This window comes from Cupriavidus sp. P-10, from assembly GCF_003402535.2.
Classification (GTDB): Bacteria; Pseudomonadota; Gammaproteobacteria; order Burkholderiales; family Burkholderiaceae; genus Cupriavidus.
This window is the reverse complement of sequence record NZ_AP025172.1, coordinates 228,601-286,271: the sequence shown is the minus strand read 5'-3', so window position 1 is coordinate 286,271 and position 57,671 is coordinate 228,601. Positions and strand designations below refer to the sequence as shown.

Below are 57,671 nucleotides of genomic sequence, written 5' to 3'. Positions count from 1 at the left end.
GTAGCCCGCCTCAATCCCGGGCCTCTTTCGACCGCGTCAGCCATCATATCCCCGCCTCGCCGATCGAAATCTGGGTCGGGGTCTCTCCGTACCTTCCGGCCTCCGCGGCATTTGCCGATGCAAACTCGGTCCTGCACCCGTCCGCCGACTCGATGGCCGAGCCGGAAACCCCAAGCTACGCCTCGCGCTCCGCGACCAAGCCATACCGGACCACGCCACTAAGGGGCATCTGGCAACACGCCCCCTACTTTCATGACGGATCAGCGGCGACGTTGTCGGATGTCGTGAAGACCTACAACACGAAGCAGGGACTGGGGCTGACCAACCAGGAAATTGCCGACCTGGCCGAGTATCTGAAATCGCTGTGAGGGGTGCGACGGGCCGAGATCGCGCGGCTGTCTGTGAGAACCCTTCGTGGCTGAGTTCGGTGGACACCATTTCTTACAACTCAGCGGAGTACCCATCGGTATTCTTGCGGCACTTTTGCCAACTCAGGTCATCATGCATTCCGTTCGCGTGCTCACCGTAGCTGCGGCAGCACTGTTTACCGGCTGCGCCGTCGCTCCCTACGAAGACGACTATTACCATCGCGGATACTCACGTCCCCTCTATGGCGGTGGCTACTCTGGCTGGGACAGCGGCCACTACCATGGCGGCAACCGAAAATGGGACGGTAGCTGGGATCGAGGCCGCGACTGGGACGAGAAGAGAAGCAGAAGCCGGGATTGGAACAACGGCGACAGCCGAAGCTGGACCCGTGGTCGAGATCAAGGCGAAAGCCGCGGCGAAAAACAAGGATGGCATCACCGCGACGAGCTTACTGAGAATCGTGGTCGGGAACGACGGAGCGAGCGCGGAGAGCACCGGAGTAATGGTCGTAGCAATCACCGCGCTGACGAGGGCAGCCGCCACCATGATTGGGACGGCGGCCACGGCCGCGGCAAAGATCGCAACAGGGATTGATGCAGCAACCGCTAGCGTTGGTCGGCCCCACAGACTGAAGAGCGCGCTTCGCGCCTGTTACAACGCCCATCGGCACGCTCGCGAATCGCGCGCTGCTCCCACTAAGGCCAAGCAATCCCTGAATCGGACGTGCCCGTGTAGCGTGTAGACTTCCCGTCGACTCATTGCCAACCCTCGCTACTCAAGGAAAAAATGCCTCAAAACTCACTTCGCGGACTGTGCTTGACCCTGCTGCTAACTGCCGCAACCACATCGGCACTGGCTGAAGACCTGAAAAATGCTGCGGGCGGTGGGCTGGGCGGTGCCGCAGGCGCGGCGGTCGGCGGAGCGCTGGGAGGCAGCAGCGGTGCTGTCATCGGCGGCGCGCTGGGAGGCGGCGCGGGCGGTGCGGTGACAGCCAACAAGAAGGAACGAACCGGGGCCATTGTGGGTGGCGCGCTGGGCGGTGGCGCTGGCGCGGCGGCGGGAAATGCCTTGGGCGGCCGCACTGGCGGTATCGTTGGTGCCGCTGCTGGCGGCGCGGCCGGATCGGCGCTGGGCGGCAATGTGTCGCGCAACAACTACGCCGATGATCACAAGCATGGCAATCCCGGCAAGCATAAAGGCCACAAGAAGCATCGTCACGACGACTGAGCGAGACGACGTGCGGGCGTCCAACTCGCGGTATCTACGCCTTCACGCGTGCGCAGAGATCGGAACGGCCAGGACGAAAAGAGCCGACGCTGTTGTGCCAGTACCTTGCAAGGGGTCGCGGGCGCCTGGATGGGCTTCGACGATGGATGTTAGCGACAGGCCTGGCTAATGCCCGTCAACACTCATAGCCTCCGCTGCCCCGGCGTCCTTGTGGGCTCGCGTCGGTCGGAAGCCGGCCAAGATTCGGCATGCCGCAGAACACTGCTACGTACTCAACGGCGATCCTACCGGGAACGCGCCGCCTGCCAACGTGCCAGCGCCGTGCGCAGCAGGGAAGCCGACGCTGCCAACAGCACGAGGTCCTTCAGCAGGAACTGGCCGATTGGCGCTGAGATCGCCGGAAACCCGCCAGCAGTCGGCTCGGCAACGCCGGGGGTGGTGACAAAGAACGTCAGCGTGATCGCGTATGTCGCGCATGACATGGCTGCACCAAGTACCGCCACCCTGTGATGGAAGGCGCCGACGGCCAGCGTCACCGCGGTGGACAGTTCCATCACGCCAATGACAGCGCTGGCGCCACGTACACCGAACACGTCGATCAGCCAGGCCATGAAGGGGCTATTCTCGATGAACGGCGCAATCCCCTGCGCTTCGTAGCCGGTAAATTTCATCCCGCCGAACCAGAGAAAGACGACAACCAGAGACCAGCGCAGCAATGCCTCGTGGTTGTTGATGGCTTCGCTGGTGCGCGTTGTGGCGACGGATGTGATGGCTTGCATAGTTACTCCTCAACGGATATGTGGTGTGGTGGAGGAGCACGCCCCGGTGGCGCAGACCTCCTCGTATCAGACGCGTCCCTTACCGGAATGAAGTCGCCCCACGGAGTTCGGGGCTCCCCTTGCGCGGTAAGGTTCGTTGGATGGCGTTCAGTCTCGGAACAGGTGCGTGGCATGCGTGACCGCACCGCCCGCCCGGATGGCGGCGGCGACGAGTGCGGCTTCTGCAAGTTGCGCATTGGTGGCGCCGGCATCGTGGGCGGCCTTGGTATGCAGGGCGATGCAATACGGGCACTGCGTCGTCAGCGCCACGGCCACCGCAATAATCTGTTTCTGCTGCGCCGAAAGCGCGCCGTCGGCAAAAGCTGCGTGGTCAAATGCACGGAAGCTCTTCATCGCTTCAGGAGCGTTTTCGTCCAGCTTCCTCAAACGGGCAAGATCCTTCATATCAAACATGAAAACTCCATCAAGGTTGGGGTTGGAGTAGGTATGATAGGAATGGCAAGGTTCCACTTGGTCTTAGTTTGGTTTCAATTCGTCCAAAGATGGCCTCTCCCCCTTCTGCACATCGTGTGCTCGAGCATTTCCTTGCCACACTTGACATTGGTGTCACGCACATCACACGGTGCGACATTCGCGATGGGTGGAGCGTGCGCTTCGATGCGTGCGAAACCGCCAGCCTGCACTACTGCCTGGACGGCCGCGGAACGCTCGACGCAGGCAACGGCCACCGCATCGCTCTGCAGCCGCACAGTTTTGTCCTGATGCCGCCGGGCGTTTCCTACCGGCTGGAAAGCGCTTTCGAGTCGCCGACGATGTCGGTGGAGCGGGCAAGGCTTGGCTCATGGTCCGCGCGCGAAACCGCGCCGACGGTAAAGGTGGGCGAGGCGGCAGCGGGAGTTGAGATGGCGTGTGGGGAGTTGCGCTTCGCGACGAGTACCGCCGATCCCTTCAGGATGCTGCGGCATCCAATCGTGACGCGGTTCGACGGGCCGGCGGGGTTGAGAGACCAGTTCGTCATGCTGCTGGCGGAATCCGCACAGCCCGGACTGGGATCGAGGGTGCTGATCGAGGCATTGCTCAAGCAATGCCTGGTCATGCTGCTGCGGCGTCAGATGGAGAGCGATAACGCGGAGCTGTCGTGGACGGCGGCCGTTGCCGATCCCCGGCTGCTGCTCGCGTTGGAAAAGCTCTTTGAACAACCGGAAGCGCCACTGTCGGTGCAGCGGTTGGCCGATCTGGCTGGAATGAGCCGTTCAGCGTTCGCTTCGCACTTCGAACGGGCGTTCGGCCAGACGCCGATGGCCATGCTGCGCGCGGTGCGGCTGCACAAGGCCGCGGAATTGCTGGCGACTACAACCCTGCAGGTTTCCCAGGTGGCGCACGCCGTTGGTTTCTCCAGTCGCAGCAATTTCTCGCAGGCGTTCCACAAACAGCATGGTGTGGACCCAAGCGGATTCCGGCAGCGAACGGGGTCTCGTCTGCGTGGGCGTGGCGACTGATATCGATTGCGGGTTCAACCGATCGCCGTCAGCAGCAGGCCCTTGCCGCGAATCCCCGCGACCTTGCGCAAACGGAAACCGATGGCATTGTTGCTTCTGGTATCCCATCAAATCGGGTACTGTGGCGCTTCGCCCTGAATGGTCATCCATTGCCACTGGGTAAATTCCTCCCAGTTGGCTGCTCCGCCGATGCTGGTACCGTTGCCAGACGCGCCGACGCCGCCGACCGGGTTGATGACTGATGGCCAGCCGGCAGGCCGGCGAGTTCGAACAGTCGCGCAACCACAAAGCCACCGCCCACCGCCGTGCGGGGATCTGGCTTGAGCACCACCGCGTTGCCCAGCCAGCCGTATAGACCAAAACAAGGACTAAAGTAGTTGCTGTTTAGTCGCGCATTGTTGGCAGGTCAGATGTGACGAGTCTGAAGAAGCCAGGCGAAAAAACGCCTCCGCAAGCGATGGGGAGAAAAGGCAATGCTGGAGACTTGAACGCGCGGACCTCAGGCGTTCTTGCGTGAACCCGCGCGCGTGGGCGCAGCCCTGTCGCCCCGCCGGTTGGCCGCTCGATCCGACAGCCAGTTGACAACCTGCACACCGTAGCTGGCCGGCGTCTTGTCATTCACGCGCTGGGAAAGGTCGGCCAGGGTATGCCGTTTCAGTTCCGCTCGCATGGCCTTCTCAGCAGCCTGCATCACAGCGTGAACCGAGCAAACGCCGCGTGTCGCCCAGCCCGGTGCATCATCATTGAAGACGGCACAGCGGCCGCGGATCTCGAGGCAGTCGAAGAGCGGCTTCTCGCCATCGATCGCAACCACGACATCGTGAACGGTAATGTGGTTGGCGGGCCGCGCGAGCCGGAATCCACCCTTGATGCCCTCCGTGGCGACCACCAGTTTGGCCTTGGCCAGCTTGGTGAACAGCTTGGCCAGGAAGTCGTGTGGAACGCCCTGAAGTTCAGCCAGATCACGGACGCTCGCTTCTTCCACCGCCGACTGCGAATGCGTCAGGTACAGCAGGCAGTGGAGGCTGTATTCAACGCCTGTACTGATTTGGGACATGGCATACTAAGACTTGATGTATCGTAGTTGCAATGCTATACAACTTCCGCGGGAACCGCAAGGCGAAGACACACCGCTTGTGCTTAGGGGCGACCACGGCCACCGGGCCGATAAGCGGCATGGCACCGGCTGCCGGCCTGGTGTGAGCGACAGGTCTCCTGATTCCCGCTCCAACACACCCGGCAGCACGCACGCTGTCAGGATTGCTGCCGCTGGCTCCATCCACCGCCGAGGCTGCGCACCAGCGACACCGTCGCCGCGGCACGCAAGCCTGCCACCGCATTGGCATCGCGCTGCGACTGCAGCACGGTGCGATCGGCGTCGATCACGGCCAGGTAGTCGACGGCACCGGCATCGTAGCGGCTGCGCGAGATGCGCTGGGCCCGTTTCGCGCCGGCCAGGGCGCTGTCGAGCGCAGTGGCCTGCTGGCTGAGCCAGCGCACGTCGGCTAGGCTGTCCTCCACCTCACGGAACGCCGACAGCACGGTCTGCCGGTAGCGCGCCACGCTCTCCTCGTGCGCGGCGCGGGCGCCAACCAGGTTCGAGCGGTTGCGGCCACCGTCGAACACGGTCTGCGCCACCGTAGAACCGACCAGCGGACCCAGCATCCATGTGCGCGACGACCATTTGAACAGGTTCGACAAGTCCGCCGACTCGAAGCCGAACAGCGCCGTGAGCGAGATGCGCGGGAAAAACGCCGCGCGGGCGATGCCGATGCGCGCATTGGCGGCCGCCATCTGGCGTTCCGCCGCCGAAATATCGGGCCGGCGCTCGAGCAGTTCCGACGGCAGCCCCGCCGGCACGGCCACCGGAGCGGTATCGAACGGCCGGGTGGCGAGCCCGAACTGCGCGGGGGAGACGCCGGTCAGCACGGCCAGCGCGTGTTCCTGGTTGGCGCGGCGGCGCTCGATTCCGGCCAGGTCGGCGCGTGCGGTGCCCAGTTCGCTTTCGGCACGGGCCGGATCCAGGTCGGTGGTCTCCCCTGCTTCGTACCGCTTGCGCAGCAGCGACAGCGCGCCCTCACGCAGCCTGATCGTCGCGTTGAGCAACTCGCGGTCACTGTCCAGCGTGCGCAGCGCGAAGTAGGCCTGCGCCACGTCGGCCTGCAGCGCCAGTTGCACGGACCGGTACAGGTCCTCGGCTCCCCGCTCTTCGGCACGCGCGGCGTCCACGCTACTGGCCACGCGGCCGAACAGGTCAAGCTCGTAGCTGGCGAACGCGCGCGCCTTGAGCACCGTCTGGGGCGCCACGCGCGCGCCATCGGGCAGCCCCTGCGAGGCCGCTGACGGCTGCGAGCGCGTCGGGTCCAGGCCCACGCTCAGTTGCGGGTACCGGTCCGCCTCGGTGGCGCCGGTGAACGCACGCGCCTGCTTCAGGCGCGCCGCCGCCGCTGCCAGCTCCTGGTTGTGAGCGTTGGCCGCGTCGATCAGCCGGTCCAGATCGGCATCGCCAAACAGCTTCCACCACTCACCGCGCTGCTGGCCTTCGGCCGGCGTGGCGGTCTTCCATTGCGCGCTCTCGGCCGCGACGGCCTCGGCTTCCTTGAAGGTCGAGGCGCTGGGTGTCTCCGGCACCTTGTAGGTCGGCGCCAGCGAGCAGCCGGCCAGCACCAGTGCAGCCGCCATGGCCGCAAGCCGCGGCGCGTTCCGCTTCATCGCATCGCTGAATTTGTGCATGTCTTTCACCATTACTCTGCGGACGCCACGGCGTGCGCGGACTTTGCATCGGTCGACACCGCCGCGCGGCGCTGGCCGCGCGTGGCCAGCAGGCGCAGCGCCACATAGAACACCGGCGTCAGGAACAGGCCGAAGAACGTCACGCCAAGCATCCCCGCGAACACCGCCACACCCATGGCCTGGCGCATCTCCGAGCCGGCACCGCTCGATACCACCAGCGGCACCACGCCCATGATGAAAGCGAACGACGTCATCAGGATCGGACGCAGGCGCAGGCGGCTGGCCTCGATCGCTGCCTCGACCACGGTGCGGCCGTGATGCTCCAGCTCGCGCGCGAACTCGACGATCAGGATCGCGTTCTTCGCGGATAGTCCCACCAACACGATGAAGCCGATCTGCGTGAAGATGTTGTTGTCACCTTGCGTCAGCCATACGCCCGTCATGGCGGCCAGCAGGCTCGTCGGCACGATCAGGATCACGGCCAGCGGCAGCGTCAGGCTCTCATACTGGGCGGCCAGCACCAGGAACACCAGCAGCACGCACAGCGGGAAGATCCACACACCCGCGTTGCCGGCCAGGATGTCCTGGTACGTCAGCTCGGTCCATTCGAAGCCGATCCCCTTTGGCAGGGTTTCGGCAGCGATGCGCTCGGCGGCAGCCTGCGCCTGGCCCGACGAGAAGCCCGGCGCCGGTCCGCCATTCAAGTCAGCGGCCGTGAAGCCGTTGTAGCGGATCACGCTATCCGGGCCAAAGCCCTGCTTCACCTGCACCAGCGACGACAGCGGCACCATCTCGCCGCTGGCGCTGCGCGCCTTCAGCTGCAGGATGTCCTCGGCATGCTGGCGGTACTGCGCATCCGCCTGCACCTTGACCTGGTAGGTCCGGCCGAACTTGTTGAAGTCGTTGACGTAGGCAGAACCCAGGTAGGTCTGGAGCGTATCGAACACATCGGTCACCGGCACGCCGAGTTGCTTGGCCTTGGTACGGTCGAGCTGCACGTCAAGCTGCGGCACGTTCACCTGGTAGTTGCTGAAGATGCCGGCGAGCTCGGGCGTGGCGCGCGCCTTGGTCATGAACGCGTTGGTGGCTTCGAACAGCGCGTCATAGCCCAGTGCGGCGCGGTCCTCGATCATCAGCTTGAAACCGCCGATCGTGCCGAGGCCCTGCACTGGCGGCGGCGGGAATACTGCAATGAACGCGTCCTGGATCGCGGCATACTCCTTGTTCAGGTCCGCGGCAATGGCATTGCCCGACAGCTCCTTGCTCTTGCGCTTCTCGAACGGGTCCAGCGTGACAAAGACGATGCCGGCGCTCGGACTATTGGTGAAGCCGTTGATAGACAGGCCCGGGTAGGCAACGGCCGATTCCACCCCCGGATGCTTGAGCGCGATATCCGACATGCGGCGCATCACGTCCTCGGTGCGGTCCAGCGTGGCCCCGTCAGGCAGCTTGGCAAAGCTCACCAGGTACTGCTTGTCCTGCGCCGGCACAAAGCCCTTCGGCACGAGCTGGAACACGCCCCAGGCGGCCACCAGCATCACGGCGTAGACGCCAAATACCGAGCCCTTGCGGCGGATCACACCCTTCACGCCACGGCCATAGCTTTCGGAGCTGCGGCCGAAGAAGCGGTTGAAGCGGACGAAGAACTTGCCGAAGACCCTGTCCATGCCACGCGTCAGCCAGTCCTTGGGCGCGTCATGGCTCTTCAGCAGCAGAGCCGACAGCGCGGGAGACAGCGTCAGCGAGTTGAAGGCCGAGATGATGGTCGAGATCGAGATCGTCAGCGCGAACTGCTTGTAGAACTGGCCGGTCAGGCCGGTCATGAACGCCAGCGGCACGAACACGGCGATCAGCGTCAGCGCGATGGCAATGATAGGGCCGCTGACTTCGCGCATGGCCTTGTAGGTGGCCTCCTTCGGCGTCAGCCCTTCCTCGATGTTGCGCTCGACGTTCTCCACCACCACGATCGCATCATCGACCACGATACCAATGGCGAGCACCAGCCCGAACAGCGACAGCGCGTTGATCGAGAAGCCGAACGCATGCATCAGCCCGAAGGTGCCGACGATCGACACCGGCACCGCCAGCAGCGGGATGATCGATGCGCGCCACGTCTGCAGGAACAGGATCACCACCAGTACCACCAGCACGATCGCCTCGAACAGCGTGTGGACCACCGCCTCGATCGAGTGGCGCACGAACTGCGTGGGGTCATAGACGATGCTGTAGGCCACGCCTTCCGGCATGTTCTGCTTCAGCTCGGCCATGGTCTTGCGCACTTCGTTGGAGATATCGATCGCGTTTGCCCCCGGTGACTGGAAGATCAGCAGCGACAGGGCGGACTTGTTGTCCAACTGCGAACGCAGCGCGTATTCCGACGCACCCAGCTCGATGCGCGCGATGTCCTTCAGGTACGTGACCACACCGTCAGGCGAAGTCTTGACAATGATGTCGCCGAACTCTTCCACGGTCTGCAGACGACCCTGCGCGTTTACCGACAGCTGCAGGTCGGTGCCCGGCAGCGCCGGCGACTGGCCAAGTACGCCTGCCGCCACCTGTACGTTCTGCTCGCGAATGGCACGCACCACGTCCGACGCGGCGAGCCCGCGCTCGGCGATCTTCTCCGGATTCAGCCACACGCGCATCGAGTAGTCCCCCGCGCCGAACAACCGAACCTGGCCCACGCCCTGGATCCGCGCGATGCGGTCCTTCACGTTGATCAGCGCGTAGTTGCGCAGGTAGGTCGTGTCATAGCGGTCGTTGGGCGAGACCAGGTGGACCACCATGGTCAGGTCAGGCGAGCTCTTTACGGTGGTGATGCCCAGGCGGCGAACATCTTCCGGCAGGCGCGGCTCGGCCTGCGAGACGCGGTTCTGCACGAGTTGCTGGGCCTTGTCCGGGTCGGTGCCCAGCTTGAAGGTCACCGTCAGCGTCAGCGTGCCGTCGGTGTTGGCTTGCGAGTTCATGTAGAGCATGTCCTCGACGCCGTTGATCTGCTCTTCCAGCGGCGTGGCCACGGTTTCCGCGATCACCTTCGGATTGGCGCCCGGGAACTGCGCGCGCACCACCACTGACGGCGGCACCACTTCCGGGTACTCCGAGACCGGTAAATTGAACATCGAGATGGCGCCGATCAGGAAGATCAGCACCGACAGCACGCCCGCGAAGATCGGGCGGTCGACAAAAAATTTCGGGAAATTCATCGTGGTCTCGGCGAAAGCAGCCCCCGCTGGCGGTCCGCCGGAGCGGACGCCATGTGCAACCTCAGGGGAGAATTCCAGTTCGGTCTGTGGCGGAGGGCGGGACTCAGCTCACCCTGGCCTTGCCGGCCGTGCCGGCCTTGGCGTCAGCCGCGGCCTGCTTGCGGTCCGTCGTGCTGCCACGCGACTCCAGTTCGCTGCGGTAGGCCATCGCCACCGGCTTCGGGGTCACGGTGTCGCCGGGGCGCACGCGCGTCAGGCCGTTCACGACGATGTTCTCGCCCGGTTGCAGACCCTTGCGAATCACGCGCAGCCCTTCGTACGTCGGCCCCAGTTCGACTTCGCGGTACGCGAGCGTGTTGGCCTTGTCCACCAGGAGCACGAACTTCTTACCCTGGTCTGTGCCAATGGCGCGATCGTTGACCAGCGCGGCGGGATACGGCGAGCCGCCGCCGAGCTTGACCTTCGCGTACAGCCCCGGCAGCAGGCGGCGGTCCTCGTTGTCGAAGACGGCGCGCACGCGGATCGTGCCGCTGCGCGTGTCGAGCCGGTTGTCGATCGAATGAATCCGGCCCTTGTGCGGGTTGCCCTCCTCGTTGGCCAGGCCCAGGAACACCGGCAGGTCGCCCTTGCCGCCACCAGCGCTCGGCGCCGTGTAGCGCAGGTAGCTCTGCTCGTCGACATCGAAGCTCGCGTACACCGGCGAGACCGATACCACCGTGGTCAGCGGCGGCGATGCCGCTCCGGCCGCCACGAGGTTGCCCACCGTGATCTCGGCACGCGACACGCGGCCCGTGACCGGCGCAACGATGCGCGTGTAGCCCAGGTTCAGCTTCGCCACCTCCAGCGCCGCCTGCGCGCCGCGGACGTCGGCCGACATCTCGCTGGCCGCATTGATACGCTCATCGAACTCGCGGCGCGAGATCGCGTTATCGTCGAGCAGGCGCTGCGCGCGCACCTTTTCGGTCTGCGCATGCGTTGCACGTACCTGCGCCGCCGCCAGCGCCGCCTCGGCGCGCGCGACTTCGGCCGCATACGGGCGCGGATCGATCGTGAACAGCGGGTCACCCTTCATCACGATCGAGCCATCGCGGAAATGCACCGTTTCGATAGTACCGGACACACGTGGACGGATCTCCACACGGTCCACGGCCTCGATGCGGCCCGAGAATTCATCCCATTCGGTGATGGTCTGGCCCACCACTGCCGCCACTTCAACCGCCGGGGCCGGCGGCGGCGAGGTGGCCTGAGCTTCCCCGCCGTGCTGGGGACGCAGTACCGAAGCTGCCACGCCGGCCCCCAGGATTGCCACGAGGGCAGCGGCGAGCAGCGTTTGTCGAGACTTGCGATTCATCCTTCTTCACTCCATGCATCTTTGAGACTCTTGAGTCGATGCGCCCTTCCCTCAATCCAGCCTCAAAACTGGAGGTCGCTGGTGCGCTAGTGGCCATGAAGGCTCCGATTGCCATTTCAGCGTATCGAAACATGCAGTCCCCGGCCCTTAACCCAGTACGCCGCACCGTGGCATATCGGTAGCACCGACATGCCACCATAACTACGATAGTAGTAGTCGTAGTTATAAAGCGCAAGCAATTTTTGGTGGAGCAATGCTGTCCACCTCCATGTGCAGCAGTGGGATCATGTCGTCTGGCCTGACATGACGTCGACAACCGCCGCAACTGTCTGCGGCAGACCAGGGGCGGTGCACGCGTCCAGCCAACTGCAGGCGTGATCGAAGGCCGTTGCGGGTCGGGAACTGCCTAGCGGCGTAGCCTTCAGGGTAGCTTCCCGTTCCCCACCAGGATTCGACCGCAGGTATGCACGGCTAACGGCCTCGATGGCGAACGCGCCGCGTTCCCCGGTGCCGTAGAAGCCGTCGCCGTAGTCTGCCGCCAGGTAAGCGAGCGCGACCTGCGCGACTGTTCCGTTCGAGACCCGCTCTCGACCATGGAAGCCCGGAAGGGGACCCGGGAGGGCCGCGCACGCTCCGTGGCAAGGCGCATCAGAACCGGTGACGAACGCCCACCACCGCACCCACCTGATCCTTGCCAGGCTGTACGTTGAAGACAGCCGACGTGCCACTGCCACTGTTGAAGCCGTTGACCCCCAGTGCCGAGTTATCCTTGTTTAGCGCGTAGGAGACCGAGGCGTAGAGGTCGGTGCGTTTGCTGAGTGAATAATCGCTGGTAAGCACAAATTGCCACGGGTCGGATGCGGTCTGGCGGAAGTCTTGGTAGTATGCCGCGCCAGTCAGAGAGAACGCCGGCGCCAATTTGTAAGCCAGGCCCAGCCAGTAGAGGTTCGAGCCGGTGTTAGCCGCCTGGGCGCCCGGCAGCATGGCACCATCATAGGCCTTCGCCAGGCGGTAGCCGGCATAGACCTTCGCATCACCCACTGCATAGGTGCCAGCCACGGAAACGCGCCTCAGGACCGGCGCCTGGTTTGTCGGCGTGCCGACGTGCGCATCGTCATAGGCCACGCCCAGCGCGAAGGGGCCGGAGGCATAGTTGAGGAACGCGCCGAAATTACGTCCGAAAACGTTGCTGCCGGCCACTTCGCTGCCATTAGCCTGGAATGAGTAGAAAGCCTGGCCGGTCAGCTTGCCGAACTTGCCCACATACTTGACGGTATTGTCCGCGCGCGCGCCAAACTCCGGCGCAATCGAGAGGATGCTGTAGCGGTCGGCAATCGCATTGGGGTCATAGATATTGCCGAATTCGCGCATGGCGGTTTGCTGCCGTCCCAGCAGCAGTGAGCCGTATTGGCTGTCGAGCCCTGCATAGGCATTGCGGCCGAACAGACGCCCGCCCTGGCCCGAATTGCCGGTATCGATGTCGAAGCCGCTTTCCAGCAGAAAGACTGCCTTCAGCCCGCTGCCCAAATCCTCCATGCCCCGCAGCCCCCAACGCGAGCCAGACTGGTTCCCGGAAACCAGCCGCACGAGACTGTCGCCATTGCGGCCTGCATTATTGCTGAATTCGATACCGGCGTCGGCGATACCGAACAGCGTCACGCCGGACTGGGCGTGGACGCTTGAACAACACCCTATCATTGCGAAGAACAAGGATATGTCAACGAGAGGTAGTCGTCGCATGGTGGTCCCCCTTCCTTCTTCCTGATTTTTGGCCAGCAATGCGCCCGCTGCAATCATCCAAACGGTGGGGTTCGAGGCTTAGCGAAGATGTGGCGGATCTTTTTCGAATCCCGGCCACCCTCTCCCACATCTCCTCCTTATGTGCTCCAAACACAACGGTTCAAGGTATTGGCGTCGTGTCGCACCGGCTCCAAACCGCTGCGTCGGCAGGGTGAAGTCATACCAAGTGTCGAATGGCTGGTTATCTGACGGTAATGCTTGCAATACGATGTGAACCATTCGGCTGCCGGACTTTTCATTGCTGAATGTCTGCTTCTCGCCGCCCGCTGACGGCATATCTCTTGCACGGGTATCTACGATCGCGAATGCAATGTCCGAAGAGCCGGCTTTCGCCGACACGGATGGGTAAATCCTGCGATCTGGTGTAGGAACTGATAGGCAAGCCGCGTTAGACATGCCCCATCGCCCTTAGGAGCAGCAATACCCATGGAGAACGAACTGAAGTTTGAAGTGGCGGGGGACCAGGACGCCGCCATTCGCGAATTGCCAACGCTTCTGGACGCGGAACTGCTTTCGCCACAGGAGCAGGCCCTGGAAAGCGAATACTTCGATACTCCCGACTTTCTCCTGCGGCGAAACGGTGCAGCTTTGCGCGTTCGCCGCGATGGCGACCAGATCGTGCAGACCCTGAAGTCTACCGGCGAGCAGCGCGCCGGGATCTTCGAGCGCGAAGAGTACGAATCCGAGTTGAAAGAGGCGAAACCCGATCTCGAAGCCTTGCGCGCCGCTGTGCCAAAGTCTTCGCCGCTTTCACATGTCCTCAAGAACGCATCGCTGTCAGATCAGCTAGCCCCAATTTTTCGAAGCACGGTCACCCGGAAATTGTGGACGCTAAGGCCGACGAGCGGCGAGGAGATCGAACTCGCACTAGACACCGGCGTGATCACGGCGGCAGAGCATGCTCGCTCCTTCTGCGAGCTTGAACTGGAACTCAAGCATGGCGATCCCCGCCGCCTTGGCGAAGTCGGCCTCCGGCTCATCGATAAGGTACCGTTAAGCCTAAGCATGCAGAGCAAGAGCGACCGGGGCTACGACTTGCTGGTATGCGACAACCGCTCGGCGATCAAAGCCCTGCCCATCGCCCTGAGGAAGAAAGACACTGTGGAAGAGGCCCTGTGCAAGATATTGCACAACTGCCTGGCCCAGGTGCATGCCAATGTGCCGCTGGTAGCCACCGGACATTCGCCCGAGGGCGTGCATCAGATGCGCGTGGGCCTGCGCCGCTTCCGTTCCGCGCTCGACATGTTCGAGGATGTGGTCAAACTGCCGGCTGCCCTCGAGGATGAAGTGAAGTGGATTGCCGACGAGCTCGGCCAATCACGTGACTGGTATGTGCTGGCACACTCCACGTTGTCGCAGGTTGATGCAGGCGACGACAAGCCCGACCCCATGGCGGAAACCAAGGCGGCGGCCGCCGAAATCGCAGAGGACCGCCATGCCAAGGCAACGGCTGCGGTACAGTCGCCGCGCTATGCACGCGTTGCGCTTGCGCTCGATCACTGGATAACGACGAACCCATGGCGCGATACGTCCGATGACACGCGCAAGATGCTCAAGAAGCGTATCGGCGTGCTTGCAGATCGGGTCCTGCGCCAACGCCATCGCAGGCTGGTCCGCCGTGGCCGAGGCCTGCACAAGCTCGATGCGCATCATCGCCACCGCGCACGGATCGCGGCAAAGAAGCTGCGCTACGCGGTTGAGTTCTTCGCGGACCTCTTCGAGCAGAAGAGCCTGAAGCCGTATCGACAGGTACTGGCGAAACTGCAGGATGATCTGGGTTGGGGCAACGACATGGCGGTAGCAGATGGCCTGCTTAGCCATCTGCAGCAGCACCATCGGAAGGCCTCGGATGGTGCGGGCTATGCGCGCGGCTTCCTGGCGGCGCGCGTAGCGGACGATCGTGATAATCAACGGAGGCTTTGGAAGCGGTTCCGAAGCACAAGTCGCCCAGGCTCGCCGAAGTGAATGCTGGACTGCCGCGACGGCCGGCCTCGATGGATGCCACCACGGCTAGCCACCACTTTTCTCATATCGGCACACCAATGGTACCGGGCGCGGTAAATAGTAGGTTGAAACGTACTATCGCGCCTCAATCCCATCGCACCGGCCAGCAGTGCGATGGTAGCCGTTCCACTTAGTGACCAGCAGCGATTCCATAGAATGAGCCTGGCCGGGGATTCGACACGATATAGGAATTCCGTCGAGCCCAATTCATCGCTGCTTTGAATACCTCGGACTCTCTCTGACTCCAATCACTTCTCATTAGAGGAGCGGCGTCCTGTGCCTTCGTGGCGTACACAGCCGCTTGGTGTAGCGGCTCGCGGCTCCGCTTTCCTGGGATAGTAAAAGTACGAATCGTTACGTGCATCATTCGAAGCTGCAGAGTTGCTTGATGATCGATTATGTCGGCATCCAAATGACATTACTGTGACAGCCACTTCCTAGCCAAGCGCGAAAAGGTGGTACGCGACAGTTTCACGATGCCGAAGTCGGACTACCAGAAGATCGCTGAACTGAAGGGGCGCTGTCTGGAGGGTGGCGTGCGCATCAAGAAGAGCGAAATTCTGCGTGCTGGGTTGTTGCTGCTGACCGAGAGGTCGCCGAAGGAGCTGCTGGCGGCAATCAGGAAGCTCGAAGCCGTGAAAACGGGGCGTCCGCCGAAGGCTTGACACCCGCCTCCCCCGCTCAAATCTCGGCGGTCAATGCCGATACCATACAGTTGCGCGGCGGCACGACCTTGACGTCCAAAAGGGAAGTGGGCGGTTGTCATTGACCCCGTTTGTGCGCCTTCCTATGTGGCCTACGGTCGGACTGCCGCGGTGAATCGGAAGGCACGAGGGTTCGCCAGGTGTCGTAGTCTTCGAGGACGCTGGCCGTTGAGCGCGCGGTGCAGTCGAGCAGCCATCCCTTGGGCTGGCTGCGCAGATGCGTCAGCACTTCGGATACGCGCCTATGCGCGGCATGGATCGACCCAACGTCGCGCCCCATTGCCTCCAACAACTGTGGCCCCCTTCCCGCCTTCGCAACATCATCGATGTCGAGCTTGCGGCTGTCTGGTCCGATGCGCCGCAGAATGAAGCTGTCGCAAATCTGAAGAAAGGGATCTGGGGAACGGTATGCGCCGTTTGCTACGTCAATAAATCGTGAGGCCTTCGTCTTTCGGTTGTTAGCCCAGTACCAGCTCGACGGCACCAGTGCCTTAGCCTCGCGGACGATCGCCCCACCTTGCCAGTTCGCCATAGCGCAATACCTGGGACGGCCGAGACCTCCACCGCCACGCCGCCTCGGCGCGACCCATTCCAGCGTGGCTCCCCGGGGTAGGCTTCGCTCGAACATTCGTACGATTCCGCGCGGCGGATTCACATGCTCCAAATTCTCCAGGGATTGCCAGAATTCCTGAGGTTTGTCGATGAGCTCCCACATCAGCTTGCCAAACCACGGAAAGCCCTGTTCAAGCAAGACCGGCCTTGGCTGCTGGATACCGTTTACGTAGCCTTCGAGAATGGCCGCACAAACATCTGGCGCAGGAGACTCGCGCCGCTGGGCCAAGGTCGCGCTGGTTGCCAACCGCACCAAATCCAATGAATAAGGCATGATTGCAGCGTCGTCGAAATCGTTGACACCCCATACCTGCCGTCCTTCTGCATCACGCCAGGTACCGAAGTTCTCGACATGGCAATCGCCAATAGCTAGCACGGACGGAGTGTCGAGGCAGTCGGCCGCGAAACGTAAAGTACCCTTTGCCCAACGGAAATACGTCGCTCGCAGGAACGTATGTGCGTCCTTCCGCATGCGCTCATGCTTGAAAAGCAGGTCGCCTTCTACGACATCGCACTGATGACGCAGCCATTCCTCGTACCCCAAAACGTCCTGCGTCAGCGGTGCCATACGATCCCCTTTGTTCAACCGAATAGATGCACCAAAAGCTTAGTTCGGGGTAAAGGCAATGCCCTTCCTCCATAAGTATGAGACCCGTTCAGTCATTCTAAAACGCGATCTAACCGTCAATAGAGTCTGACTGCGTTGATGAAACTCCGGCGTCATTTGCAAGCTTGTACAGGCACGCCCGCGAAAGCGGAATGCTCCGAAACGGGAAGGATCGGACTAGAAGTGGTGTCGCAAACGCCAATGACAGGGACGACGCATATAGGTGGCTCCCCGTCCGTGCAGATGCCTCCAACGTCGCCGCAGCGGAGAACCACTATGCTCGGCGGCGCGCCAACCTTGCCGATAAGCGCAACGTTATAGCAACTTATCGCTACGTCACGGCAATGCCGGCGCACGCCCGCCCCCCCCATACTACGGTTCACCGTAGCCGCCGAATCTTGCGCGAACGCAACAGCAGTCGCCGGCCACAAGCGGACCTTCGGTGATGCTCCCTAAAGGTCCGCAGTCTGCCCGCCCCTCCTGCCTTCGCAGCAGGGAACATACGCATTACATCGCCGCAGCGAAGATTGCCATGACTTGCGCCAGCGTGGCCTTGCGCGGATTCGTCAGCATGCAAGCATCCTTTTGCGCATTGCTTGCCATCACTTCATGGTCGTCCGTCTTGACGCCCAGGCCTGCCAGACCCGCCGGAATGCCAATCGACGCGGAAAGGGTCCGGATCGCCGAGATTGCAGCTTTGGCGGCGTCGTGCGCGCTCAAGCCCCCAATGTTCTCGCCTAGCAGTTCGGCGATTCTCGCGTAGCGTTCCGGCGCGGCAATGAGGTTGAATTCCGACACGTGCGGCAGCAGGATCGCGTTGCACACGCCGTGGGGCAAATTGTAGAAGCCGCCGAGTTGATGGGCCATCGCGTGCACGTAACCGAGTGATGCGTTGTTGAAGGCCATGCCGGCAAGGTATTGGGCGTAGCACATCGCCGCGCGTGCTTCCATCGAGTCCCCGTTCGCCACCGCTTTGGGCAGCCATTCGGCGATCAGCGCGATCGCCTTTTCCGCACAGGCATCGGTAATTGGCGTGGCGGCGGTGGAAACGTATGCCTCGATGGCGTGAGTCAATGCGTCCATGCCGGTCGCCGCCGTCAAGGCGGGCGGCATCGCGACCATCAGGCTCGGATCGTCGATGGCGATTAACGGCGTGCAACGCCAGTCGACGATTGCCATCTTCACATGATTGCTCGAATTAGTGATGATGCAAAAGCGTGTCATTTCCGCAGCAGTGCCAGCGGTCGTGTTGATCGAAATCAGCGGCGTCATTGGCACCGTTGATTTGTCGATGCCTTCGTAGTCGCGGATATGTCCGCCTCCGGCGGAAACGAGGCCGATGCCTTTCGCGCAGTCGTGCGATGAACCGCCGCCGAGCGAAACGATGAAGTCGCATTCTTCCCGCTCGAACAACCTTGCGCCGTCGTGAACGTTAACGTCGGTGGGATTGGGCTCAGCACCCGGAAAGATGACGGCCTGGAGCCCGGCTTCGCGAATGTGCCCCGCGACGACCTCGGAGAGCCCCATCTTGTACAAGCCGGCATCCGTGACGATGAGAGCCTTCCTGGCCCCAAGTGCTTTGGCGCGAGCGCCCGTTTCGCGCGCGCAGCCCGGACCAAAGAGGGTCACGCAGGGAATGAAGAAGCTGTCGACGCGATTAGCGATGTTCAGGTGGGTCATGTCGTCTCCAAGGTCGTAATGAATATGAGGTCTCCTGTCCTCGCAAGCCTTGACGCATGAACTGTACCCGTGTCTGGCGACGTCTTTTTCAGACGCTGTCCATCAGATGCGCCTCGTGAAGTGTTGTAATTTGAATCGATGTGTTCAGTTTTGGAGCGACTGGGCGTATCCGGCAACCGCTGGATCGCCGAACTTCGGCCGTTCGCAAAATCGTGTGCGAATGACGGTAGCGGGTCGAAGGCAAGCCTTGAGAGAACCTGCTGCTCGTACGGGATCAGCGTCGGCCCGCTGACAGCATCGCCGGCATGACCACTGGCACCATAGATCGTCGTCTTCTGGATCTACGAGCGCCTCCCGCTCTTGAGCTAGGCTGGCCTGCCCACCCCTGATTCCGGGAGGGTACTGCAAGCAGAACCGAGGTCAAGCACAAGGACAAGGGAGGAGATACCGGAATATGAGAACGACAACGAAGATGCGGTCCATCAGATGCGCCCTGACAGTGGCACTTGCGGCGGGCGGCGTCACAGGGCCGTCGATCTGCGCTGCCGTGGAAAATTCGGCCACGAATGCAGACGCGATTTACCTCAATGGCAGAGTACTGACGGTGGACGCCGGCAATCGCACCGCGGAAGCAGTAGCCGTACGCGACGGCCGCATCCAGGCGGTAGGACGCAGGAGCGACATCGAGGCACTGGCCGGGGCAGGCACCAGGGTGGTCGATCTGAAGGGGAAAACCTTGATTCCCGGCTTCGTCGACGCGCACAGCCATTTCCTGGCGACGGGTACCGCGGAGGCATTCTCCGTTGACCTGAGCAGTGCCCCCGTGGGCACCGTCAAGAACATCGACGAGATCGTCGCGCGCCTGAAGCGCAAGGCCGAAATCACGCCCAAGGGAGAATGGATCCTCGGCCACGGCTATGACGACACCCTGGTCACGGAGAAACGGCACCCGACCCGAGCCGACCTGGACCGGGTATCCGCCGATCATCCGATCTTCGTTCGCCACGTCTCGGGCCACTTTGCCGTTGCCAACAGCAAGGCCCTGGAACTGGCGCAGATCACCAGGGACACCCCGAATCCGCAGGGTGGCGAATTCCGGCGCGATGCCGCCACGGGCGAACTGAATGGCGTACTGGAGGAGACCCCCGCGCTGGCGCCGGTGGCGGCCAGGATACCGACGCCGAGCCGCGAGAAGAATCTCGAGGCGATCCGCAAGGCCACCGACATCTACTCGGCCAAAGGCGTGACGACAGCGCAAGACGGCGCCCTCGGGAATCCCAGGCTGCTGGGCATGGTCCAGGAGGCGGCCGCGCAGGGGCAACTGCCGATCCGCCTGGTACTCTGGCCCACCGCTCCTGTCGCCAAGGCGCTGATCGAAGGCAAGGCCGAGTTCCGCTCACCGGATCCGCAACTGCTCAGGATCGGTGCCACCAAGCTTTTCGATGACGGCTCGATCCAGGGCTATACCGGCTACCTGAGCCAGCCATACCACGTGCACGCGCCCGGCAAGGATCACGCCTATCACGGCTACCCCACCATGCCGCGCGAACAGCTTGCCGCGCTGGTGCTCGAGCAACACAAAGCAGGTCGGCAGATCGCCATCCACGGCAACGGCGATGCCGCCATTGACGACATCCTGTTCGCTTTCAGCGAAGCACAGAAGGCCTTCCCCCGTGCCGACGCGCGCCACATCATCGTCCACGCACAGACGGCGCGCGACGACCAGCTCGACAGGATGAAGGCACTGGGCGTGATCCCGACTTTCTTTGTCCTGCATACCTACTACTGGGGTGACTGGCACCGCGACGTCTTCCTCGGGCCGCAGCGCGCCATGCGCATCAGCCCGGCGGAATCCGCGCTCAAGCGGGGGCTGCGGTTCACCATCCACACTGACACACCCGTGGTACCGATGGATCCGCTGCGCCTGATGTGGTCGGCGGCCAACCGGATTTCGAGCAGCGGCAAGGTGATCGGGGCGTCGGAACGCATCAGTCCCACCCAGGCGCTGCGCGCGGTCACCATCGACGCTGCATGGCAGGCATTCGAGGAGAACAGCCGCGGCTCGATCGAACCGGGCAAGCTCGCGGATTTCGCCATCCTGTCCGCCAGCCCGCTGGAGGAACCGGCACGGATCAAGGATATCCAGGTGCTCGAGACCATCGTGGGAGGGAAGACCGTCTTTTCACGGTGAGGGAATGGCCTAGGCCTTACACCTGCCCTGCTGCCAGGCCGTCTGCACTGCCTGTGCCGCGGGCGCTCGCCTGCCGCGAAGCACGTCGTTCGAGCCAGCCCAGGCCAGCTCCTTTTTTGGCCCCTTCGGGCCAGTATCGGCCATCCAGATTCGGCTCGACAAATGACCGGAGTCACCCCAGTTTTGCCCTTCCGCTCGCGCATTTGCCGTACGAACGCCCTGTTTCGGCATGGTGTGGCAGGTCCGCCGGGCGGCTTCGCAGTTCGACTGGCCGTTGTACCTGGCCAAGTGGACGTTGATAGCGGGAAGATGCAAACGACCGTGACGGGTCGATCAGCGACCACAGGAAGAGGCGCAGACTGATTTCCCTTCACTGCCATTGACAGCAAGCTCCGAGCGTGCGTTCTGACCCGCCTGCGCGTACAAAACATCTGGCTGAGCCACCCTGCCCATCAACTGTCGACTGGCACACCCGCTACAGACCCCCTGCGGTCGGCAGGAATGATGGCGGATCGTGCCGCCATGCAGCACGCCCGGCGCGGCGGCTAGAACGGGCAATGTCCGGCTGAGGCGAGCGCCGGGGGCGTACCAGGCCGGCTAGGCATTCGCGAGCCTCCGCATCGAACGGTGCCATTTGTGGCATCCGCGCCCAGCGCGCCAGTTCTCCGCGCGCGGTGGCCAGCGCCGCAGCCACCGCGTCATCGCCGCGCGTCAGCCCGTGAAGCAGCAGGAACTCCGTCACTGGATTGCGCGATTGTGGCGATGGCCTCAGCGGCCAGGCAAAAGCCATGGCTTTGCTTGCCGTGCGGGCTGCAGTTCAGCAATAGCGCGCGCATCATGCCACCCCGCCCGCTGGTAGCGGCTCGCTGAAATGCAGCCCCCTCGCCAGGAGCCCCTGGCGGAAATAGAAACGCTGCGCCAGCGCCATGTGCAGGCCGGTATCGAGGACGAAATGTGCACAGCCGAGCGCCACGGCCTGCTCGCGCACCTTGCCGAGCAGCTCGCCGCCGAGCCCACCGCGTTGCCGGCCGGCGTCCATCACGAGATCATCCACATAGACGAAGCGGCCGTAGATCAAGTTTTCCTGCAGGCGATAACCTGCCAGGCCGACCACCGCGCCGTCCGTGCAGGCGGCCAGCAAATGGTAGCCTTGCGCCTGCTGGCGCGCCACCTGGCTTGCGAATGCCTGGCTGTCGCGCAGATGGGGGCGCAGTTGCTGCATGATGCCGAAGGCGGCGTGCAGGTCGGCGGGTGCCTCGAGATGACGGAACTGGGTTCTGGTAGTCACGATCGATTTCCTTCAATGAGAGCGCTGTCGCGAGCCGCATCGTTGCTGTTCGTCGCTGCGCCACAAGACGTATTTGAGGCGACCGCTGTATCCCGCCTGTAGCTTTTGCGAGGCGTTTGTGTAAGAGCACGTATCGCTGCGGCGCTTTGATACAGGCGCACGCAAAAACCCTGCACGAATCAGTTCGCAACACCCAGCGGCTGATCACGACCTCAGCAGTACCCGCGCGATACGTGAGCGCATACTCCTGCAACACCTTTGCCGCCTCGAGCAGCACCTCGCTTGCGTGCTGCGCCATCTAGCAACCGCGCGATACGGGCGCATGGCTGCCACCAGAATACGTTCCAGGTGACGAAAGATATACCCGATCAATTGGCGCGCTGGACGGAGCTCCGCGTTGCCCGTAGGGCAACGATCTCGTGTAAAGATTGCTGTTCCTCGAACGAATTTTCCAGCCAACAATCCGCCTCACGACCGATTCTCGTATCTACGCGAGAAGGCCTAAGAAAGTGGAGGATGACATGCAAGACCGAGGACTACCCCCCGTCAAACGCTGGATGGCGCTTAGTGCCGCCCTCCTGGGGATTACGCTGACCAGCGCGCCGGCGTCCGCCGCCGAAGCGTTTCCCACCAAGCCGATATCGATGCTGGTCGCATTCCCGCCGGGGGGGCCTGCTGATGTTTTGGCGCGGGCCATGCAGCCGGCGATGGCCAAGGCGCTCGGCCAGCCTGTGGTCATCGAGAATCTGCCCGGCGCCGGCGGCGCGCTGGCAGTGCAGCGGCTGCTGAGCCGCCCGGCCGACGGCTACACGCTGATCATGGGCTCGCCCAACGAGGCCATCCTGACGCCGCTGGCGCTCGCCAGCGCCAAGTACAAGTCGGAGGAGCTGGCGCTGCTGGCGCCGGTCTCGAACCACCCGCTCGTCGTGATGACGCGCAGCGACCTGCCGTACAACTCGCTCGAACAGATCATCGCGGCCGGCAAGTCGGCAGGCAGCAAGAGCCTGACCTTCGGCAATCCGGGCTACGGGACCATGTACCACATCGTCGCCGAATACATGGCTCAGCTAACCGGCGCCAAGATGCTGCAGGTGCCGTACAAGGGTGCCACGCCGATGCTGGCAGACCTGACCGGTCGCCAGATCGACATGACGATCCTGCCAAACCTCGGTGCCTCCACGCAGCTGCTCGAAACGCACAAGATCAAGGCGGTCGCAGTGCTGGACACGCAGCGCATGCGAACGCTGCCCGATGTGCCTGCCATCTCCGAAACCAGCGTCGCGCGCAAGTCCGAGTTTGTTTATTCGATCTGGCTCGGCGTCATGAGCAGGGCCGGTATTCCGCCGGAGCGTGCCCGTGTATTGATGGACGCCTCGCAACAAGCGCTGCGGTCGCCAGAACTGATCAAGGCGCTTGAGCTCTCCGGCGTGCAGCCGATGAAGCCACAGACGCTCGAGGCATCCGCGAAGTTCTACGTCGACGAGACCGAGAAATTCAGGAAGATGGCCGCCTCGATCAAGCTGACGCCGCAATAAGACTACCCCTTACGGCCGTTCCCATGGCGGCGCCCGCGCTCGTGTCGCCGGCCCCCCCTCGTTCCAGCATCCCGTTCCAGGAAGGTTCTCCGTGAATATCCTAGTTGCCGGTTTCCAGCACGAAACCAATACGTTCGCCCCAACCATGGCCACGTACGAGAGCTTCGTCCGTGGCGAGGACTTTCCCGCCATGGTGCGCGGCGAGGCGATCTACGACCTGCTGGACGTGAACGTGCCGATCAGCGGCTTCATCCACCATGTTCGCGAGCACGGTCACACCGTCACGCCGGTGATCTGGGCGGCTGCCGGTGCCTCGGCCCATGTCACGACCGATGCCTACGAGCGCATCGCCGGCGAGATCGTGGAGGCGGTGACGACGGCCTCGTACGACACGATCTATCTCGACCTGCATGGCGCCATGGTGGCCCAGCACCTAGACGACGGCGAGGGCGAGTTGCTGGCGCGCATCCGTGCCGCGGCCGGCCCGGACATGAAGATCGTGGTCTCGCTGGATCTGCATGCCAACGTTACCGAACGGATGCTCGCGCTGGCGGATGGGGTGGTGGCGTATCGCACCTATCCGCACGTGGATATGGCCGCCACCGGCAAACGGGCAGCCGAGATGCTGCTGGAGTTGTGCAGGCGGGAGACGCGTGCGCACCTGGTGGCACGACGCGTGCCGTTCCTGATACCGGTCAACAGCATGTCCACAATGATGCAGCCCGCTCAAGGCATCTACGAGCTGCTCGAAGAGCTGGAGCCGCAAGGCGTGCTCTCGCTGTCGTTCACACCGGGCTTTCCCGCGGCCGACTTCACCGAGTGCGGTCCCGTCGTTTGGGGGTACGGCTTCGACAAAGCCCGCGTCGAGCGGGCCGTCGAGGCACTGCTCGCGCGCATCTGTGAACCCGAGAGCCAGTGGGCCGTGCAGTTCGAGGAGCCGGATGCAGCGGTGCAGCGTGCCATGCAGATCGCGCAAAAGGCCACGCGGCCAGTGATCCTTGCGGACACGCAGGACAACCCGGGCGTCGGCGGCGATGGCAACACCATGGGCATGCTGCGTGCGCTTCTCAAGGCCGGCGCGCAGGACGCCGCGATCGGGATCATCTGCGATCCCGCCGCGGCTGCGGCCGCGCACCAGGCTGGAGTTGGCGCGAGGATCGATATCGCGCTTGGCGGCTGCCCACAGGTGAGCGAGGATGCCCCGCTGCGGGCGACCTTCGAGGTGGAGGCACTGTCCGAAGGCAAGTTCGTCTACGGCGGACCGATGATGCACGGCAAGGCTGCCAACCTGGGACCCATGGCGCGACTGCGGCTCGACGGCGTGCTCGTTGCCGTCAGCTCGACCAAGGCACAACTGCTCGACCGCAACATGTACCGCGCGGTCGGCATCGAACCGGCGGGGATGAAGATTCTCGTGAACAAAAGCTCGGTGCATTTCCGAGCCGACTTCGCCGCGATCGCGGAAGACATTTTCGTGGTGCGTGCACCCGGTCCGTTCATCGCCGATCCGGCGGACCTGCCATGGCAGCATCTCAAGCCCGGCATGCGCCTGAAACCGAACGGTCCGGCGTTCGCGCCGGCCCCGCGAATCTATGACAAGCTTGCGCAACTCGGCATCGAACTGCCCACGGCTTCAGCCCCGGCGGCGGCCTATGTGCCGAGCGTGCGGTCCGGCAAGCTGATCCACGTGTCCGGCCATCTCTCTCGCGTCGATGGCCAGGTTCGGACCGGCCGCTTTGGCGACGACCTGTGCACCGCCGACGGGGTCGCGGCGGCCCGCCTGGTTGCCATCGACTTGCTCGCGACGCTGCACGCCGCCACCGGCGACCTCGATTCGATCGTGCGGATCGTCAAGCTCACCAGCCTTGTCCATTCGACAGCGGACTTCACCGAGCAGCACCTCGTGACCAATGGCGCCAGCGAACTGCTCGCCGAAGTGTTTGGCACGCGCGGCCAGCACGCGCGCAGCGCGTTCGGCGTGTCGCAGTTGCCGCTCGGCGCCTGCCTGGAAATCGAACTGATCGTCGAGGTCTACTGATTCCATGCCGGAAGATTTCTGCTTGAGCCGCTACACAACTGTCGCAGGGCAATGAACGACGTTCCTGAGCCAATTGCCCGCCAGCAAGCTCGATGGACGAGCGGCGGCTGCTGTACTTCCGGAAACGCCGTCCGTGTCACCTACCTGTGCCCGCTGGGAGTGCTTGACCGCATGGGCATTGGTGACCTAGTTCGCGAGAAGTACGAACTGAGTTGAGGCAGCGTCAAGCGGGCGTCAACTTCTCCGGCGCGATGCTGGGCCGGCCACCCTTATATCGGCCTCGTACATCTGCGCAAAACTGGTCCATCTTCACCAGCGTCTGGTTTGCCATGGTGCGGATCGAGCGCAGCGGTTCCCCGGCAGGTAGCCGGCGCGCGATGCCCCCTCCCCCGATTCATGTATCCGTCTGTATCAGACTGCAGCAAGGATACGTGCGCTGACAAAAACAGTCCGGGCGATCTACGGGCGCGATACATCGGTCTCCTTTAATGGAGTCCGTGGTCAGCACTTGTGACCGCACGCCCGGCATGCGACGCGCGGCGGCGCATGGGAGTCCCCGCCGGCGGCCTGCGCAATCCTGGATGATGGCCCTGAAGCCGGCCAGCGCCATGCCGCAGATGGCGCCGGCCATGATGTACCGCCCCACTACTGCCTACTGGATCAAATGCCATGTTGCCGTTGCTTCCGATTCTCGCCTACCTTGGCGGCGTGCTCACGATCCTGAGCCCCTGCATCCTGCCCGTATTGCCGTTCGTGTTCGCGCGCGCCCAGCAGCCATTTCTGCGCAACGGCCTGCCGCTGCTGGCCGGTATGGGCGTTACGTTTGCCGGCGTGGCCACGCTGGCTGCGGTCGGGGGTAGCTGGGTGGTGCAGGCCAACCAGTATGGCCGCTGGCTGGCTATCGCGCTGCTCGCCGTATTCGGACTGGCCCTGCTGTTGCCCGGCCTCGCCGATCGCCTGATGCGCCCGCTGGTCAACTCGGGCAGCCGTCTGTCGAACTTCGCCCGGACCGACGGCCATCCAACCGGTCCCGCCTCGTCATTCTTGCTTGGCATCGCCACGGGCTTGCTCTGGGCACCGTGCGCCGGCCCCATCCTTGGCCTCGTGCTGACCGGCGCGGCGCTGCAAGGCCCGAGCCTTGGCACGAGCTTGCTGCTGGTGGCCTATGCGGCTGGCGCCGCCACCTCGCTGGCTATCGCGCTGTTGATCGGCGGACGGGTGTTCGCCGCGATGAAGCGCTCGCTCCACGCCGGCGAATGGGTCCGACGCGGCATCGGGGCGGCGATGCTGGCTGGTGTTGCCGCAATTGCGCTCGGACTTGATACCGGTGTGCTCAGCCGGATCTCAACCGTGGCCACCGGCGGACTCGAACAGCGCCTGATTGATGGGCTTTCCCCCGGCCGCAACGGCAGTGGCACGATGACCATGCAGGCGCAACCGGTTGCGACATCGACCGACTCCGCCGAGCGCGGGTTGACGGCGGCGGATCGTCGAATGGCACTGCCGGTGGAAGGCCCCTTCCCTGGCCTCGATGGGGCAGTGGAATGGCTCAACTCGCCGCCGCTGACCGCCGAAGCGCTGCGTGGCAAGGTCGTGCTGGTGGACTTCTGGACCTACTCGTGCATCAATTGCCTGCGCACCTTGCCTTACCTGAAGGCATGGGCCGAGAAGTACCGCGACCAGGGTCTCGTCGTGATCGGCGTACATGCACCCGAGTTTGCGTTCGAGCGCAACACCGATAACGTTCGCAAGGCCGCGCGCGACCTCGGCGTGAGCTATCCGATCGCGATCGACAACAACTACGCGATCTGGCGCGCATTCGGCAACAACTACTGGCCGGCGCACTACTTCATCGATGCCCAGGGCCGCGTGCGCTTCCATCATTTTGGCGAGGGCGCGTACGAGAAGTCCGAAGCCGTGATCCGGCAGCTGATTGCCGAAGCGGGCAATGCGGACGTGGACAAGCTGGCCATGACAACCCGCAACGCAGCGCAGGGCGTGGAGATGGCGGCCGACAACAACGCGCTGCGTTCGCCGGAAGCCTATATCGGCCACACGCGCGCGGAAAATTTTGCCTCGCCCGGTGGCGTGAAAGCGGGACAGCCGAAAGACTACGCCGCACCGTCCCTACTCGGTCTCAATCAATGGGGCCTTGCCGGCAACTGGAACGTCGGCGAGGAGAAAGCGACGCTGGAACAGCCCAATGGACGCATCATCCACCGGTTCCATGCTCGCGACCTGCATCTGGTGCTGGGTCCCGGCGAGGACGGAAAACCCATTCGCTTTCGCGTGACCATCGACGGCAACGCGCCGGGCGTTTCCCACGGTACGGATGTTGCTGCCGACGGCAGCGGCGTAGTCACGGCGCAACGCCTCTATCAACTTGTCCGCCAACGCGAGGACGTCCGCGACCGCACGTTTGCGATTGAGTTTCTCGACCCCGGCGTGCAAGCTTTCGCCTTTACCTTTGGCTGATCAGCCCTCCTGACAGGAAGCCGGTCACCTCCGGCTACGCCGGCGGCGCGGCAAGCACGGCGCGATACGAGAAGGTGGCCACGGGCCAGACCGGCCACGCCGAGTCCGTCGAGATCCGATACGATCCGACACAGGTCAGCTACGACGCTATGTCACGCGCTGTCTCAAGGGGCTGGAGATGCGGGAATGCGAGCGTCGCGGCCCCTGCGTCAATCCTGCTCGCGCAAGAGCATCGCCACGTTACGCTCCGCGAGCGCAGCAATGGTGCGCGAAGGGTTCAGGCCGAGCGGACGCGGGACGATCGCACCGTCCATGACATAGAGCCCCTTGTAGCCAAATACCCGGCCCGATGCATCGACGACACCGTCCGCGGCGGAGGTACCCATATTGCAGCCTCCCAGCGGGTGCGGTGTGATCAGGTTATGCCACCGCCGCCAAGTGAGCGGCACCCACGGGTCCCCGCCGGTCGCTTCGGAGAGTCGCGTATGCGCTGCAATCATGGCCTCGATGACGGCCACCGATGACTGATAGGACCAGTGGAGCCGCAGCACCCGACGCCACGGCGCGTACCACCTGCGGCCCAGTCTCAGCTGGCCATCGCCAGGGTCCACACCTTGCCCGAACCAGGGCATCATCCCCTCGATCGGATCGCCGTCGTCAAACAGTCCGCCCACGTCCTTCCACACCGCGCGCAGCTTGCGGGAACGGGTTCGCTTCATATGGCGCCGAATGAAGTTGCCTGCGAGGTTCGGGATGCCACCGTCCTCGACGAAGAGCGCCTGTCCGTTCGGGCCGCTGTGGTCCAGCAGGTCGATCGCGGCGGAGATGGTCACGCCATGAGCAGGAGAGATCGTCCTGTTGCCATAGAAAGCTGGCGTCACGAAGTCGCCATTATGGGCCCAGCCATATCCCAACCGCGGCGAAAGCCCCGGCAGCGTGCGATGTTCATCCCGACAGCGCAGCAGTAGCTCGGTGCTGCCGATGGAGCCGGCGGCCAGTATTACCCTGGCGGCCGTGACTTCGCCAGGGCTCGTCGTCTGTTCTTCCGGGTCAATTTTCCTGAAGCGTACCCGCCAGCCCTGCTGCAGCGGCTCCAGCCTGTCCGTCAGGTGCAAGGGGCGAATCTCGGCACCGTTGTCTTCAGCCACCGCCAGGTAATTCAGGTCCAGCGTATTCCTGGCCGATACCTGACACCCGACGTCGCAGTTGCCGCAATGGACGCAAGTGCCCTGCCACCTGCCGTGCTGGTTCAGGAATTTCACCGAATGCCGGTCGTCGCGGGCGTCTTGTTGTGCGGGGTCCCAATGCTCGGAAAACGTCACGGCCAGCGGCAGCTTGCGAAAGCGCCCGCCCCATCCGCATGCTTGCGCCCCCTCGCGCAGCAGCCTGGTTCGCTCGCTCTCCTGCTTATCCGGCACTTCGCTCACTGCGAGCATGCGTCCTACCTCCGCATAGTGGGCCTGCAGGCCGGCATAGGTCACCTCTTTCGGCCAGCCTCGCTCGAAGGCTTCCGGCCTGGCTTCCACCGAGACGTTGGCATAGATCAGCGAGCCGCCACCGACTCCGGCCCCGGCGATAACCCATACGTCGGAGAATGTCCGGATATCAGCCCAGCCATTGAAGCGGTGTGCGCGCTCCTGGTTCCACAACCAGGCATCATTCTCGTCGCGCGGGAAAGTCGCCGGGCTCCAGCGCCGTCCACGCTCCAGCACCAGAACTTTGCGGCCGGCCTGCGCGAGCCTGCAGGCCGCGACCGCGCCACCGAAGCCGCTGCCGATGACGACGACATCGTAGGCAAGCGCATTGCTCATCATGACGCTCCCTATCGTTGGGATGCTTACCGTTGGATGATGATTGCCTTCTCCTCGATCATCTGCACCGCCTCCGTTGGCGATACCTGACCGTCAGCCGGCACGAAGCGGGGACCGGTTGCGCCGGGCTGGGCGCGCACGCGCCAGCTGCCGCGGACCTTCGTCAGTTGCCTGACGCCCTCACCCAGCTTCCAGTTTCTGCAAACCTTCTCCAGCTTGAGCGGATAGATCGTCAATTGCCCACCCTCGAACCGCATCCGCAGGAAGCACTTGTAGTCGGCGATGCGCTGCGAGGAGAACACCTCCTCGGGGTGCAGGCGCCACAGCGCGTTGCCCAACACCATCCACACGCCAAACAGCAGACCGCCGAGGACGCCGCCCAGCAGCATGGCCTCGACCAGGAACAGCAAGATGGGCGGCGCATTGTGCGCGCCAAAGCCATGGATATTGAAACGCGTGACGAGCCATAGCACGGCGACAGCCAGTGCCAGGTGCAGCAGCCCGTGCCAGGCGCCGACAACCCACGCCAGCCCGACGCCGCGCCTGACATCCCTGGTCGACAGCGCACCACAGCAAAAGACAATACCCGCTGCGAACACCACTGACGCCGGACTGTGCGCCATGATCCGGAACAGTTCGTGATACACCTCGCACATATTCCCGAATGTCACTTCGAGGTCGGCCAGCCTTTGGATGAAGCTGCGATGGTCGCGCCCGGGCACCGGTACCAGGCTCGCGCTTTGGACGATCCAGTCGAACAGCAGGTACAGGATCGCCACCAGCGCACAGAACGAGAGGTTGCGCGCAGGCAATTGCCACGCGCGATTGCGCAATTGCCGGGAGGTCGCCTTTTCCGGATATGCGGACTTCAGCTCGTAGTGCTGCCTGGCCGGGCCCACGACGATGGGCCTCGGTGGATCCGGCAGCAGATGCGTGCCGTGAAGAAATGCGCCGCCGCCTCCGCAGGTGATGCGATGCGGCCCCGTGGTGCTTTCTCGCGGCACGTAGTGCGCGTAATGGTGCGAATTGCCGGCCAGCACCAGTGCGAGCCGGTCGCCCAGCATGCCCTCGATCTCGCTCAGGCTTCGAAAGCGCGGCGTCTTGGTCTCAATGGACGGCACGGCGCGCCGTTCCCCGCGGCGCACGCGCTCCATCTCGTCAACCCAGCTCGCCTCGGGCGCGCACAATACCACGCGGTCACCGGGCTGCAGCTCCGTGTACAACTTCTGGAAGTACTCGCGCTGCGGCCGGTCGATTTCGGACTCCAGTTGCAGGTCCAGGCCCCAGATCCACCAGCCGCCGGGCAACTGCAAGGCGTAGTAGCCGGTGCGCTGGCGTGTCTCCCAGCCGCCCACGGGCTTGCCACTGCAGAACAGGCGGGCGAAGCCACGGAGGCCATCGTACCAGTCGTGATTGCCAGGCGTGGCGACCATCCACGGCGCATCCGGCAACCTGATCGACTGGTCGCTGTATGCGGGGCGCGTGACCTCGACTGGCGCCGGGAAAGCAGCACGAAAGGGATCGACGAAGCGACTCCGGTAGCCGTCATGGGCAGGCGTCGGATACACCTGGTCGCCGCCCAGCAACAGCACCTTTGACCGCGGCAACGTCACGCCCTGGTCGCGCAGCGTCACCGCGTGGCTGACGCACAATGCCATGGAGTAGGTCGAGTCCCAGCCGTCGCCCGTGTCTGCCATATAGTCGACCCAGACACCGCCGTGCTCGTCAGCCGGTACCGGCAGCGGTGGGTTCGGATTCAGCGTGGTGAGCGCGGCCTGCACCATGCGCTGGTCCGCAAAGGCGCCGACGGCCATCGCCACGGCAACGCGCATGGCGGTAAACGGAAGCTGCAGCGGGCTCAGCCAGTTCACCATGGTTCGTTGCGTGTAATGCTCCACGCGCCCGGTCGCAGCGCCTCCCGAATCCTTCATCGCCTTCCCCCTGAGACTTCAAAGCTCGCCTGATGACCGGGACACGCGCACACGCCGGCGCCCTCACCCCCTCAGCATCGCCACCGCTTCCGAAATCGCTCGCCTGATCCGCGTATACGTGCCGCACCGGCAGATCACGCAGCTCATCTGGTCGGCAATCTCTGTCTCCTTCGGATTGCGCGTGCGCTTGAGCAGGGCGCTCGCCGCCATCAGTTGCGCGCTCTGGCAGTAGCCACACTGCACGACCTCGTGCTTCTGCCAGGCCGCCCGCAGGGCATTCGCCTCGGGGCCGTCAAGTCCTTCGATGGTGACGATCTTCTTTCCCGCCATCTCGCTCACCTGGTGCTGGCACGACAGCAGCAGCTTGCCGTTGACATGCACCGCGCAGGCGCCGCACACGCCCACACCGCACCCGAACTTGGTGCCCGTCAGCTTGAGTTCGCAGCGGAGCACCCACAACAGCGGCGTGCATCCGTCCGCGCGGATTTCGACGCTCTTACCGTTGACACTGATCTGACTGTCTGACATCGCAGGCTCCGGAAGGCGGCAGGGTCTTCAGCAGCGGCAGGTCGCGCAAGCGCTCGCCGGTGGCATTGAACAAGGCGTTCGCCACCGCCGGCGCGATCGGCGGCGTGGTGGACTCGCCCACGCCCTGTGGCGTTCCCGTCGAAGGCATCACGTGTACCTGGATGTCCGGGCAGTCCCGCATGCGCATGGCAGGAAAGGCGGTGTAGTAATCCTCCGTGACCTTGCCTTGCTCCAGCGTGATCTTCTGCCACAGCGCCGCCGACAGCCCGAATACAATGCCGCCTTCGACCTGCTGCTCGATCAGGGTCGGGTTGACCGGCATGCCGCAATCGATGGCGCAGAAAACGCGATCCACGCGCACCTGCCCCGCGTTGTCCACCGACACCTCGGCGACCTGCGCCACCACGCTGCCGAACGATTCGTGCAAGGCCACGCCGCGCCCCACCTTCCCAACGCCAGGCTGCTTGCGCAAAGGCTGGCCCCAGCCCGACATCTTTCTTGCCTGCTCAAGCACCGCGCGCTGGCGATCATCCTTGAGCAGGCTCATGCGGTAGTCGAGCGGGTCCTTGCTGAGCGCCACCGCCAGCTCGTCGACAAAGCTCTCCATAAAGAAGGCATGGTGTGAGTGCCCCACCGAGCGCCAGTAGCCCACGGGGATGGCGAGATCCACGGTCCGGTGCCCCACCCACACCTCTGGCCAGTCATAGGCCTGGTCGAAAGCGCCTTCAGCGGTGGACTTGTCCAGCCGCGACAGGAAGATATCGGGCAGGCCGAAGTTGCGTTTAGCGGTGCTCTCCAGCACTGACTGGCTGGCCGACATATTGCGCACGGCGATGACCTTGCGGTTCCCTTCGAGCCAGGCCTCGAAACGCGACACGCTGGCTGGACGGTAGAAGTCATGCCGCATGTCCTCGGGGCGCGACCAGATCGTCTGCACCGGCACGCCCTTGCGCTTCGCCGCGATGGCGGCCGCCTGGCAGATGAAATCGACTTCGAGCCGGCGCCCGAATGCACCACCGATGGATTGCTGGCGCAGTTCGACCTTGTCCGTGTCCAGATCAAGTGTCTTCGCCACGCAGCGGCGAGCCAGCCCGGGCATCTGCGTGGCGGCCCACACGACGGCTCGGTCCTCCTGGACCAGTACCGTGCAGTTGACCGGCTCCAGCGCGGCATGAGCGAGATAGGGCGCCGAGTACATGACCTGGATGGCGGGCTTGCCCTGCTTCATGGCGCGCCCGTCACCGTGCTCGTACCAGACGCGCGGGTTGGCGTCGTCGAGCGCCTTCACCAGCGTGTCGCGGATGCCGGCGCTTGACAGGTTCCGCGCCTCGCCCGCGTCCCACTTGCAAGGGACCTTTTCCACCGCCTCCATGGCGATCCACGCATCGCTGGCAATCACGGCCACGCCGCCGCTGCCGCCCGGGAACGGCGGCAGTTCGACGAGATCTAGCACGCCGGGCAGCTTCTTCACGTCGTCGGCCGGGGCCCCCTGCAGCTTGCCGCCCAGCGTCGGGCACATCTGCACGCTGGCGTAGACCATTCCCTCCGCCACCACGTCGATACCGAAGCGGGCGGTGCCGTGAAGCTTGGCCGGGGTGTCCAGACGCGCCGCGCGGGAGCCGATGAGCCTGAAGCTGCCCGGGTCCTTCAGTTCAACCTTGCCTGGCAAATCCTCACGCGCGGCTGCCGCGGCCAGTTCGCCGAAGGTGGCGCTGCGCCCCGACGGGTGCACCACCTTGCCGGCCTGCGCGCGGCACGCTTCGACCTTGACGTCCCACTGCTTGGCCGCTGCCGCGCACAGCATCATGCGGGCGGCTGCGCCGGCCTCGCGCATCGGGTTCCACAGGTCCCGGATGCTGGTCGAGCCGCCGGTGAACATCATGCCCACCTCGCGCACGCCCTTGCGCGTGAACCATGCGGCGGCGCGCCTGGGCCAGCCATTGTCGTCCGGCCGGAACGGCAGGTTGGCGACCACGCCCTCGATGTTGTTGTACAGGTTGTCGATGGGCGACGGCTCGACGCGGATCTGCGACCAGTCTGCCTCCATCTCCTCGGCCAGCAGCATCGCCGCGCCGGTATGCACGCCCTGCCCCATCTCGGCCTTGTTCATCACCACCGTGACGGTGTTGTCGGATCCCACCTTGACCCAGCCGTTCAGCGCGAACTGCCCGTCGCGCACCGCCAGCGGCTCGCCGCCCACCATGCGCTGGCGCGGCGGCAGCAAGGACCATCCGATCACCAGCGCACCCGCAGCGCCAGCCCCCCCGAGCAGGAAAGCTCTGCGCGTCAACATGGCAAGACTGGCGGATCGATCATCATTGGAAAGCCCCCCGAGCCACCGATGGCATGGCCTATATTAGGTCGGGAAGTGCTTCAGCGCGAATACGAACACGTGGTTGGCGCTTGCGCGCAACACCTGCCTGCTGCACGGGGCCCCGCCGCGGGATCTGGCTGCGCAATGAAGCCGATCACCCAGGTTCGTGTCGATAATCGCACGACGTCAGGGATGCCATCCGGTCGCGCAGTCTTTCCGAGTGGTGCATCGTGGACGAGTACTCGCCGATCAGCGCGCCGGACTTGAGCAGCCCGCCCCGACGCCGGCGAGAGGCGGCACGGACCACCTCCGATCCCTCGCAGCTCTGTCGGCGGCAGCATTGCGCGGGCGCCGGCCGGCTATCGAGCCGGACGGCGTGCCCGATGGCTCGTCGTTCAGGCATGCAGCGGGTTCGGCTTCTCCGGATCGATCCCGTACTTGCGAATCGCTTCCGAGACGCGAGTGCCGGGGATGGTCCCCTCATCGGCCAGCGCCTTCAATGCCGCGATCGCGATCCAGTGGCGATCCACCTCGAAGAAGTGGCGCAACGCCGCGCGGGTATCGGAGCGGCCGAAGCCGTCAGTGCCCAGCACTACGAATTTCTGCGGCACATAGGCACGGATCTGGTCCGCGAGGGCACGGATATAGTCGGTCGCGACAATGACCGGCCCCGGCGCATTCTGCAGCAGCCGGGTCACGTGCGGAACGCGCGGCGGCGCCTCGGGATGCAGCAGGTTGTGCCGTTCGGCCGCACGGCCGTCGCGTGCCAGTTCGGTCAGGCCCGGCACGCCCCACACATCCGCTGCGACGCCCCAGTCCTGCTGCAGCAATGCGGCTGCGGCGATGACCTCATTGAAGATGGTGCCGGCGCCCATCAGTTGCACTCTCGGGACCGATTCCGCGGATTCCGCCTTGCTGAAAGCGTACATGCCCTTGAGGATATCCTGCACGACGGTCGGACCGGCCGGCATGGCCGGCTGCGCATAGGTCTCGTTCATGACGGTGATGTAGTAATAGACGTCTTCCTGCTCCTGCACCATGCGGCGTAGGCCGTCCTGTACGATCACCGCCAGCTCGTACGCAAACGACGGGTCATAGCTGATGCAATTCGGCACCGACGATGCCCACAACAGCGAATGGCCATCCTCATGCTGCAGGCCTTCGCCGTTGATCGTGGTCCGTCCGGAAATCCCGCCCAGCAGGAAGCCGCGCGCCCGCATATCGGCCGCCGCCCAGGCGAGATCGCCCACGCGCTGGAAGCCGAACATCGAGTAGAAGATATAGAACGGCACCATCGGCTCGCCATGCGTGGAGTACGACGTCGCGGCAGCGATCCAGTCGGCCATGCCCCCCGCTTCATTGATGCCCTCCTGCAGGAATTGGCCGGTCGTCGACTCCTTGTAGGATGTCAGCGTCTCGGCATCCTGCGGGGTGTAGCGCTGGCCGTCCTGGTTCCAGATCCCGATCTGCCGGAACAGTCCTTCCATGCCAAACGTGCGGGACTCGTCCGGTACGATCGGCACGATGCGCCGGCCCAGTTCCTTGTCCCGCAGCAACGTGCCCAGGATGCGGACGAAGGCCATCGTGGTCGACATGCCCCGCCCTTCGGGCGTGGCTCTCAGCAGCGCGTCAAATGCCGACAAGGCGGGCGCCGGCAGCGATGCGGCCTTCTGGCGCCGCGCGGGCAGGTAGCCGCCCAGCGCCTCGCGGCGTCCGCGCATGTAGGTGAGCTCTTTCGATCCCTCGGGCAAGCTGATATACGGAACGTCTTCAATATCCGCATCCGCAACGGGCAACGCATACTTGTCGCGCAAGGCCAGCAGGGCCTCCCGCTGCACCTTCTTCTGCTGGTGGTTGACGTTGGAGGCCTGGCCCTGGTCGCCCATGCCATAGCCCTTGATGGTCTTGGCCAGGATCACGGTCGGCACGTCGCTGCCGCGCGCGGCCTCAGCGAATGCGGCAAAGACCTTCGCCGGATCGTGGCCGCCGCGGTCCAGGCTCCAGAGGTCATCGTCGGTGTAGTCGACCACCAGCGCCTTCAGCTCAGGCGTATTAAAGAAATGCTCGCGCAGGTATGCCCCGGACTTCGAACGGTAGGTCTGGTATTCGCCGTCGACGACCTCCATCATCCGCCGTGCCAGCGCCCCGCTCTTGTCGCGTGCGAACAGGTGGTCCCAGCGGCCACCCCATAGCACCTTGATCACCCGCCAGCCGGCTCCCAGGAAGATGCTTTCCAGTTCCTGCACGATCTTGCCGTTGCCGCGCACTGGTCCGTCCAGGCGCTGAAGATTGGCGTTGACGACGAACACAAGGTTTCCCAGGCGCTCCCTGGCCGCCATGCCAATCGCGCCGAGGGACTCGGGCTCGTCCATTTCGCCGTCGCCAAGGAATACCCAGACCTTCCGGTCGTCGGTCTTCGCGATGCCGCGCGCTTGCAGGTACTTCATGAAGCGGGTCTGGTAGATCGCCATCAACGGGCCGAGTCCCATCGAAACGGTGGGAAACTGCCAGAAATCGGGCATCAGCCACGGGTGGGGGTAGGAGGACAGCCCTTCCCCGCCGACTTCGCGCCGGTAGTTGTCGAGTTGCTTGGCATCCAGCCGCCCCAGCAGGAACGCGCGCGCGTAGATACCCGGCGACACGTGGCCTTGCACGAAGACAAGGTCGCCGCCGTGATCCGCTGTGGGCGCGCGCCAGAAGTGGTTGAAGCCCACGTCATAAAGCGTGGCCGCGGAGGCAAACGAGGCGATATGCCCGCCGACATTCGAAGTCTTGCCGGCCCGCACCACCATCGCCATGGCATTCCACCGGGTATAGGCGCGAATGCGGCGCTCGATCTCACGGTCGCCTGGCATGCGTGGTTGCTGGTCGACAGCAATGGTGTTGACGTAAGGCGTGCCGCCCGAGTGCGGCTGCAATTGCCCGCGCAGCCGCGCGTGGGCAATCTGCCGCTCGATGAGATAGTGCGCACGCGCCGGCCCGACGTTGCCGAGGACGCCCTCCAGGGCTTCCAGCCATTCGGCTGTCTCCTGCGGGTCGTCGTCCTGTGGATCAATTGTCAATGCGATTTCGTCAAGTTGCGCGGCAGTCATGGTATGTCTCCATCAAGGTATCCGATGAGAACCAGTATAGGCGATAACTACGACTTGTCTAGTCGTAGTTATCGTTTGAGACTTCAGGCAAGCCATGGACTGTTCATGTCTTGCACTTGACCGGAAACACAGCTGAAGCAGCACACCCTCGCCTCCCTGGCCCAGCACACCGACGTCGGTCGATGGCGTGCTCGCAAGGTGCTTGCACTTCGATGGACGATGGGCTATCTTTACTACGACTACATTGATCGTAGTTAAAGAAACGGAGTTCACTATGAAACCGATCCACTGGATCAGCGCACTTGGCGCCACTGCGATCCTGTCCACCGGCGTGACCGCGTGGGCATTCGCTTCCGACCTGGCCTGGGCGACCAGCCACTCCATGACTGCCGGCCACGACCTGAAAGGCGTATCGGCGCAGCCGGGCCACTCCCGCAGCCTTGGCGACTCGCTGATCGCCGGCCAAGACCTGAGCGGCGTTTCAGCTACGCCAGGCCGCGCCGGCGAGACCGGCGCGGGGGATGAAGCCAGCAAGGCTTCGGGGCCGCCCAACAAATCGCTGCCTCGACTCGCGTGAGGGTGTGCCTCCCGTGACGAAAACGCCTTCCGGACTGGAAGCTGCGGATTGTCATCCACGCTCTACCCACTTCAAGCGCTGTACCAAGGAAACAGACATGAAAGCCCAACGCCTTCTTTTCCCTTCCTTGCCGCCACCGTGATGGCGTTCTCTGGCGCCGCAGCCGCACATGGGACCGGTGATGCGGTCAAGGAGAACTTCTCCCGGGCCATCCCCACAGGCCCGGCAAGTCGCTTATCGCGCTGGAAGTGGAGTACGCGCCGGGCGCCTCGTCCTTGCCTCACTACTACGCCAAGTCGGCATTCATTTATGCCTGTGTTGTCTCAGGCAGCATCGCCAGCAAGGTCGGTGACGGACCGGAACGGGTCTACAAGGCGGGCGAAAGCTTCCACGAAAAGGCGGGCTCGCACCATCTCGTCAGCCGCAACGCGAGCATGTGAAAGCCCGCCAAGCTGCTGGCCGTGTTTATCGTGGACAGCGGCGAAAAGGACCTGACCACTTATGAAAGGAGCGCGAAATGAGACGAAGTCTGGGCAAAGAAGATCATTGAACGGATCATGCACAATATGTCGCTGCTGTTCGAGCGCACCTTTGAATCGGTGCAGGACCTGAACCGCTACCGCAAGGAACTGGGGGGGACGCAACGGGATGCGCACAGCGGTGCATTTTCGTACCCGCCTGTCGCAAGCGCGCATGTAGAGACATAGCGATACAAGACACCGTCATTCCGACACATGACGTTAAGCGCGTCTCCTAAACTCCTGCGCAGACCCCGCTGGCCGCGGCGCCATTCGGTCTGGCGCACGCGGCCAGCGGACCATCCGCCCTCAAGACGGTGATCAACAGGTCCGTTTCGCTTCACCGCGGCAACTTTAAGGTCGCAACATGCAATCCACAAGTCGTGATCGCAACTGCGATTGCATATGGCTAAACATCGCTTGCGTTCGCTATGCAGACTGCTCCCACGCACCCTCGTCGCTAATCCTGGCATGGGAAGCCGCCTGCTCCAGCCAGTGGGCATGCGATTTTGGAACAACCAAGAGTGTCAGATCTAGCCCCTCCAGCACTCGGAGGACATGCTCGAAATTGACCCCTTTACCGTTTTCCAACTTGGAGAGCATGCCGACGGAAACCGCACAATTCTTCGCGGCCTGATCAATTGGCATACCTTGGTTGGCCCGAGTGGATCGAATGCGATCGCCCAACTGTGAAATAGAGCGAATGGTCGCGCGGGCTGGAGGCGTGGGATCTGGAAGTGGCCGCGGCATGGAGAAGCACAAAAGAGACTCAATCTATTGAGTCACGATAATGAAACTATGGCAAGGTGAGAGAACCTGTTTCCGAAGCCTGTCAGGGACCGCCGCTCCTTCCCTTGACCTGCCCCGGGAGCGAGAAAACGCGGACAAGCCGCGTTGGCCTGCATTGATCCGTTGCGAAGTATTTCAGCGCAGTGAGAGCGCTCGAACAACGCTCGCATGAATGGTGCGGTTTGCTGCCCCGCACCGACTGGTTCATAGCGCAATGGGGGAGCTTATTCCTGGGGAATAAGGAAGCGCTCGGGTCGCTTGCCAAGCCACGCAGGCGTCCGCCCTCTTCCCGACCAGGTTTTTCCAGTCTTGGGATCCATATACTTTGGCGGCAGCGCAGCCTTCGTCGCGGATGGAGAAGTGAAACCAGCCGGACGGCCCCGACGGCGCCGCGGCGCTATATCTTCCGGAGAAAGGCCATACTGGGCCATCAGCGATTGAATCTTTTCGATAACGCTCGCCACCTCTGTTGCACGGGCCTCCTCAATCTGAGCTTCCAAGGCTTGCTTCTGAGCGATAAGTTCTTTATAGGTTGCCATATCCTCGTCTCCGATTTCTAAGCCAGATTGACTTGTACGCATTACATAGTAGAACCGCAAGATATTTCCGCCAGCTTTTCTGATCGGGCCTCCTAACCTCAGAGCATGAGCGTCAAGTAAAGGCGAACCTCGATGAGCCACAAAAATGGCCGCCTCGCGCGGGGCTAATTCGAGGCACTTTCCGGGGCGCTTGCAGTGCGCAGCCGCCCTTCAATAACTCGGCCTGGTGGCGAGTCAGCGGCCCCCGACAGGCGAGCATGCCTGCGGGCCAACCTGGGGCGACCTATGGCGGATAACGAATTATCGGCCGAAGGATCCGGCTGGCCTATTGGGTGCGGCTATTTTTTGGTGTTACTACCCTGGCTTACCTCCAAGGATGCAGGTCGATTGCATGTCCTGGCGGCTTGGCGGATACTAGGCGCGGGCAGCTTCCAATAGTTTCCCGATTTCTTCTTGGACGTTCAACGGCTCTCTACTACCCGTCGAGAGCCGCTCTTTTTGCGTTTAGTACCATCGCCAGGCGGACGATGGCCATGCACTCATTCCTGCGGGATGAGGAAACGCTCGGGGCGCTTGCCCAGCCATGCCGGCGCCCGGCCTCGACCGGACCAGGTCTTCCCGGTCTTGGGGTCCATGTACTTCGGCGGAAGCGCCACCTTTTCCGCGGCAGCAGAATATGTACCCGCCGGGCGGCCCCGGCGGCGGCGCGGGGCGATGTCTTCCGGCGAGAGTTCATACTGGAGCATCAGGCTACGAATCTGTTCGATAACCCCTGCAACTTCCGAGGCACGAACCGCTTCGAGTTGAGACTCCAACGCTTGCTTCTGTGCCAGCAGTTCCTGATACGTTGCCATCTTATCTCCAATATTTTTCTATTACTATTGACTTATACGCATTCCAAGGGCGCTCCGCAAGAATTCCTTGCTGACCGGCGCGAATGGCGCGCTTGCCAATCAGATTGGTATGACTATTGTTCTGATGTTGGTCGCGCTGTTGGCCGCAAACTAGTTGCCATGAGGGTGGCAACCAAATCGGAAAGTGGGCGAGTCGAGCGGAGCTGTTTCGGACCGCGAAGCTCGCACAGGCGGGTACGCGTATTCGAGTGGGATAGCACCACAGCGACGCACGAACTACAAAAAGCGGAAGGTGGCTTGGTGGGCCTCCCGTGAGTCGAACACGGCACCAACGGATTATGAGTCCGCTGCTCTAACCAAGCATGAGCTAGAGGCCCGGTGAAGCCAACGCGGGCAGTCCCACAGCCTGCGTTCTATCAGTCGATGCGTGCGGAGCGCAAAGAAAATGCGCCCGCATCTTTCGCGGATCGGCTGGTTGGCAATGTCGCATACCAGCCGAGGCGATATTAGGCCGCCGCTTCAGGCGATGCTACCGGCGCAACCACCTTCTTTGCCGGGGCCCGCTTCTTCGTCACGGCTTTCACTGCGGCCGCCTTCGGAGCCGCCTTCGGAGCCGCCTTCGCGGCGACCTTATTGGCGGGAACCGCCTTCTTTGCAGCGGGCTTCTTCGCAGCCACCTTGCCGGCCGCTGCCTTCTTTACGCCCGCCGCCTTAGCCTTCTTGGCAGCCAGCTTGTCCTTCGCGGCCTGCTTCTCGAAGCGAGCCGCAGCCTTTGCGGCCTCCGCTGCCTTGGCGACCTCTCGCTTTGCTGCTTCGATCGCCTTCTTCGTGTCGGCGCGCAGCTTCAGCAAACGCTTCTTAGCTGATTGCGCCTCGCGTGCGAGTACGCTGGCCTTCTTCGTCGGCACTGCAACCTTCTTCGTGGCAGGCTTGCCCTTGGCAACTGCATTCACCCGAGTCGTTGATTTATTTGCTGCAACCATGTTGGTTATTCATAGGGTTGTGGAGTGCGGAGTATAACCGCAGGAGCGGACCACCCAATGGAAATCGATTTATTGTCTGCCTGAAGCTGCGTCTGCCGGAGCCAGTATCCGCACGAGATATCGTCAACGGTCGGGCTGGCTCATCCTGGCATGTGGTACGTTTGCCAAAAACAACAACGAAGCAAATACTCAGCGCTTCCCTGCTTATTTCACTCGCCACATCGGCTCATGCGATGAAATGCCGCAGCGGAAAGAGCATCCTGTACGCGCAGGATCGCTACTATCATCGCGACGACAACCAGCAGGCCTAGCGACAAAGGGCGCTGGTCCGTGAAGTCTCCCCGCGACGCCTACTGGCAGACCACCGTTACCGCCTCGTGACTCGCAGTCGAAGATTTGTGTGGCAGCCACCATGCCGGTCAGCTAATATAAATTGTGCATTGCACCACATCGGATTCCACGTTTCGATTTGTTCCATGTTGGCCGCGAAACCCGCCTGGCGGACCCGCGTCTGACGTGTCGCTGCAGGCATGAAGTCCCGGACAAAATCTCAATCACGGAGGGGGGACATGGCAGGTGATATCGACAGTGAGGTCGTTCAACTCGGCACGTATAAGGTCGAGAAGGGGAAAAGCTCCATTTCGGGGCTCTCCTCGGGTGCCTTTATGACCGTACAAATGCATCTCGCCCATTCGTCGAGTTTTTGCGGCGCGGGCGTGATCGCGGGAGGCCCGTATCGCTGCGCGGAAGCGTATCGTTCCGCGTCTGCGGTAGCAGAGGATGCTTACGAACTCAATGCACTGCATTTGTGCATGAATCCCCTTGTGCCGCGCACCGCGCCCAACGCGGCGCGTCTTGCACAGCTCGCACACGAAACTGCGCTCGCCGGCAAGATCGACCCCATCGCCAACCTTGCCGGCGATCGTGTCTATATCTTTACCGGCAGCGAAGACAGCGTGGTGTATTCCACCGTGGTGGAACGCACACGCGACTTCTACCACCTGCTTGGCGTCAGCGCTGACGACATCCATTTTGACAACAGCGTGCCGGCCGGCCACTCGATCATCACCGACAACGCCGAGGATTCGCCCCTGAGCACCAATCAGCCGCCGTATATCAACAACGGCAGTTTCATTCAGTCCCACCATATCCTGCGGCATATCTATGGCGACATGCACGCCCCTTCGCAGCAGTTGAGCGGGCGTTTGCTGCGCTTTGACCAGACGGAATTCTTTGGTAACGAGGCGCGGGCCAGCATGAGCAAGTATGGCTATGCCTACGTACCGCAGGCTGTCGCAGATGGTGCAGCGGCTCGGGTCCACATCGTCCTCCATGGCTGCAAGCAAGGCTACAACTACATTGATTTCACCTTCGGTCAGTCCGACTTTGCCAGCCAGCCACCTTACGGCAACCGATACATCACGACCACCGGCTACAACAATATCGCCGACAGCAACAACATCATCGTGCTCTACCCGCAGGCAGAGGGCACCGATGACAGCCTGACGCAGAACCCCGATGGCTGCTGGGACTGGTGGGGTTATTCCAGCGCGGACGCCGAGCAGCCCGACTATTATTCGCGTGATGCGATCCAGATCAGGGCCATCCACGGCATGCTTAGTCGGCTTGGCGGTTGAAGGAGAGGCTGCAGATGAAAGGAACCATGATGACCCCGCGTAACCCCGCAGTTTCCGTAACGAAGGCCGAGGCCTTGCCGGCAGCGCAACAAGCCTTGGCCATGACCCAGCCGGCGGCGTTGCAGCTCACCCAGACGCTGCAGTCGCTGATGTCCGGGTGGGCCATGCGTACCGTCGGTACTGGAGTAAAGACCGTGAACCTGGCACCTTTCACTATGGATGCGCAAGTGCTGACGGAGTTGTTCCAACTGCAGTACGCGATCGTCCAGCGCCTGCAGGCTCAGCAGCAGGAATGGATGCAAGGATGGACTGCCTGGCTGCAAGAGCGCGCGCAAGTCAAGCGTGCCAACACTATGTCCAAGCTCGTCGAACAGGAGCTGGACCTGTTCGCTCGCTACGGATTGCTCGTCAGCAACCAACTGGTCGACCTCGTAACCCTGCAGGAAAATATCGAGGTCAATACCGGCTATTGGGTGGCGCAGACGCTGACGGCAAAAATGGATCAGGCGGCGGGAGCATAATTCAATACGATCCCTGCTGGAATCCCGCCGTTGAAAATCAGGCCAACGACCGCGTACTCGTCTCGGCCAGGGCAAGCCCGTGTTCGTCTATAAGCTGATCACCGGGGGCAGTCGAAGAGAAATTCGTCGCGATGCAAGCGCGGAAAGCCGCGGTTGCCAAGGCGATCCTGTCGGAAGTGCTGCCCTCGTCAGGGATCCGAAGGCTCTCGCTGACGTGATGCCTGGAACTCTGCGATGAATCGGATTGCCTGTTCGCACTGCTCAAGCGAAAGGGCATGGATGCTGGGACTGTCGACTGGAAGGTGGAGCGATGCAATCAGCCACTTCATTGCCTTGCCCCGCGCCTCAAAGGCATTGACACCATCGCGCCGCATCTTTGCCGTGACCAAAGGCTCGAGCGCATCGTGCAGTCGGCTCTTCTTTTCACGCAATGCCGCGTCCGCCAACCGTCCAAGCGGGGTATGGTGCTTGCTTCGCGCACGCACGCCGATCCACGCCTGGCACGGCGAGCAGATCCACACAGGCCCGTGGTCCTCCAGGTAGGGATAGGCCTCTTCCCCCACGCGGGCAAGAGCCGCCTTCCCGCCGCAGTAATCGCAGCGGGGCTGAGGAGGGGCAGGAATCGGTCGGCCAACACGCATCAATGACCCTGAGTTGCGCAATGCAGGAAGTAAGCAATTCTACGACATAGATTCAACATCCTTCATTCCCTACGTTGCCAACCGGTACTCGGAGTAAGGCTAATTCGGGTCGTCCAGGATTGGATTGCGCGCTGCTGTTCTTACGCGAAACGTAATGCATACGTCACTAATCCGTGCGGTTGCTGGTGAGCCACTTTCAAGCTCAAAACCTTGCAACTGAATTCCACGTCGCGCCAGGCGACGGCTTCGCACTGAAATCCCGAGAAACAGGGGTAAAGCACCGTCTGATTCAGGCCACTTGAGACGTTTTCGACGAACCCTCCCTTTCATTTCTCCGAAGTCGACGATTGATCCAGGCTCGCATCGGCTTCTCTATCGCGAAATGCAGAAAGATCGCCGCGGCCAGCGTAAGGCCAAATAGCAAAAGCGCTTGCACCACGCCAGGCATGGCTTCCAAGTCCGGCAGCCGGTATCTTGCAAACTTGAAAAGGTACTGAGGGATTCGTTGGACAATGTAGATGCAGTAGGAGACCTCCCCAAGAAACACAAGTGCTCGGAGGGAGAGGACATCGGTAAGTGCATCCTTTTTGTACGACAAAGAGAAAATCAATCCAGCAGCGCCTATGACAACGATTGTGTCCGCCCATAGCACAACGCCGATGACACAAACACCTGACGAACATAGCCCGCCCCATCTGGCTCCCTGGTAGTTGGGCAGCGTTTCGCGCAGCCGGCAAAGCAGCACACCCAGCATGAACTCTGGCACCAAACGCGCCAAGCCCCCACTGAGCGATAGGTGATCAGATGACGTCAGTTCCACGGTTGCCAATATCGCGACCATGCAAACGGCCATCGAGAAAAGGCGTTTGCGATTCAGTCTTGGCGCCACAAGAAGAAATATTGGAAACCAGACATAGGCGAACCATTCAGCGCTGACTGACCACCCTACATCGTTCCATCCACCCGCGCCGGCATAACGCCAGGCGTTCAACATAAAAAATTCGAGGAAGAATCCCGACGCGGAATATCTGCCGCTGCCAAGCGTGTCGGATTGCAAGACCGTGTCACGCGCGATAACCGCTACCGCCATGACGAAGAGGCAGACTACATAGACCGGATAGATGCGGGCGATTCGCGCAACGAGGAAGGCGCTCCAGTCCAGCTTCCGGCCCGGAGAGGGGTCGTAGTTGTGCGCGAGGATAAATCCGCTTAATACAAAGAACCCATCTACCCCGAGATAGCCGTGGTCGAAGAACGTGCTTGAGAAGCCGATTTCAAGTAGCGGACCAGAACCCTCGTAGCGATAAAACCAGTGCCTGCATAGCACCCACAAAGCCAGGAACAGTCTCAGGCTCGTGAGCGGCATGAAGTGACGCATCTCTTTCTCCCCGTCTACCTTGCGCGCGCGGTTGTCCTATCCCGGAATGACGGACGTCATCCGCGCGGGGCATGTTGTCTTCGCGCAGCTTCAACGTCGACGGACGAGCGTCGACCCGACCCGGATCAAGGAGGGTCAAAAGCGCTGCGCAATGAGAATGCGGCGGGAGGGCGGCGCTGGTCGAGAGCCGCCGTCAGCAATCAGATGAATTGAGCCCCGCCATCAGGGGGCGATGCGTGGAGGAGGATGAGGAGGACGGAAGAAGGGATGCGGAAAAACTGCCGTGAGGAAATCCGGTTCAATTTGACTATGGCGGGAAGCCTCTGGCGCTATCGGCGCCGACAGCATTGCACTAAGACTCGTGCCATATTCAAAGTCAAATTGATGCGCAATCGATTCGTCACCCTTGTCATGATGCACGGCCCCATCGTCCTCATGGTGATGGGGAATATGCTGGGCATGCTCCAGCAAGTGCTCCAGCAAGTGCTCCAGCAAGTGCTCCGGTAAGTGGTCATGCGCGTGCGTGAGCCGTCGCCCTACAGAAAGCGCCTGCAATGGCAAGATCAGCACGAGGAGAAGAACCACAAAGCGCGACATGCAAAGATTCTAGGAAGCTCCGGTGGAAATTGGAGCGAGCTCTGCGTGCCACCGCACCGAGTTGGCAATGCGTCCCCGTCTTCCTGAGAACGGTCCCGGGTTCAGATCGCTTGCGCCATAGCGCGGCCGAGATTACTTCGCCACAAAGCGTGCCGTCACGGTCTTGCCGTCGGCAAACTTGATCGTCGCAACCAGCTTGGCGCCGGCCTTGATCTGCAGCTTGTCGGCCGCCACGAGCGCATTGCCGGCGCCCGGGCTCAGCGCCGTTTCCGTCTTCTGGGTACCCGTCAGCACCGTCAGCTTGCCGTTGGCCCCCGCTACCGGCAGCTTCTTGTCATGGTCGTCCACAAAAATGGTGACGACGCCATCCTTGTTGACCAGTTCGAACTGCAAGTCGCTGGCGGTCTGCACGATGCCGCCGTACTGTGCCGGCTTGGCACCATGGGCCATTGCCAGGGTGGACAGGCCAAGGCTTGCTGCGATCAACACGGTGAAAATCTGTTTCTTCATTGAACACTCCATAGATGCAGCGACTTGCGGGCGTCGCCGCCAAAGGCCCTTGATCAGTACGCGTCGTCTTGCTGCTGCGACAGGATCCGCTCCAGCGGGCGACGCCCGAACAACCAGAACGCCAATGGTGTCAGCACGGAATCCAGGATGGTCGAGCTGACCAGGCCGCCGAAGATCACCACCGCAACTGGGTGAAGGATTTCCTTGCCGGGCGCGTCGGCGGACACCAGCAACGGCACCAGCGCAAATGCCGCAACCAGTGCGGTCATCAGGACAGGCGTCAGTCTCTCCAGCGATCCCCGCACGATCATCGGGATCCCGAATGTCTCTCCTTCGAACCGGCAAAGGTTGATGTAGTGGCTCACCTTCAGGATCCCGTTGCGGGCCGCAATCCCGGTCAACGTGATGAAGCCGACCATTGATGCGACCGACAATGTCAGGCCTCCGATCCACATTGCGATCACGCTGCCGATCAACGCCAGCGGAATGTTCGCCATGATGATCAGCGTGAGCGCCGCAGAGCGGTAGCGCGAGTAAAGCACCAGGTAGATCAGCGCCAGCGACACGAGGGACAGCAACATGATCAGCGTGGTGGCCTGCTCCTGCGCCTGGAACTGGCCCTCGATGCTGACAAAGTAGCCGCCCGGAAGCCCGGCGCGCGCGACCGCGCCGCGCACATCACCGATGACCTTCGACATGTCGGAGCCGTCGGTATTGGCGTAGACCACGATGCGCCGGCGGCCGTTCTCACGGCCGATCTGGTTCGGGCCGTCGCCCTCCTCGACATTGGCGATGGCCGACAACGGCACCGCTCCGCGCGGCGAATCCAGCATGACCCGGGACAAATCCTGTGGCGTACGGCCCGAATCCGGCAACCGCACTACCAGGTCGTAGCGGCGCACGCCCTCGATCAGCTGGGTCACCCGCGTGCCGTCCGACAAGGTCTGCAACGCCTTCAGCGCCTCGCCGGCCGGGATGCCATATTGCGCGGCCTTGCGATAGTCGAGCCGCACATTGACTTGCGGAATCAGCACCTGCCGCTCGACCGTGATATCGACGAGACCCGGTATGGCGGCAAGCCGCCCGCGCACGTTCTCCGCCAGGCCGCGCAGCGTATCGAGGTCGTCGCCATAGATCTTCAGCGCGACCTGTGCCCGCACGCCGGACAGCAGGTGATCCAGCCGATGGGATATCGGCTGGCCGATCGCCACCGACGCAGGAAGGCTGGCAAGTTGGGCGCGGATGGCGGCCATCACCTGCTCCCGGCTGCGGTCCGAGCGCTTCAGGTCGACGTCGATCTCGGAGGAATGCACGCCTTCTGCATGTTCGTCCAGTTCGGCTCGGCCGGTGCGCCGGCCCACCTGCGTCACTTCAGGAATTTGTCGGATCAGCGTCTCCGCCAGGGCGCCCATGCGGTTGGCTTCGGTCAGCGACGTGCCAGGATTGAACATCAGCGACATCACGAGCGAGCCTTCATTGAAGGCCGGAAGGAAGGCACGCGGCATGAAAGGCACGGTGGCGGCTGCCAGCGCGACGGCGACCGCACCTGCGGCAAGCACCGCCTTGGCGCGTGGGAACGACCAGTCCAGGATTCTGGCATCGGCCCGTTTGAGCCACGCCACCAGCGGGCTGTCCGGATGATCGAGCCGCTTCATCCGCGGCAGCAGGTAGTAAGACAGCACCGGCGTCACCGTCATCGACACCAGCATCGATGCCAGGATCGACACGATGTACGCGATACCCAGCGGCGCGAACAGGCGCCCTTCGATACCCGGCAGCGCAAACAGCGGCACGAACACCAGCACCACCACCAGCGTTGCATAGACGATGCCGGAGCGGACTTCGACCGAGGCTCGCCAGATCGTCTCCAGCACGGACGGCGGATCCTCCATGCTTGCGCGCTGCCTGAGGCGGCGCTGAATGTTCTCCACGTCAACTACCGCGTCGTCGACCAGCTCTCCGATGGCAATGGCTAGGCCGCCCAACGTCATCACGTTGATCGACTGGCCCAGCAGATGAAACGCCAGCGCGGTGACGGCCAGAGACAGCGGGATCGCCACCAGAGAGATGGCGGTAGTGCGTGCGCTCAGCAGGAAGGCGAACAGGATCACGGTCACCATGATGGCGCCGTCGCGCAAAGCCTCCACCACGTTGCCGATCGAGGCCTCGATAAAGTCGGCTTGCCGGAAGAGCACCTGCGGCGCCGACAGGCCCGGCGGCAGCCCCTGCTTCAGTTCGCCGAGCGCGGCTTCCAGGTCGCGTGTCAGTCGCACCGTGTCGGCAGCAGGTTGCTTCTGCACGCTGACAACCACTGCCGGTTTGCCGTTGAAACCGGCATCGCCGCGCTTGAGCGCCGCGGCATAGCGCACGCCAGCCACCTGCTCGAGCAGCACCGGCGCGCCATCCTTGTGGGCAACCGCCAGTCCCTTCAGATCGTCGAGCCGGTTGGTGCGGCCGAGGTTGCGGATCAGGTATTCGCGGCCGTTCAGGTCGATGAAGCCGCCGCTGGTATTGGCGGCGAAGTCGCGCAACGCGCTTTCCATCTGTGGCAGTGCCACCCCAAACTGCGCCATGCGCGCGGTGTCGGGCTCGACTCGAAGCTGACGCACTTCGCCACCAATCGGGATCACCTGCGACACGCCTGCCACCGACAGCAGCCGCGGCCGCAACACAAAGTCGGCATACTCGCGCGCCTGCATCGGACTGGCCGTGGACGGATCGATCGGCAACGCGATCAGCATGATCTCGCCCATGATTGACGAAACCGGCCCGAGGATGGGCGTAAGCCCGCCGGGCAACTGTTCTTTCACCAGCGCCAGACGCTCCGAGACCAGCTGACGGTTGCGGTAGATGTCGCTGCCCCAGTCGAACTCCGCATAGACGATGGACAGGCCAACGCCGGACACCGAGCGGACCCGCGTGACGCCAGGCATGCCATTGAGCGCAGTCTCGATCGGGAACGACACCAGCAGCTCGACTTCCTGTGGCGCCATGCCACCGGCTTCGGTAATCACGGTCACCAGCGGCTTGTTCAGGTCGGGGAAGACATCCACCGGCGTGCGCCATGCGGTGAAGGCGCCGTACGCCATCAAGATGCCGGCGAAGGCGAGGACCAGCAGCCGGTTGCCGAGGCTGGCGCGAACAATCCAGTTGAACATGCGCGCCCCTCAGCGAATCTGGTTGATCAATGCCGCACCGGACACCACTACCCGGTTCTCAGGCGACAGACCCTTGACCACCACAACCGTTCGCGCATCCAGCACCCGCGCTTCGACCGGTTGTGCGATAAAGCGCTGCGTGCCGGATTTGATCCACACTACCGGCAGGTTGCTGGCATTGCGCACCAGCGCCTCGCTTGGCAAGGCGATGCCCTTGACCGTATCGGTCAGGGTAGCGACCACCGTCACGGGCTGCCCGACGGCAAGCGGCACCGCATTGCCCGTCAGCCGGAACATCAGCGGCATCGCGCCGTTCTTAAGGCTGCGGCCCGCGCCGATGAAATCCAGCTTGCCGCCGTCCTTCGCACCATCTGCCCGGCCCAGAGTTCCGCCCCGGATGCGGTTGGCCAGCGAGCTATCCGCGGTATTGGCCGCGATCAGCAGGCGGGCGGGATCGACGACTTCGTACAGTACGTCACCGGCGGCAACGACCTGCCCCGCCATCACGTTGGCGGTGGCAATGACGCCGCTGGCCGGTGAGGCCAGCGTGTCGGTCTGGTGCAGGCTCTTGCCCACCGCTTCTCGCTGGCCGGAAAGGCTCTGGACCTCGGCACGGGCGGCCTCGATCTCCTTGCGCGGGATGCTGTCCTGCAGCGATTCCAGCCGCTGCAACCGTTGCCGGGCCAGCTTCAGGCTGGCGCTCAGGTTGGCAAACTGCGCCTGCTGGTTGCCGATGTCGAAGGGTTCGTTCTTGTGGCGCAACACGGCCAGCACCTGCCCCTTGCTGACACGCTGGCCCAGTACCGGGAAGCCGCCCGGTGGTGGCTCAATCCAGCCGGGGTGGCCGGCCTGCAGGCGTCCGCCCGCATTGGGATCGATCGCCACCACGGCGTTCAGCTCTACCGTCAGCGGGTGCTCGGCCTGCTGCGGCATCGTGGTCCGTATGCCCATGCGGCGCTGCGCGAGCTTAGGCACCTGGACACTGCCGTCGGGCAGGCGGGCCAACCCGCCACTACCGGACACCGCTCCCGGTGCGTCAAGATGTTCGCCCCCGGGCCCGTGAGCACCGGGACCGGCCATTGCCGGCATGGTTGCGCAGGCGGCCAGCGCGATGGCGGTTGCAAACCTGATTGTGCTCAACATGTCTGGCCTCCGTTCTTCTTTTGGAGATAGCAACGCCTCACGCCCCAGGCTGCGGCAACCAATATAAGCGTCGCGAGCAGGACGATCCACGGCCAGCGCGCTTGCCACAGAGCCCCAAGGCCATCGGCGTGGCCGTGCGGGGCCACGTTCAGGGTGCCCTCGATCAGATCCGACTCATTGCCGGTAATCAGCGTGAACACGAGTGCATGGTTGCCGGGCTGGCGCAGCGCCTTGAGGAGTTTCTCGTCGGTGAAGGAGTAGTCGCCGTAGTCGGCGTGCAGCTTGCCTTGTGCCCGGGTGCCGTTGAACTCGACTTCCAGCGTGCCGTTCAGCACCGGTTCGTTGGTGACGTAGCGGTCGACCATCACCGACAACTCATCGGCGGCCAGCGTGCCAACCAGCTCAAACGCTTCGGTACTGGCTTCGATAGTGGGCTGGGCATTCGCTGCGCTGCCGGTGCTGGCCGGCGCATCCAGATGTTCGCCATTGGGGCCATGGGCGCCCGGCGCGGCATGCGTGGAACAGGCGAGCGAAACCAGCAGGATAATAAGGAACTGGCGGATCATGGCAGGACTCCGAGAGCCTGGTTCAGGGTCGCGATGGCAAAGCCGCGCCGGGCGCGCTGGCGTGCCAGGTCAGCTTCGGCTTCGAGTGCCTGGTTCTGGGCGCGCAGCACTTCAGGCAAGCCGATTTCGCCGGCATTGAAGGTCTTGCGCAGCAGTGCCGCCCGTTCGGACAGCGTCGCGCTGCGCTCTTCCGTGAGCTTGAGCTGCTGCTCTGCAAGCGACAGTGCTGCCTGTGCCGCTTCGATATCGGAGCGGACGATGCGTTCGGTGCGATCGAGTTCCGCTCGGGCTGTCATCAACTCCGTCTGCGCGGCAGTCTCGCGCGGCAAGTTTCGCGCATCGGTGGCAAACGGGATCCTGACAAACAGCCCGATGGTCTGGTCGCTGGGCATGCCGCCACCCGCACGGTCGTTGCGGTACATCAGGCCGACCTCCGGCGGGTCGCGGCGCGATTTGCGCAGGTAGCCCGCCTGGCGCTCGCTACGCAGCACAGCCCGCTGCGCCGCTTCCAGTCGCGGATGGCCCACCGTACCGGCAGCAGAATCGCCCACGGGCGCTGCCGCTTCGTCATACCGCATTGGCAGCGCCGATACACCGGTCGCTTGCAGCAGCCGCGTCCTGGCATCCACCAGCCGGGCCTCACTGTCCGCCAGCAGGCCTTGCGCCGCCAGGTAGTCCTGCTGCGCCAGCAGCAGGTCGGTGCGTGCGAGGTCGCCGGCGGTCACGCGTCGCCGCACATCGTCGCGCAGCGCCGCGGCGATCCCGGCACGACGTCGCAGCACATCGCGCTCACCTTCCACGGCCACGAGTTGCCAGACGCGCTCCCGCACCTCGGCGGCAACGCTCAGCCGCGCCAGCGCGGCGCCGGCTTCGGCCTCGGCCGCTTGTGCGTCGGCCAGATCTCCGCGTGCCGCGCGCTGCCCCGGCATCCACACCGGGACGCCAAGCTGGACCTCGCTCTCACGCAGGCCGCGCTTTTCAGTCCAGCGGTCATCCCGGTGCAGCAGGCCGAGCGAGGGTGGGCCGGCGATCAAAGAATCCGCCTGGACCCGGCTCGCGGCGGCCTCAAGACGCCGCCCTTCCGTCGCCTGGAAGGCAACGGACCGCTCCCACGCGTTATTGAACAGCACGTGCAGGTCCGCCGGCGCAGGCTGACCATGCGCCGGCAGTGTTAGCAGCGCGGATGCAACGATGGAAATGAAGAATTTCTGCATGGAATCCCCAACGCAAATTGCGAAAGCTCAGGCAATGCGGCGGGGCGCGGCGCAAGCTATTCAAGCCATTGCGCCGCGGCATGCAATCAGGAGGTCAGTGCCCCGCCGTCAGGCGGGCGCGTGAGGGGGGCGTAAAGGTGGACTGCCGCGTGGGTCAGGCATGCGGCCGCCAAGGAACAGCGGCTCGGGCTGCGTCTGCGGCGCCAGCGTCAGCGGCAAGTCCGCCGGCAGGGGCGCCTGGAAGTGCGTGCCATAGTCGAAGTCGAGCTGGTGCGATGCGGAGTCGGTGGAATCATCGAAGGTAATCTCCCCGTCGTCATCGTGGTGATGGGGGATATGCTCTGCATGCGCCGCCATGTGGTCCGGCGGAAATCCCGCCGAATGCGCGAGTTGCCGCTGCGCTGCGGCCAGGGCCTGCAGCGGCAGGATCAGCATTAGGAGGATGGCTATCACGCGCGACATTTGGGCGGCATTCTACCCGACCTGTAGCTGGCTGGTGCGGGATTGGCGGGGCTAACCCTGTAACCGATTGTGGCGGCAAGGTGGCCGAGCGCAACTCGCCGCGAGGGCCAGCCTCGCGGCGTCGTTACGTGGCGAAGGTCTTTACGTGCGCGTCTCCAGCTCTGGCTTTGCGGCGCCGCAGGCACATCCGGTGCCGCACTGGCATTGCGGTCCGCAGGTGCATCCGGTGCCGCAGGCGCACGCATCTTGCCCGGCAGTTGTCTGGCAACCGCAGAGGCAGCCGGCGCCGGGGCAAGCCGCGCAATCGCATTGGAATTGAGTAGTGGTGTTCATGGCGATGCTCCTTTCTGTTCGAAACGAGACCCCAGTGTGCCGGCCAATGATGCGGGCAGCTTGAACAAAACGGCTAAGGTTCGCCTAGACGCGCTGGACGCTGATCCCGCCGGCCAGCACGCCGAACATACGCTTGAATGTGCGGGACAAATGAGCGGAGTCCGCGAAGCCGCCGGCATAGGCAGCGTCGGTCAGGCTCTTGCCGGCAGCATACGACGCGATGGCAAGTTCAAGACGCAGCCATAGTACGTATGGCCGGAACCGGATGCCGGTTTCCTCCAGGAACAGATGACGGAAACGCTCGGGCGAGAGATGGACGGCATCGGCGATCTCGGCCATCGAGACCGTCTCGCCAATCCGTTTGCGCAGCACCTCTATGGCGTGCTCGATCCGCTTGTCGAGCAGCCTGGACTGCACGGCCCGGGCCAGGGTGAGCCTTGCAATCACTGCGCGCGCGTGGACGGTGAGTTCCTCGTCGGTGGCGCCTGCGTCATAAGCCGCGGTGAGTGCCGCGGCCTGATCGGTGAAGATATCAGGGGCCAGCGGCGCGATCCCTGTACGGAAGCGTTCCCTCAGCATCCGTCCCTCGCGCGATTCGGGTTCTGTGAAAATGAGCGCGACGAGTTCGCCCGGTGCCTCGAAGGCATGCGGTTGGTGAGCGGAGATCATCGCCGCCGTATAGGCAGCCCAATCTTGTCCGGGCGTCTGGAAACGCACCGCACCGCCGGATAGCGCGAGCGTCACCTGGATGGCGTGATGCGCATGGGAATCGGCTTTCTCTTCCGCACGGCCGATCCAGACACTGCCACCGCGCCACAACACGATACGCCCGGTTCCGAAGAGCTTTGCACCGCTTCCGCGTCGTCGGGTGGTCATAACTTAGCCTGCCAGCAGGATCACCCTGATTTTGGCAGAATCCTTGGCGGATGGATCTGTGGCACGCGAATGCGTGCCGGTCCCGTCGCATCTCCACGGCACCAGATGCAATGCAGACATACGGCGTATTGCGCCCAAAGACAGAAGGGAGCCGGCGCTGCCGGCTTAACTTCAGCGGCTGAGGGCGTGGTGGATCGCCAGAGCGGCGGCCACCATGGCTTCAGACGACTCCAGGGCCCGCGAGGGATCGTCACGCTTCTGGACGCCAGCCGCGCTGGTGGCGCGCGCGGCGCCATCCGGGCTGGCGGCGAACTTCACTACCGTCAGCGCCTTGGCCGGATTGATATAAATCTTCTGACCGAAGCGCCCGCTGGCCTCGATGCTGCGGTCGCCGTCGCTGCGCTGGAACCAGTAGTTGCGGTAGCCATACCCGTCGCGGCCCGGCGCTGTATTGCCGCGCGCAAAGCGGGCCTGGTTGCTGGCCGGCTGAAGCGCGATGCGCACGGCGTCGGGGGAAATCCCGCCCGAGGCATCGCCCACCGCTGCCCTGCGCACGGCCTCGGCAAAGCGGGCGGCGTCACGCAGCGTGGAATTCAGCCCGCCACTGGCCATTTCCGTGCCCTGGCGATCCACGCTGGTATAGGCATCATCCTCGGCAAACCTCGACCACAGCCGCTCGGTGACCAGTTGTGCCCAACTCTTGCCGGTAATACGGCGCATGGCCCAGGCCACCGCTTCGGGCGAGCCGTTCTGGTAGTACCAGACCCCGCCCTCGCCCGCGCCGCTGGTCGCGTGGACGACCTTGAGGAAGTCATAGATGTTGTCTGGCGCATCCGGCTTGCGCGGCACGATGCCCACCGCGCCGAACAGGCCCAGGTCTGGCGGCAGGGCTTCCGGATAGCCCACCGGCACTTCCATGTCCAGGTTCTGCTGTACCGTGGCCTCACCAAACGGGTTGCCCGCCAGTTCTGGCACATACTGCGCCAGCCGGGCCTGCATATCGAGCTTGCCTTCCTCCACCAGCATCGCCGCCAGCAAGCCTGTCACTGACTTGGTCATCGACGCCCAGATATGCGGCTGGTATGGCCCGAAGCTGCCGAAGTAACGCTCGTACACGATGCGGCCCTGATGCAGCACGATAAAACCGTCGGTATGGGTATTGCGCAGGTAGTCCGCTAGCCGCACGGTGTTGCCCGCCACGCGGAATGTGGTGCCATCCAGCTCATCGCTCGCTTCCCCGGCCAGCGCCATGGGGTGCGCGGCATGCCGGATGCCGGCCGTCGGCGACATTTCGCGCGCATGGCTCAAGGCCCAGCGCATGAACGGCGGGCGCAGGCCGTTGCCGCGGGTGACCTGCTTGTCGGGCGGCGGCGGGAACCCTTGCATGATGCCGTCCCCGACCGCGGCATCATGCGCCAGCAACCCGCCCGAAGGCAGCGCCAGCACCATCGCCGCCACCCATGCCCGACTCACCCCGAATCCCTTGCGCCATACCGATTGCGCTTGCATGCCGTCTCCTGTCTTGTTGGTGCGTCCGCACGCACGGTCCGGCGCGTCTGCTTACTTGGACGCAGGCGTACGTGATGCGGCCCGTGGAGGCGATACTGAGCGCGCGAAGCCACGGCCACAATAACGTACTCGGCATAACGCCATAACCTGTTGGAATGTCGCCCGTGCTTGTGGCAATCAAGGTTGAAGCGATGGAGCACTGCTGGGCTTCGGTAGCGGCGGCACCTTTCGAGCATGGCCGGCTTACAAGTACACGGTGGAACACTCCGTGTACGTGCACAGGAGCACGGGCCGTGCAGCTTGCCAGCTGCCGGCCCGCGTGGTGCGATCGGGTCAATCAGGCGTCACTGCAGCGCCAACTTGACGTGATTCAGCGCATCAGTGAATCTGCATGCCACGCATGGCGTGGATGCGTTCGTGATACTTCTGCATGCCCTCGTACTGGCGCTGGACCACCGAGCGGATTTCCTCCGGCATGTCTTTCGTCAGCGCCGAGCGGTACTCGCGCCTGGCCGCCTCTTCCTCGCGTTCGCACAATTGCAGCACCGCGTCATCATTGTGCGGCGCGATGATGTGCATCACTTCCATCCAGGCGCGATGCATCGTGCCCGTCATGGTGCCACGGTCGCGCGGCACGGCGCCCATGGCGCTGACCAGGGCCTGCAGTTCGGTCACCGAGTTGCGGCAGGTTTCGGCGGTACCTGCCAGGATGCTGCGCATCTCGGCATCATGCACTTCACGGGCGCCGGTCAAGCAGCTGAGTTCGCCGTCCTTGCCGACTTCGATGAGGTGGTTCAGGGTAGAGACGAGTTGTCCTTGAGCGTTGTCCATGAAATTCTCCTTGCCCGAATCCTGGCCAAATATGAACCCACGAGTACATTCCCGCCCAGCGGGTCGTGGTGCTGGCTAGCGCTGGGCTGGCCAGGATCAAGGTCACGATTACCGGGACTGGCGCGCGCCACCGCACCACCGTCGAGCGCAAGTCTCGCACTCACAAGCTCAGTATAGAAGTGGGGTCGACCAGTGCTGCCAGCACTGGCAATTGCGTTCAGAGCGGTCGGATGGAGTGGATCCAGTGCCAGCATCTGGCGGCTC

44 protein-coding genes, 1 tRNA gene and 4 pseudogenes (1 of these 49 running past the window's edge) are annotated in these 57,671 nt (G+C 63.3%); 17 read left to right on the top strand and 32 right to left on the bottom strand.

Features of this window, described 5'->3' with window-relative positions:
* The 3 genes from CTP10_RS41170 to CTP10_RS31305 all read left to right on the top strand — a co-directional run.
* Positions 1-368: the 3' portion of a hypothetical protein gene (locus CTP10_RS41170; RefSeq protein ID WP_233528026.1), read on the top strand. The gene continues 25 nt to the left of window position 1, outside the view; the window shows 368 of its 393 coding nt (coding positions 26-393); its start codon lies off the left edge, out of view; its stop codon occupies positions 366-368.
* A gap of 46 nt (positions 369-414) precedes the next feature.
* The gene (locus CTP10_RS31310) at positions 415-963 is read left to right on the top strand and encodes a hypothetical protein (RefSeq protein WP_147316200.1); all 549 of its coding nucleotides are present in this window, start codon (positions 415-417) and stop codon (positions 961-963) included.
* Positions 964-1,155: 192 nt separating this feature from the next.
* On the top strand, positions 1,156-1,596 hold the full coding sequence (locus tag CTP10_RS31305; RefSeq protein ID WP_116318578.1) for a hypothetical protein: 441 nt from the start codon (positions 1,156-1,158) through the stop codon (positions 1,594-1,596).
* Between the two features lie 284 nt (positions 1,597-1,880).
* On the opposite strand, the gene CTP10_RS31300 is transcribed toward CTP10_RS31305, so the two are convergent.
* On the bottom strand, positions 1,881-2,375 hold the full coding sequence (locus tag CTP10_RS31300) for a YkgB family protein (protein ID WP_116318577.1): 495 nt from the start codon (positions 2,373-2,375) through the stop codon (positions 1,881-1,883).
* Between the two features lie 147 nt (positions 2,376-2,522).
* A complete protein-coding gene (locus tag CTP10_RS31295; protein ID WP_116318576.1) occupies positions 2,523-2,828 on the bottom strand; it encodes a carboxymuconolactone decarboxylase family protein in 306 nt (101 codons plus the stop codon).
* Positions 2,829-2,944: 116 nt separating this feature from the next.
* Between CTP10_RS31295 and CTP10_RS31290 the strand changes: the two genes are divergently transcribed.
* The gene (locus CTP10_RS31290; protein WP_233528025.1) at positions 2,945-3,874 is read left to right on the top strand and encodes an AraC family transcriptional regulator; all 930 of its coding nucleotides are present in this window, start codon (positions 2,945-2,947) and stop codon (positions 3,872-3,874) included.
* Between the two features lie 499 nt (positions 3,875-4,373).
* On the opposite strand, the gene CTP10_RS31285 is transcribed toward CTP10_RS31290, so the two are convergent.
* From CTP10_RS31285 to CTP10_RS31265, 5 genes are all read right to left on the bottom strand, one after another.
* Positions 4,374-4,931: an RrF2 family transcriptional regulator gene (locus CTP10_RS31285; RefSeq protein ID WP_116318574.1), complete on the bottom strand. Its 558-nt coding sequence runs from the start codon at positions 4,929-4,931 to the stop codon at positions 4,374-4,376.
* A 197-nt stretch (positions 4,932-5,128) separates the two neighbouring features.
* On the bottom strand, positions 5,129-6,607 hold the full coding sequence (locus CTP10_RS31280; RefSeq protein ID WP_442875255.1) for an efflux transporter outer membrane subunit: 1,479 nt from the start codon (positions 6,605-6,607) through the stop codon (positions 5,129-5,131).
* 11 nt (positions 6,608-6,618) lie between these two features.
* The gene (locus CTP10_RS31275; protein ID WP_116318573.1) at positions 6,619-9,810 is read right to left on the bottom strand and encodes an efflux RND transporter permease subunit; all 3,192 of its coding nucleotides are present in this window, start codon (positions 9,808-9,810) and stop codon (positions 6,619-6,621) included.
* 103 nt (positions 9,811-9,913) lie between these two features.
* Positions 9,914-11,161 (bottom strand): efflux RND transporter periplasmic adaptor subunit, encoded by a 1,248-nt coding sequence (locus tag CTP10_RS31270; RefSeq protein ID WP_116318572.1) that lies wholly within the window; start codon positions 11,159-11,161, stop codon positions 9,914-9,916.
* A gap of 648 nt (positions 11,162-11,809) precedes the next feature.
* Positions 11,810-12,859 (bottom strand): porin, encoded by a 1,050-nt coding sequence (locus tag CTP10_RS31265; RefSeq protein ID WP_116318635.1) that lies wholly within the window; start codon positions 12,857-12,859, stop codon positions 11,810-11,812.
* A 528-nt stretch (positions 12,860-13,387) separates the two neighbouring features.
* Between CTP10_RS31265 and CTP10_RS31260 the strand changes: the two genes are divergently transcribed.
* Together CTP10_RS31260 and CTP10_RS31255 are read left to right on the top strand one after the other, a co-directional pair.
* The gene (locus CTP10_RS31260; RefSeq protein ID WP_116318570.1) at positions 13,388-14,926 is read left to right on the top strand and encodes a CYTH and CHAD domain-containing protein; all 1,539 of its coding nucleotides are present in this window, start codon (positions 13,388-13,390) and stop codon (positions 14,924-14,926) included.
* A gap of 515 nt (positions 14,927-15,441) precedes the next feature.
* On the top strand, positions 15,442-15,630 hold the full coding sequence (locus CTP10_RS31255; RefSeq protein WP_116318569.1) for a hypothetical protein: 189 nt from the start codon (positions 15,442-15,444) through the stop codon (positions 15,628-15,630).
* A gap of 97 nt (positions 15,631-15,727) precedes the next feature.
* On the opposite strand, the gene CTP10_RS31250 is transcribed toward CTP10_RS31255, so the two are convergent.
* Complete coding sequence (locus CTP10_RS31250) at positions 15,728-16,849, bottom strand: DUF2252 family protein (protein ID WP_116318568.1); 1,122 nt, start codon at positions 16,847-16,849, stop codon at positions 15,728-15,730.
* 546 nt (positions 16,850-17,395) lie between these two features.
* Positions 17,396-18,568 (bottom strand): iron-dependent methanol dehydrogenase, encoded by a 1,173-nt coding sequence (gene mdh, locus CTP10_RS31245; RefSeq protein WP_116318567.1) that lies wholly within the window; start codon positions 18,566-18,568, stop codon positions 17,396-17,398.
* Between the two features lie 604 nt (positions 18,569-19,172).
* Here mdh and CTP10_RS31240 point away from each other — a divergent pair.
* Complete coding sequence (locus CTP10_RS31240; RefSeq protein ID WP_199414543.1) at positions 19,173-20,759, top strand: amidohydrolase; 1,587 nt, start codon at positions 19,173-19,175, stop codon at positions 20,757-20,759.
* Positions 20,760-21,594: 835 nt separating this feature from the next.
* Here CTP10_RS31240 and CTP10_RS31235 read toward each other — a convergent pair.
* Positions 21,595-22,047: a GNAT family N-acetyltransferase gene (locus CTP10_RS31235; RefSeq protein ID WP_233528024.1), complete on the bottom strand. Its 453-nt coding sequence runs from the start codon at positions 22,045-22,047 to the stop codon at positions 21,595-21,597.
* A gap of 428 nt (positions 22,048-22,475) precedes the next feature.
* On the opposite strand from CTP10_RS31235, the gene CTP10_RS31230 reads away from it, so the two are divergent.
* The 4 genes and pseudogenes from CTP10_RS31230 to CTP10_RS31210 form a co-directional block, all read left to right on the top strand.
* Positions 22,476-23,582, top strand: coding sequence for a tripartite tricarboxylate transporter substrate binding protein (locus CTP10_RS31230; protein ID WP_147316199.1), 1,107 nt, complete (start codon positions 22,476-22,478; stop codon positions 23,580-23,582).
* 91 nt (positions 23,583-23,673) lie between these two features.
* A complete protein-coding gene (locus tag CTP10_RS31225) occupies positions 23,674-25,620 on the top strand; it encodes an Atu1372/SO_1960 family protein (RefSeq protein WP_116318563.1) in 1,947 nt (648 codons plus the stop codon).
* 669 nt (positions 25,621-26,289) lie between these two features.
* Positions 26,290-28,095 carry a cytochrome c biogenesis protein DipZ gene (locus CTP10_RS31215; RefSeq protein WP_116318562.1) on the top strand — a complete coding sequence of 602 codons (1,806 nt, stop codon included), beginning with the start codon at positions 26,290-26,292 and terminating at the stop codon, positions 28,093-28,095.
* Positions 28,096-28,118: 23 nt separating this feature from the next.
* Positions 28,119-28,238, top strand: a pseudogene (locus CTP10_RS31210) (peptide-methionine (S)-S-oxide reductase); the annotation flags it as partial.
* 66 nt (positions 28,239-28,304) lie between these two features.
* On the opposite strand, the gene CTP10_RS31205 reads toward CTP10_RS31210, so the two are convergent.
* From CTP10_RS31205 to aceE, 5 genes are all read right to left on the bottom strand, one after another.
* Entirely contained in the window at positions 28,305-29,909 is a 1,605-nt protein-coding gene (locus CTP10_RS31205; protein WP_116318561.1) for a GMC oxidoreductase, read from the bottom strand.
* Positions 29,910-29,932: 23 nt separating this feature from the next.
* Entirely contained in the window at positions 29,933-31,780 is a 1,848-nt protein-coding gene (locus tag CTP10_RS31200; RefSeq protein ID WP_116318632.1) for a preprotein translocase subunit YajC, read from the bottom strand.
* 120 nt (positions 31,781-31,900) lie between these two features.
* Positions 31,901-32,365 carry a (2Fe-2S)-binding protein gene (locus tag CTP10_RS31195; protein ID WP_116318560.1) on the bottom strand — a complete coding sequence of 155 codons (465 nt, stop codon included), beginning with the start codon at positions 32,363-32,365 and terminating at the stop codon, positions 31,901-31,903.
* Positions 32,334-34,658: a xanthine dehydrogenase family protein molybdopterin-binding subunit gene (locus tag CTP10_RS31190; protein WP_116318559.1), complete on the bottom strand. Its 2,325-nt coding sequence runs from the start codon at positions 34,656-34,658 to the stop codon at positions 32,334-32,336. Before CTP10_RS31190 ends, CTP10_RS31195 begins: the two co-directional genes overlap by 32 nt.
* A 416-nt stretch (positions 34,659-35,074) precedes the next feature.
* Positions 35,075-37,771 carry a pyruvate dehydrogenase (acetyl-transferring), homodimeric type gene (aceE, locus tag CTP10_RS31185; RefSeq protein ID WP_116318558.1) on the bottom strand — a complete coding sequence of 899 codons (2,697 nt, stop codon included), beginning with the start codon at positions 37,769-37,771 and terminating at the stop codon, positions 35,075-35,077.
* A 274-nt stretch (positions 37,772-38,045) separates the two neighbouring features.
* Between aceE and CTP10_RS31180 the strand changes: the two genes are divergently transcribed.
* The 3 genes and pseudogenes from CTP10_RS31180 to CTP10_RS31170 form a co-directional block, all read left to right on the top strand.
* Positions 38,046-38,348, top strand: a complete 303-nt coding sequence (locus CTP10_RS31180; RefSeq protein WP_116318557.1) for a hypothetical protein — start codon at positions 38,046-38,048, stop codon at positions 38,346-38,348.
* A gap of 141 nt (positions 38,349-38,489) precedes the next feature.
* A pseudogene (locus tag CTP10_RS31175) lies at positions 38,490-38,869 on the top strand (cupin domain-containing protein).
* Positions 38,870-39,055: pseudogene (locus CTP10_RS31170) on the top strand (hypothetical protein); the annotation flags it as partial.
* Positions 39,056-39,295: 240 nt separating this feature from the next.
* Here the strand turns inward: CTP10_RS31170 and CTP10_RS31165 are convergent.
* The 5 genes from CTP10_RS31165 to CTP10_RS31145 form a co-directional block, all read right to left on the bottom strand.
* A complete protein-coding gene (locus tag CTP10_RS31165; protein ID WP_233528023.1) occupies positions 39,296-39,514 on the bottom strand; it encodes an XRE family transcriptional regulator in 219 nt (72 codons plus the stop codon).
* Positions 39,515-39,879: 365 nt separating this feature from the next.
* A complete protein-coding gene (locus CTP10_RS31160) occupies positions 39,880-40,194 on the bottom strand; it encodes an H-NS histone family protein (protein ID WP_116318556.1) in 315 nt (104 codons plus the stop codon).
* Positions 40,195-40,733: 539 nt separating this feature from the next.
* Positions 40,734-41,048 (bottom strand): H-NS histone family protein, encoded by a 315-nt coding sequence (locus CTP10_RS31155; RefSeq protein WP_116318555.1) that lies wholly within the window; start codon positions 41,046-41,048, stop codon positions 40,734-40,736.
* A gap of 298 nt (positions 41,049-41,346) precedes the next feature.
* Positions 41,347-41,425, bottom strand: a tRNA-Ile gene (locus CTP10_RS31150).
* Between the two features lie 129 nt (positions 41,426-41,554).
* Positions 41,555-42,031, bottom strand: coding sequence for a fumarate hydratase (locus CTP10_RS31145; RefSeq protein WP_116318554.1), 477 nt, complete (start codon positions 42,029-42,031; stop codon positions 41,555-41,557).
* A 569-nt stretch (positions 42,032-42,600) separates the two neighbouring features.
* On the opposite strand from CTP10_RS31145, the gene CTP10_RS31140 reads away from it, so the two are divergent.
* Positions 42,601-43,668 carry an extracellular catalytic domain type 2 short-chain-length polyhydroxyalkanoate depolymerase gene (locus tag CTP10_RS31140; RefSeq protein WP_116318553.1) on the top strand — a complete coding sequence of 356 codons (1,068 nt, stop codon included), beginning with the start codon at positions 42,601-42,603 and terminating at the stop codon, positions 43,666-43,668.
* A gap of 14 nt (positions 43,669-43,682) precedes the next feature.
* Entirely contained in the window at positions 43,683-44,189 is a 507-nt protein-coding gene (locus CTP10_RS31135; RefSeq protein WP_116318552.1) for a hypothetical protein, read from the top strand.
* 188 nt (positions 44,190-44,377) lie between these two features.
* On the opposite strand, the gene CTP10_RS31125 is transcribed toward CTP10_RS31135, so the two are convergent.
* The 11 genes from CTP10_RS31125 to CTP10_RS31075 form a co-directional block, all read right to left on the bottom strand.
* Positions 44,378-44,830, bottom strand: coding sequence for a zinc-finger-containing protein (locus CTP10_RS31125; protein WP_116318551.1), 453 nt, complete (start codon positions 44,828-44,830; stop codon positions 44,378-44,380).
* A 289-nt stretch (positions 44,831-45,119) separates the two neighbouring features.
* Positions 45,120-46,208: an acyltransferase family protein gene (locus CTP10_RS31120; protein ID WP_116318550.1), complete on the bottom strand. Its 1,089-nt coding sequence runs from the start codon at positions 46,206-46,208 to the stop codon at positions 45,120-45,122.
* A 222-nt stretch (positions 46,209-46,430) separates the two neighbouring features.
* Positions 46,431-46,805, bottom strand: a complete 375-nt coding sequence (locus CTP10_RS31115) for a hypothetical protein (protein WP_147316198.1) — start codon at positions 46,803-46,805, stop codon at positions 46,431-46,433.
* A gap of 132 nt (positions 46,806-46,937) precedes the next feature.
* Entirely contained in the window at positions 46,938-47,315 is a 378-nt protein-coding gene (locus tag CTP10_RS31110; RefSeq protein WP_116318548.1) for a hypothetical protein, read from the bottom strand.
* A gap of 53 nt (positions 47,316-47,368) precedes the next feature.
* Positions 47,369-50,473: an efflux RND transporter permease subunit gene (locus CTP10_RS31105; RefSeq protein WP_116318547.1), complete on the bottom strand. Its 3,105-nt coding sequence runs from the start codon at positions 50,471-50,473 to the stop codon at positions 47,369-47,371.
* 9 nt (positions 50,474-50,482) lie between these two features.
* Entirely contained in the window at positions 50,483-51,616 is a 1,134-nt protein-coding gene (locus tag CTP10_RS31100; protein WP_116318546.1) for an efflux RND transporter periplasmic adaptor subunit, read from the bottom strand.
* Positions 51,610-52,182: a hypothetical protein gene (locus CTP10_RS31095; protein ID WP_116318545.1), complete on the bottom strand. Its 573-nt coding sequence runs from the start codon at positions 52,180-52,182 to the stop codon at positions 51,610-51,612. Before CTP10_RS31095 ends, CTP10_RS31100 begins: the two co-directional genes overlap by 7 nt.
* Positions 52,179-53,396, bottom strand: coding sequence for a TolC family protein (locus tag CTP10_RS31090; protein ID WP_116318544.1), 1,218 nt, complete (start codon positions 53,394-53,396; stop codon positions 52,179-52,181). The genes CTP10_RS31095 and CTP10_RS31090 overlap by 4 nt, the downstream gene beginning before the upstream one ends.
* 108 nt (positions 53,397-53,504) lie before the next feature.
* On the bottom strand, positions 53,505-53,858 hold the full coding sequence (locus CTP10_RS31085; RefSeq protein WP_116318543.1) for a hypothetical protein: 354 nt from the start codon (positions 53,856-53,858) through the stop codon (positions 53,505-53,507).
* Positions 53,859-54,275: 417 nt separating this feature from the next.
* Positions 54,276-55,067 (bottom strand): helix-turn-helix transcriptional regulator, encoded by a 792-nt coding sequence (locus tag CTP10_RS31080; protein ID WP_116318542.1) that lies wholly within the window; start codon positions 55,065-55,067, stop codon positions 54,276-54,278.
* Positions 55,068-55,238: 171 nt separating this feature from the next.
* On the bottom strand, positions 55,239-56,576 hold the full coding sequence (locus CTP10_RS31075) for a serine hydrolase domain-containing protein (protein WP_116318541.1): 1,338 nt from the start codon (positions 56,574-56,576) through the stop codon (positions 55,239-55,241).
* A 187-nt stretch (positions 56,577-56,763) separates the two neighbouring features.
* Between CTP10_RS31075 and CTP10_RS31070 the strand changes: the two are divergent.
* A pseudogene (locus tag CTP10_RS31070) lies at positions 56,764-56,859 on the top strand (GNAT family N-acetyltransferase); the annotation flags it as partial.
* A 95-nt stretch (positions 56,860-56,954) separates the two neighbouring features.
* Here the strand turns inward: CTP10_RS31070 and CTP10_RS31065 are convergent.
* Entirely contained in the window at positions 56,955-57,407 is a 453-nt protein-coding gene (locus tag CTP10_RS31065; protein WP_116318540.1) for a PA2169 family four-helix-bundle protein, read from the bottom strand.
* Positions 57,408-57,671: the final 264 nt, after the last annotated feature.

Bases quoted from the DNA above. Each gene is read 5' to 3' on its own strand.
- CTP10_RS31165 (WP_233528023.1), bottom strand. From the start codon at position 39,514: ATGCCAATTGATCAGGCCGCGAAGAATTGTGCGGTTTCCGTCGGCATG.
- CTP10_RS31270 (WP_116318572.1), bottom strand. From the start codon at position 11,161: ATGAATCGCAAGTCTCGACAAACGCTGCTCGCCGCTGCCCTCGTGGCA.
- CTP10_RS31305 (WP_116318578.1), top strand. From the start codon at position 1,156: ATGCCTCAAAACTCACTTCGCGGACTGTGCTTGACCCTGCTGCTAACT.
- CTP10_RS31140 (WP_116318553.1), top strand. From the start codon at position 42,601: ATGGCAGGTGATATCGACAGTGAGGTCGTTCAACTCGGCACGTATAAG.
- CTP10_RS31105 (WP_116318547.1), bottom strand. From the start codon at position 50,473: ATGTTCAACTGGATTGTTCGCGCCAGCCTCGGCAACCGGCTGCTGGTC.
- CTP10_RS31215 (WP_116318562.1), top strand. From the start codon at position 26,290: ATGTTGCCGTTGCTTCCGATTCTCGCCTACCTTGGCGGCGTGCTCACG.
- CTP10_RS31080 (WP_116318542.1), bottom strand. From the start codon at position 55,067: ATGACCACCCGACGACGCGGAAGCGGTGCAAAGCTCTTCGGAACCGGG.
- CTP10_RS31190 (WP_116318559.1), bottom strand. From the start codon at position 34,658: ATGTTGACGCGCAGAGCTTTCCTGCTCGGGGGGGCTGGCGCTGCGGGT.
- CTP10_RS31180 (WP_116318557.1), top strand. From the start codon at position 38,046: ATGAAACCGATCCACTGGATCAGCGCACTTGGCGCCACTGCGATCCTG.
- CTP10_RS31205 (WP_116318561.1), bottom strand. From the start codon at position 29,909: ATGATGAGCAATGCGCTTGCCTACGATGTCGTCGTCATCGGCAGCGGC.
- CTP10_RS31250 (WP_116318568.1), bottom strand. From the start codon at position 16,849: ATGGCACCGCTGACGCAGGACGTTTTGGGGTACGAGGAATGGCTGCGT.
- CTP10_RS31155 (WP_116318555.1), bottom strand. From the start codon at position 41,048: ATGGCAACGTATCAGGAACTGCTGGCACAGAAGCAAGCGTTGGAGTCT.
- CTP10_RS31065 (WP_116318540.1), bottom strand. From the start codon at position 57,407: ATGGACAACGCTCAAGGACAACTCGTCTCTACCCTGAACCACCTCATC.
- CTP10_RS31115 (WP_147316198.1), bottom strand. From the start codon at position 46,805: ATGTCGCGCTTTGTGGTTCTTCTCCTCGTGCTGATCTTGCCATTGCAG.
- CTP10_RS31110 (WP_116318548.1), bottom strand. From the start codon at position 47,315: ATGAAGAAACAGATTTTCACCGTGTTGATCGCAGCAAGCCTTGGCCTG.
- CTP10_RS31265 (WP_116318635.1), bottom strand. From the start codon at position 12,859: ATGATAGGGTGTTGTTCAAGCGTCCACGCCCAGTCCGGCGTGACGCTG.
- CTP10_RS31075 (WP_116318541.1), bottom strand. From the start codon at position 56,576: ATGCAAGCGCAATCGGTATGGCGCAAGGGATTCGGGGTGAGTCGGGCA.
- CTP10_RS31200 (WP_116318632.1), bottom strand. From the start codon at position 31,780: ATGGTGAACTGGCTGAGCCCGCTGCAGCTTCCGTTTACCGCCATGCGC.
- CTP10_RS31195 (WP_116318560.1), bottom strand. From the start codon at position 32,365: ATGTCAGACAGTCAGATCAGTGTCAACGGTAAGAGCGTCGAAATCCGC.
- CTP10_RS31135 (WP_116318552.1), top strand. From the start codon at position 43,683: ATGAAAGGAACCATGATGACCCCGCGTAACCCCGCAGTTTCCGTAACG.
- CTP10_RS31295 (WP_116318576.1), bottom strand. From the start codon at position 2,828: ATGTTTGATATGAAGGATCTTGCCCGTTTGAGGAAGCTGGACGAAAAC.
- CTP10_RS31120 (WP_116318550.1), bottom strand. From the start codon at position 46,208: ATGCGTCACTTCATGCCGCTCACGAGCCTGAGACTGTTCCTGGCTTTG.
- CTP10_RS31300 (WP_116318577.1), bottom strand. From the start codon at position 2,375: ATGCAAGCCATCACATCCGTCGCCACAACGCGCACCAGCGAAGCCATC.
- CTP10_RS31160 (WP_116318556.1), bottom strand. From the start codon at position 40,194: ATGGCAACCTATAAAGAACTTATCGCTCAGAAGCAAGCCTTGGAAGCT.
- CTP10_RS31275 (WP_116318573.1), bottom strand. From the start codon at position 9,810: ATGAATTTCCCGAAATTTTTTGTCGACCGCCCGATCTTCGCGGGCGTG.
- CTP10_RS31090 (WP_116318544.1), bottom strand. From the start codon at position 53,396: ATGCAGAAATTCTTCATTTCCATCGTTGCATCCGCGCTGCTAACACTG.
- mdh (WP_116318567.1), bottom strand. From the start codon at position 18,568: ATGACCCACCTGAACATCGCTAATCGCGTCGACAGCTTCTTCATTCCC.
- CTP10_RS31085 (WP_116318543.1), bottom strand. From the start codon at position 53,858: ATGTCGCGCGTGATAGCCATCCTCCTAATGCTGATCCTGCCGCTGCAG.
- CTP10_RS31125 (WP_116318551.1), bottom strand. From the start codon at position 44,830: ATGCGTGTTGGCCGACCGATTCCTGCCCCTCCTCAGCCCCGCTGCGAT.
- CTP10_RS31145 (WP_116318554.1), bottom strand. From the start codon at position 42,031: ATGGTTGCAGCAAATAAATCAACGACTCGGGTGAATGCAGTTGCCAAG.
- CTP10_RS31285 (WP_116318574.1), bottom strand. From the start codon at position 4,931: ATGTCCCAAATCAGTACAGGCGTTGAATACAGCCTCCACTGCCTGCTG.
- CTP10_RS31280 (WP_442875255.1), bottom strand. From the start codon at position 6,607: ATGCACAAATTCAGCGATGCGATGAAGCGGAACGCGCCGCGGCTTGCG.
- aceE (WP_116318558.1), bottom strand. From the start codon at position 37,771: ATGACTGCCGCGCAACTTGACGAAATCGCATTGACAATTGATCCACAG.
- CTP10_RS31100 (WP_116318546.1), bottom strand. From the start codon at position 51,616: ATGTTGAGCACAATCAGGTTTGCAACCGCCATCGCGCTGGCCGCCTGC.
- CTP10_RS31095 (WP_116318545.1), bottom strand. From the start codon at position 52,182: ATGATCCGCCAGTTCCTTATTATCCTGCTGGTTTCGCTCGCCTGTTCC.
- CTP10_RS31260 (WP_116318570.1), top strand. From the start codon at position 13,388: ATGGAGAACGAACTGAAGTTTGAAGTGGCGGGGGACCAGGACGCCGCC.
- CTP10_RS31255 (WP_116318569.1), top strand. From the start codon at position 15,442: ATGCCGAAGTCGGACTACCAGAAGATCGCTGAACTGAAGGGGCGCTGT.